Source organism: Pseudonocardia sp. ZF1, from assembly GCF_056835605.1.
Map to the genome: position 1 here is coordinate 4,544,386 of NZ_JAJNBY010000001.1, position 57,671 is coordinate 4,602,056.

The following is a 57,671-nucleotide window of genomic DNA, read 5'->3' on the forward strand; positions in this document are numbered from 1 at the left end:
CAGCACGTCCATCGCGCGGGCCTTGTTCTGCAGCTGGGAGCGCTCGTTCTGGCAGGTCACGACGATGCCGGTCGGCAGGTGCGTGATCCGCACGGCGGAGTCGGTGGTGTTGACACTCTGCCCGCCGTGCCCCGAGGCCCGGTAGACGTCGACCCGGATGTCGGCGTCGTGGATCTCGACGTCCCCGGCGTCGTCGGTGTCGGGGAAGACCATCACGCCGGCCGCGGAGGTGTGGATGCGGCCCTGCGACTCGGTGACCGGGACGCGCTGGACGCGGTGCACGCCGCCCTCGAACTTCAAGGCGGCCCACACCCCGTCGACCGGGTCCTTGCTGCGCAGGGACAGCGTGATGTCCTTGTACCCGCCCAGATCGGACGGGGTCGCGCCGAGGACCTCGACCTTCCAGCCGCGGCTCTCGGCGTAGCGGCTGTACATGCGCACGAGGTCGCCGGCGAACAGCGCGGACTCCTCGCCGCCCTCGCCGGACTTGACCTCCATCAGGACGTCGTCGCCGTCGTGCGGGTCACGCGGGCGCAGCAGCTCGGTCAGCTCGGTCTCGAGCTCGACGATGCGGGTGTCCAGGGCGTCGGCCTCGGCGGCGAAGGCGCGGTCCTCGGCGGCGAGCTCACGGGCGGCGTCGCGGTCCTCGCGGACCTGGGCGAGCTCGCGGGCGCAGCGCACGACCGGGCCGAGCTCGGCGTAGCGACGGCCCAGCTTGCGGGCCTGCGCCTGGTCGGAGAGGACGTCGGGGTCGGCGAGGCGCTGCTCCAGCTCGGCGTGCTCGTCGAGCAGGGCGTCGACCGACTGCGTGCTCATCGGGGATTCCTTCGAGGCGCTGGGGCGGGAACGCGAAACGGCGCCCGCCTCCTCGCGTGCGGCGAGGCGACGGGCGCCGTGTCGGGAGCTACTTGGCGGCGCGCTCGCGCTTCCCGTAGCGGGCCTCGAAGCGGGCCACGCGGCCACCGGAGTCCAGGATCTTCTGCTTGCCGGTGTAGAACGGGTGGCAGGCGGAGCAGACCTCGACGCTGATGGCGCCGCTGTTCTTGGTGCTGCGGGTGGTGAACTGGTTGCCGCAACCGCAGGTGACCTGGGTGTCGACGTACTGAGGGTGGATTCCCTCGCGCATGGCTCTCTCCTCATCGTTGGCCGCCGGGTCCCTGGTACGACCAGGGTGAACCGGTGCCGGGAAGCTGACGGTCCATTCAACCATCCGGGCCCCGGCGGAATTCCCACCGGGGCCCGGACGGCACGGCTCGGACTAGTCCTCGTCCTTGCCGGGGGTGTTCTTGGCGACCTGCATCAGGAACTCGATGTTGGTCTTGGTCTTCTTGAGGCGGCCGAGCACCAGGTCGAGCGCCTGCTGGTCGTCGAGCGCGGCGAGGACGCGGCGGAGCTTCACCATCACCGCGTGCTCGTCGGGCGACATCAGGAGCTCCTCCTTGCGGGTGCTCGAGTCGCCGACGTCGATGGCCGGGAAGATCCGCTTGTCGGCGATCTTCCGGTCCAGCTTGAGCTCGGCGTTGCCGGTGCCCTTGAACTCCTCGAAGATCACCGTGTCCATCGTGGACCCGGTCTCGACCAGCGCGGTCGCGAAGATGGTGAGTGAGCCACCGTCCTCGATGTTGCGCGCGGCGCCGAGGAAGCGCTTCGGCGGGTACAGCGCCGTGGAGTCGACACCACCGGACAGGATCCGGCCCGACGCGGGCGCGGCCAGGTTGTAGGCGCGCCCGAGGCGGGTGATGTTGTCCAGCAGGACGACGACGTCGTGCCCCATTTCGACCAGGCGCTTGGCCCGCTCGATGGACAGCTCGGCGACGGCGGTGTGGTCTGCCGGCGGGCGGTCGAAGGTCGAGGCGATGACCTCGCCCTTCACCGACCGCTGCATGTCGGTGACCTCCTCGGGCCGCTCGTCGACGAGGACGACCATGAGGTGGCACTCGGGGTTGTTCGTGGTGATCGCGTTCGCGATGTTCTGCATGATCGTCGTCTTGCCCGCCTTGGGCGGGGAGACGATCAGCGCACGCTGCCCCTTGCCGACCGGCATGATCAGGTCGATCACGCGGGTGGTCAGCTGCGACGGGTCGGTCTCCAGGCGGAGCCGCTCGTTGGGGTAGAGCGGGGTCAGCTTGGTGAACTCGGGCCGGTTGCGCGCGGCCTCCGGGTCCCGCCCGTTGATCGAGTCGACGCGCACCAGCGGGTTGAACTTCTGCCGCTGCTGCTCGCCCTCGCGGGGCTGACGGACGGCGCCGGTGATGGCGTCACCACGCCGCAGTCCGTTCTTGCGGACCATCGACATCGACACGTAGACGTCGGTCGGGCCGGACAGGTAGCCGGTGGTCCGGACGAACGCGTAGTTGTCGAGGATGTCCACGATGCCGGCGACCGGCAGCAGGACGTCGTCGTCGCGGATCTCGGTGTCCACGCCACCGCCGGTGGCGCCGCCACCGGTGCGCTCGCGGTCCCGGCCGCGACGGCGGTCGCGGAAGCGGCGGCCGCGGCGGCCGCGGCCGTCACCGTCGTCGCCGTCGTCGTCGCGGAAGTCGTTACGGTCGGCACCGCGGTCGTTGTTCCGGTCGTTGTTCCGGTCACCGTTGCGGTCGTTGTTCCGGTCACCGTTCCGCTCGCCGCGGTTGTCGCCGCGGTTGTCGCCGCGGTCGCCGGTCCGGTCGTTGTTGCGGTTCCCGCGGTTGCCGCGGCCGGAGTCGTCGCCGTCGCGGTTGCGCCCGCCACGGCCGTTGTCGCCGTTGCCGCGGCCGTTGTCGTCGCGGCCCTCACCGGTGCGGTCGCCACCGTTGCGGTCGGCACCGTTGCGGTCGGCACCGCGCTCGGCGTTGCGGTCGGCCCCACGGCCGCGACGGCGGTCGCCGTCGGTGCCGGCGTCGTCGCCGTCGGCGTCGCGACGGGCGTCCTTCTGGCCCGCGTCCCGCTGGCCCGCGTCCGTGGCGGTGTCCTTCGGGGCGCCCTGGGGGGCGGTGTCCTTCTGGCCGTTGTCGTCGGCCTGCCCGCGGCGGCGGGTCCGGCCACGACGACCGGCGCCGTCGGCGTCCTCACGGCGCTCCTCGGCCGGGGCCGGGGTGCTGTCGGCCTTCTCCGGCGCGCTCGCGGCGGGGGCGGCCTGCTCGGGCGCAGCGGCCGGGGCGCTCTCTGCGGCGGCCGGGGCCGCACCGTTGCCGGCGGAGGTACCGGGGTCGTCGGCTGCGGCGTCGGTCGCGATGGCGTCGGGGGCGCCGGCCGGACGGGTCGCAGCACGGCGACGACGGGTGCGCGGCGCGGGGGCCTCGGCCTGCCCGGCCTGTCCGCCCTGGTCACCGGCCTGCTCGGCGGGTGCCTGGGGGGCGGCCGGCGCGGCGGAGCCGTTGCCGGCGGGGGCCGCGGCGGTGTCGCCGAGGGCGAGCTGCGGCGCGTCCGCACCGTCGGAGCCGGTGGTGGCGGCGGGGTCCGCCTTCGCCTTCGGCTTCCTCGCGGGGGCCGCCGCCGCTCCGCCCTGACGCTCCTTGATGGCCGCGATCAGGTCGCCCTTCCGCATGCCGGAGATGTCCGGGACGTTCAGCTCGGTGGCCAGCTGGCGCAGCTCGGCCAGCACCATGCCGGACAGGCCGCCGCGTCGGCGGGGCGCCGCCTCGGCCGACGCGGTCCCGGTACCGGCGAGATCGGTCTCGCTCACAGAGTTCCTTCCTGACCGACCCGGTTACCTGTCCAGGTCAGGGGATGTCACACGCTCGGCCGATACGGAGACCCCGTATCGGCAGCATTCACAGATGGAGTCCCACGACGACGTCGCGGGAGTCAGGCCGCCCGTTCGGGATTCCGAGTCCAGTTCAGAAAGGAGATCGGGCGAGCGGGCCCGGCCGCAAGACTACGCCGATGTCGCGTGGATCGCCATGCACGGGCGAGACTAGTCCGTACACCCCGGGGCGGCAACAACCCCCTCGGGCGACGCGCCGACGCACGGGGTCGCGTACCTCACGTTCCCGGCGGGCACCGGTGCTCAGCGGACCTCGACCTGCACACCGGTGGTGTCGACCGGCAGCCGCTGCACCGCGAAACCGTCGGTGTCGACGCCGTCGGGCAGCGCGCCGTCGCCGGTCAGGGCCAGCACCGTCGGCCCGGCGCCGGAGATCGCGGCGGGTACGCCGTGCTCCCGCAGCGCCTCGACCAGCCGCAGCGACGACGGGTACGCCGGACGCCGGTAGGGCTGGTGCAGCCGGTCCTCGGTGGCCGCCATGAGCAGGTCCGGCCGCCGGGTCATCGCCAGCACCGCCAGCGCGCAGCGGCTGCCGGTGAACGCGGCGTCGGCCAGCGGGACCTGCTCGGGCAGCAGCCCCCGGGTGGTCTTGGTCGAGGACTCGACGTCGGGCACACAGGCGACCGGGTGCACGTCGGGGTGCACCTCCAGCTTCTCGGCGTGGAAACGCCGGGCCGAGTCCGCCGCCTCCCAGGCCACCACGAACCCGCCGAGCAGACTGGCCGCGGCGTTGTCGGCGTGGCCCTCCATACCGGCGGACAGCTGCAGCAGCGCGTCGCGCTCCAGCTCCGGGTCCCGCCCGGCCAGCACGGCGGCGGCCGTCACCCCGGCGACGGCGGCCGCCGCGGAGCTGCCGAGGCCGCGCGAGTGCGGCACCGCGTTGAGGCAGCGCAGCCGCAGCCCCGCGGGCGCCCCGCCGAACGTCTCGAAGGCCAGACGCATCGCCCGCAGGACCAGGTGCCGCTCGTCGCGCGGGACGTGCCGGCAGCCCTGCCCCGCGACGTCGACGAACAACCCCGGCGTCTCGAAGGTCTCGACCTCGATCTCGTCGTACAACGCCAGGGCCATGCCGAGGGAGTCGAAGCCGGGGCCGAGGTTGGCCGTCGACCCCGGGACCCGCACCAGTACGCGCGTCGGGCGACCCATCAGGCCAGCTCGAGCGCCGCCGCGACCGCCCCGGGGTCGATCGGGACGATCTCCGGGTCCGGCGCGGTGAGCAGGGCGGTGTCGGGGTCCTTCAGGCCGTGCCCGGTCACCGTGCACACCACGAGGGAGCCGGTGGGCAGCGATCCGTCGGCGTGGCTCTGCAGCAGCCCGGCGACGCTGGACGCCGATGCGGGCTCGACGAACACGCCCTCCTGCGCGGACAGCATCCGGTAGGCGGCGAGGATCTCGTCGTCGGTGACGGCCGCGAACTTCCCGTTCGACTCGTCGCGCGCGGTGGTCGCGCCCTTCCACGAGGCGGGGGCACCGATCCGGATGGCGGTCGCGATCGTCTCGGGGTCGCTCACCGGGGCGCCGTGCACCAGCGGTGCGGCGCCGGCGGCCTGGAACCCGAACATCCGCGGCAGCGCGGGGATGATGCCGTCGGCGTGGTAGCCGCGGTAGCCGTGCCAGTACGCGGTGATGTTGCCGGCGTTGCCGACCGGCAGGCAGTGCACGTCCGGGGCGCGGCCCAGCTGGTCGCAGATCTCGTAGGCGGCGGAGGCCTGGCCGGCGATCCGGGTCGGGTTCACCGAGTTGACCAGCGCGATCGCCGGGTAGTCGGCGGTCGTCTTGCGGGCCAGCTCCAGGCAGTCGTCGAAGTTGCCGTCGATCTGCAGGATCCGGGCGCCGTGCGCGACGGCCTGGGCGAGCTTGCCCAGCGCGATCTTCCCGGTCGGCACGAGCACCGCGCAGGTCATCCCGGCACGGGTGGCGTAGGCGGCCGCCGACGCCGAGGTGTTGCCGGTGGAGGCGCACAGCACGCTGGACTTGCCGTCGGCGAGCGCGGCGGTGACCGCCATCGTCATGCCGCGGTCCTTGAACGAGCCGGTCGGGTTGGCGCCGTCGACCTTCAGGTAGACCTGGCAGCCGGTCAGCTCCGACAGCCGGGGGGCCGGCAGCAGCGGCGTGCCGCCCTCCCCGAGCGTCACCACGGTCCAGTCCGGATGCACGGGCATCCGGTCGCGGTAGGCCTCGATGACACCCGGCCACTGGCCGGGTGGCGGCGGCGCAACCGCACCGGCGACCTGGGTCACGGGGCCGAAGGGACCGGAGGCCGGCCCCCGGACTCCTCGCACGCTGTCCGTCACGACCGGTCCACTCCCTGATCCCCCACCTGTGGTCATTCGCCCATACCCAGTGCGCTCACCGCGCGGCCCAGGCCCTCCACCCGCAACACGCCCGCGACGCCGAGCACGTGGTCGAGGTCCAGCAGCGCCGACACCGTGGCCGACAGCGCGGCCTCCGGCGCCGAGTGCGTGACGACCGTCAGCCGGGCCTGGCTGCGGTCCGAGCCGTCGGCCCGGTCCACCGAGCCGTTCACACCGCCGGTCTGGCGGACCGCGGCGATCGAGACGCCGTGCCGGGCGAACTCGCTCGCGATGGCGGCGAGCACGCCCTCACGGTCGGCCACCTCGAGGTCGACGTGGTAGCGCGTCGGCACCTCGCCGATCGGGCGCACCGGCAGGCTGGCGTAGGCCGACTCGCGCGGCCCGCGGCCGCCGCCGACCCGGTTGCGGGCCACCGCGACGAGGTCGCCGAGCACCGCGGAGGCGGTCGGCGCGCCGCCTGCACCCTGGCCGTAGAACATCAGCTGGCCGGCGGCCTCGGCCTCGACGAACACCGCGTTGAACGCGCCGTCGACGCCCGCCAGCGGGTGCGAGTCGGGGACCATCGCCGGGTAGACGCGCGCCGAGACCGACTCGGTCCCGTCCGTGGCCACCACGCGCTCGCAGATGGCGAGCAGCTTGATCGTGCAGCCGAGCCTGCGGGCGGCGGCGACGTCGGCCGAGCTGACCTCGCGCATGCCCTCGCGGTGCACGTCGGAGGCGGTGAAGCGGGTGTGGAACGCCAGCGAGGCCAGGATCGCGGCCTTCGAGGCGGCGTCGTAGCCGTCGACGTCGGCGCTCGGGTCGGCCTCGGCGTAGCCCAGCCGGGTCGCCTCCTCCAGCGCGTCGGCGTAGGACGTCCCGCCCGAGGACATGGCGGAGAGGATGAAGTTCGAGGTGCCGTTGACGATGCCGGCGACCCGGGTGATGCGGTCCCCGGCCAGGGACTCGCGCAGCGGGCGCAGCAGCGGGATCGCCCCGGCGACGGCGGCCTCGTAGTAGAGGTCGGCGCCGGAGGCGTCGGCGGCCTCGGCCAGCGTCGGGCCGTCCTCGGCGAGCAGCGCCTTGTTCGCCGTCACGACCGAGCGGCCGGACTTGAGCGCCTCCAGCAGCCAGCCGCGGACCGGCTCGATCCCGCCGATGACCTCGACGACGACGTCGACGTCGTCGCGGGTCACGAGCTCGCCGGCATCGGTGGTCACCAGGTCCGGGAAGTTCTCGGTCAGCCAGGGGTGCCGGTGCGGTCGCCGCACGGCGACCCCGGCCAGCTCGATGCGGGCTCCCACCCGCGCGGCCAGCTCGTCGGCCTGCTCGGTGATGAGCCGGACCACCTCGGTGCCGACGGTGCCGCAGCCCAGCAGTGCCACCCGGACGGCGCCGGTCTCGCTCGCCACGTGTCCTCCTCGCGTGCGCGCACCCCTCGGGCGCGCGCCGATCATTCCTGGTCGGGCGGGTGCAGACAGGTCCGGGTGGCGGTTCTCACCCGGGTGCGCTCACACCTCGAAACGGAACTGGTCCTCCAGTGTCTCGCGACGCAACAGGGTCCGGTCGACCCCGTCACGGACCGCGACGACAGCAGGGCGCGGCAGCCGGTTGTACCCCGACGCCATGGCATAGCAGTAGGCGCCCGTCGCCGCGACGGCCAGCAGGTCGCCCGGCGCGAGATCGGCCGGCAGCCAGCAGTCGCGCACCACGATGTCACCCGACTCGCAGTGCTTGCCGACCACCCGGGACAGCACGGGGACGTCCCCGCCGGGGACCGAGTCGTGCCCGCTGGCGCGGGATACCAGCCGTACGTCGTACTCGGCGTCGTAGAGGGAGGTGCGGATGTTGTCGCTCATCCCGCCGTCGACGCTGACGTAGCGCCGGGAGTACCCGCCGAGCGGGACGTCCTTGACGGTGCCGACCTCGTAGACGGTGACGGTGCCCGGCCCGGCGATGGCCCGGCCCGGCTCGACGGCGATCGCCGGCACGTCCAGCCCGGAGGCGGCGCACTCGCGCTTGACGATCGCGCGCAGCTCCTCGGCCAGCGCCGGCATCGACAGCGGGGTGTCCCCCGGCCGGTAGGCGATGCCGATGCCGCCGCCGAGGTCCAGGGTGCGCAGCGCGGTCAGGTTCTCGCCGCCGTGCTCGGCGTGCAGGTCGGCGAGCACCTTCACCACGCGGCGGGCGGCCGCCTCGAAGCCCTCGGTCTCGAAGATCTGCGAACCGATGTGGCTGTGCAGCCCGACCAGGCTCAGGTGGCTCGCGGCGAGCACACGGCGGGCGGCCTCCAGCGCCGCGGAGTCCTTCGTGTCGGACCCGGCGATGGAGAACCCGAACTTCTGGTCCTCGTGCGCGGTGGCGATGTACTCGTGGGTGTGCGCCTCGACGCCGACGGTGAGCCGGATCAGCACCGGCGCGACGGTGTCCCGCGCGGCGGCGACGTCGGCGAGCCGGGCGATCTCGTCGAAGGAGTCGACGACGATCCCGCCGACCCCCGCCTCGACCGCGGCCTCCAGCTCGGCGAGGGACTTGTTGTTGCCGTGCAGCGCGATCCGCTCGGGCGGGAACTCCGCGCGCAGCGCCACGGCCAGCTCGCCGCCGGAGCACACGTCCAGCGACAGGCCCTCCTGCGCGACCCAGCGGGCGATCTCGGTGCACAGGAACGCCTTCGCCGCGTAGTGCACGGCCTCGGCCCCGAACGCGGCGGCGAACTCGCTGCAGCGGCCGCGGAAGTCGTCCTCGTCGAGCACGAACAGCGGGGTGCCGTGGGCCGCGGCGAGGTCGCGGACGTCGGCCCCGGCCAGGCGCAGCGCGCCGTCGGCGCCGCGGGCGGCGTGCCGCGGCCAGACCGCGGGTGCCAGCTCGTCGAGCGCCGCGGCGCTCTCCGGGCGGGGCCCGGCCGACTCGGGCGCGGGGGTGAGGCCCGCGTGCATCGGGCCTGCGGGGTGTGCCCTCATGTCACATCCGTTCCGGGGCATCGACGCCGAGCAGCGCCAGGCCGTTGGCGAGCACCGTGCGGGCGGCGACGCAGAGCGCGAGGCGCGCGCGGTGCAGGTCGGAGACCTCCTCGTCGCCCTGGGGCAGGACGCGGCAGGAGTCGTAGAACTTGTGGTAGGCGCCGGCGAGCGACTCCAGGTAGCGGGCGACCCGGTGCGGCTCGCGCAGCTCGGCGGCGGTGCGCACGACGTCGCCGAACTCGCCGAGGGTGCGGATCAGGTCGCCCTCGCGCGGGTGGGACAACAGGCCGTAGTCCTCGCCGGGGGTGATGCCGAGGTCGGCGGCGTTGCGGGCCAGCGAGGACAGCCGGGCGTGCGCGTACTGGACGTAGAACACCGGGTTCTCGCTGGTCCGGCTGGCCAGCAGGTCCAGGTCGATGTCCAGGCCCGAGTCCACCGAGGACCGCACGAGGGAGTACCGGGCGGCGTCGACGCCGACGGCCCCGACCAGGTCGTCCATCGTCACGACGGTGCCGGCGCGCTTGCTCATCCGGACCGGGGTGCCGTCCTTGACCAGGTTGACCAGCTGGCCGATCAGCACCTCGACCACGGCCGGGTCGTCGCCGAACGCGGCCGCCGCGGCCTTGAGCCGGGCGACGTAGCCGTGGTGGTCGGCGCCGAGCATGTAGATGCACAGGTCGAAGCCGCGGGCCCGCTTGTCGCGCAGGTAGGCGATGTCGCCGGCGATGTAGGCGGGGCGGCCGTCGGACTTGATGACGACGCGGTCCTTGTCGTCGCCGTGGTCGGTCGAGCGCAGCCACCAGGCGCCGTCGGACTCGTAGAGCGAGCCCTTCTCCTTGAGCGCGGCGACGGCGGTGTCCACCGCACCCGAGTCGTGCAGCGACTGCTCGTGGAACCACACGTCGAACTCGACGCGGAACTCCCCCAGCTTCTGCTTGATCTCGGTGAACATGAAGCCGACACCGACCCGGCGGAACACCTCGTCCCGCTCGGCGTCGGACAGGTCCAGCACGCCGGGCTCGGCCGCGACGACCCGCTGGGCGATCTCGGCAATGTAGTCCCCGCCGTAGCCGTTCTCCGGGGCGGGCTCGCCCTGCGCGGCCGCGACCAGGGAGCCGACGAACCGGTCGATCTGGGCGCCGGCGTCGTTGAAGTAGTACTCGCGGGTGACCTTCGCGCCGCGCGCGGACAGCACCCGGCCCAGCGCGTCGCCGACCGCGGCCCACCGGGTGCCGCCCAGGTGCAGCGGGCCGGTCGGGTTGGCGGAGACGAACTCGAGGTTCACGTTGCGCCCGGCCAGCTCGTCGCCGGTGCCGTAGCCCGCGCCCGCGGCGAGGACCTCCCCGACGATCGCGCCCTGGGCGTCGGCGGCCAGGCGCAGGTTGATGAAGCCGGGCCCGGCGATCTCGGCGCTGGCGACGCCGTCACGGGTCGCGAGCTCCTCGGCCAGCCAGGTCGCGAGCTCGCGCGGGTTCACGCCGGCCTTCTTGGCGGTGCGCAGCGCGATGTTGGTCGCGTAGTCGCCGTGGTCGGGGTTGCGGGGACGCTCGACACCCGCATCGGCCGGCAGTGCGGAGACGTCCAGGTCGCGTCGGAGCAGCACGTCCCGCGCGACGTCACGGACCAGGTCGGCGAGCACGTCGGGATTCACCACCCGGATTCTACGGAGGGACCCCCGGCACCCTCATGCAGGTATCCGCACCCCGACCGGCGACGATGCGGGGCGTGACGCCCCCCTCCACCGACCGGAGTACCCGCGCGCCCGTCGTCTCCGGGGCGGTGGCGCTGCTGCTCGGGGCGGGGTTCGTCGCGGTGTCGCTGGCCTACAACCGCGGGAGCCTGGTCCCGCCGCTCGACGACGTCTACATCCACCTGCAGTACGCCCGGCAGTTCGGCGACGGCGAGCCGCTGCGCTACCAGCCGGGTGCGGAGATCACGACGGGCGCGTCGAGCCTGCTCTGGATGGTCCTGCTCGGCGCCGCGCACGCGGTCGGGTTCGACGGCCGGTGGCTGCTCGCCGTCGCCGTCGCGGGCGGGGTCGTCGGCGTCGCCCTCGCCGCGGCGTTCACCTCGGCCGCCGCGACCCGGCTGGGCGGGCGTGCCGCGGGATGGTGGGCGGGACTGCTCACCGCGCTGTGCGGGCCGCTGCTGTGGGGCGGGGCCAGCGGGATGGAGGTGGGCCTGCTCGCGGCCCTGGTCACCGGCACCCTGCTGTCCTACCTGCGCGAACGTCCCCGTTTCCGGTGGACGCCGGTGGTCGCGGCGCTGATGGCCCTCACCCGCCCCGAGGGCTTCCTGCTGGCCGCCGCGTTCACCGCCGCGATGGCGTGGACGCTGCTGCGGTCCCGCCCCGGGACGCCCCCAGGGGAACTCTCGTGGCCTAGGTGGCAACGAGGGTTCCCCTGGGGGCGTGCGGCGGCGCGGGGGCTGCTCGTCGCGGCGCCGGTGGTGGTGTTCGCGGCACAGCTGCTGCTGTTCCGGGTGCTCACCGGGACCTCCGAGGCCAACGGGGTGCTCGCGAAGTCGTGGCTGCACACCGGGTTCCTGCACCAGCCGCTGGAGATCGCCGACCACGTGCAGCGCAACGTCGCGGCGCTGCTCGCCTCGCTGGCCGGGCTGTCGGGGCAGGACGTGCTGGCGCCGCTCGCGCTCGTCGTCGCGGTGCTGGGGGTCGCCGCGCTCGCCGCGCGCCGGGAGCGGACCCTCGCGGTCGCGCTCGGCGGCGGGCTGGTGCTGGTGGTGGCGGCGGTCGCCACGCTGACGACGGCGATGTGGCAGGACCTGCGCTACCTGCAGCCGTTCCTGCCGCTGCTGCTCCTGCTCGTGGTGCTCGGCGCCGGTCTCGTGCCGCACCGGGCGGCGCGCGGCGGGCTGCTCGCGGTGGTGCTGCTGTTCACCGTCGCCGCGACGCCCGCCTGGGCGCTGCGGCTGGGCCAGCAGGCCTCGGCGATGCGCGAGGGGCCGGTGAGCGTCGCGCAGTGGATCGCCGGGAACGTCCCGCCGGGCGACGCCGTGGCCGTCAACGACGTCGGCGCCGCGGCCTGGTTCGGCGGTCACCGCACCGTCGACCTGGTCGGCCTGACCACGAACGGGATGGCCTCGCCGTCGCTGAACGGGCCGGGGACGCTCTACGAGGCGCTGCGCGCGCTGCCGCCGGACGAGCGGCCGCAGTGGTTCGCGGTGTTCGACCGGTGGGGCGGGGTGCCCGTCGCCGACCTCGGCCGCGCCGGGCTGCTCGGCACCGAGCCGGTCATCACCTTCGGGCTCGCCGGGCCGGCCCGGCCGATCTCGGCGTCCGCACCGCAGACCTGCCAGATCGACCGCAGCTGCGACCGGGTGAGCATCTGGCGCGCGGACTGGTCCGCCGCGGACTCCGCGCAGGCACCGGACGCACCCGTGCCCGGCCGGATCGTGGACCACCTGAACGTCGGGGACACCGCCGACGAGGCCGCGCACGGCTGGACGACCGACCCGCCGGTGCTCGGCGTGCAGCCGGACTCGGTGCTGGACCGGGCCGTCGTCGCGCCGGGGCGGCTCGTCGCCGACAGCGGCCGGCACGTCGTCGGGGGCGAGACCTTCACCCTCGGCGGCACCGTCCCCGGACGGCCGCTCACCCTGACCGGGCGGATCGGCGCCGGGCCCGCGCTGCCCGGCGAGCGGACCCGGGTGGTCGCCGTCGACGTCGACGGCCGCCCCGCCGGGGAGTGGACGCTGCCGGACGCGCAGCCGTGGGCGCAGGCGTCGTTCACGGTGCCCGGGGAGCTCGTGACCGGTGACCGCGTCACGGTGACCACCCGTCCGGTCGCACCGCTGCTCGCGCCCTACCCCGACTACCGCTCCTACGGGTGGTGGGCGAGCCGCTGACGGCGTCTTCCTAGACTCGGGCGAACCCGCCCGCCGACCACGAACAGGACTCCCCCATGGCCAGCGGCAAGTCCGGCAAGAAGCGACCGTCGATGCCGAGCTCGGTCGGCCGGCGCCAGTTCCCCTGGGGCATGGTCGCCGCGATCACCGTGCTGGTGCTGCTCGCGGGGGCGTTCATCGTCTACCCGCTGGTGCAGCGCAACCAGAACCGGGCCTGGGAGCCCACCGACGACAACCGCAACCCGGCGCTCGCGATCCCCGGCATCGTCAGCCAGGACTACCCGGGCCTGCAGCACGTGCTCGGCTTCCAGCGGGTCGCCTACACCCACAGCCCGCCCTTCGGCGGCGCGCACGACGGCTTCTGGGCCGCGTGCAACGGCGTGGTCTACCCGAACCCGGTCCGCTCGGAGAACCTCGTGCACTCCCTGGAGCACGGCGCCGTGTGGATCGCCTACAACCCCGACACCCTCGACGAGGCGGGCAAGGCCGCACTGTCCCAGCGGGTCGAGGGACAGCCGTACACGGTGATGTCGCCCTACCCGGGCCTCGACGCCCCGATCTCGCTGCAGTCCTGGGGCAACCAGCTGAAGGTCCAGAGCGCCGACGACGAGCGGATCGACCAGTTCATCCGCGCGCTGCGGCTCAACCGCTTCACCCACCCCGAGGTCGGCGCCTCCTGCGACGCCCTCGGCGCGCAGGGCTTCGACCAGGACAACCCGCCGGCCTTCCAGCCGATCCCGGAGCAGTCCGCCGTCGACGGGCAGACGATCCTGCCCGAGAACCAGGGCGCGACCCCCGGCGGCGCCCCGGCCCCCGACCCCACCGTCCCCGGGCAGCCCGCACCCGGGCAGCAGGCCCCGGCGCCCGCACCGGCCCCCGGGCAGTGAGGCCCCGATGACGACCCCGGCCGACGAGACCCCGCTCTGGCGGAACCCGATCACGATCGCGCTCGGCGTGATCGCGCTGGTCGCGGTGCTCGTCGCCGGGTTCGCGGTACGCGGCGCGTTCGGCCCGTTCGTGCCCGAGCCGGGCTCGGTCGACGTCGGGTTCGCCCAGGACATGACCGTGCACCACCGTCAGGCCGTCGAGATGGCGTCCTGGGAGCGCGACCGCGCCACCGACCCGCGGGTGCGGCAACTGGCGTTCGACATCGAGACCACCCAGAACCAGCAGGTCGGCCGGATGCAGGGCTGGCTCGGCCTGTGGGACGCGCCGAGCCTGCCCAGCGGCGGCCACATGGCCTGGATGGACGACTCCGCGCACGCCGGCATGTCCGGCATGTCCGGCAGCGTCGCGACGATGCCGGGCATGGCGAGCACCGCCGACCTCGCGCGGCTGCGGGCCACCCCGCCCGGCGCCGCCCTGGACGTCGAGTTCCTCCAGCTCATGCTGCGCCACCACCAGGGAGGCGTGTCGATGCTCGAGTACGCCCGCGACCACGCCGACACCGGCGAGGTCCGCAACCTCGCCGGGCAGATGCTCTTCTCGCAGAACTCCGAGGCGGACCTGATGCGCGGGCTGCTCGCCGAGCGGGGCGCCGCCCCGCTGCCGCTGAGCTGATCACGCACGGGCCCCCGTGTCGGGGGGTCGCGCACGGTGCGCTACTGTTCTCCCATCGCACGGCCCCCGTAGCTCAGGGGATAGAGCACCGCCCTCCGGAGGCGGGAGCGCAGGTTCGAATCCTGCCGGGGGCACGTCACAGCTCGACAGAACGCGGCCCCTCACCTGCTGGAACAGGGTGAGGGGCCGCGTTCGTCGTGTCCGGCCGCCACCAGCCGTGGATGGCCCGTTGCGGGTGTTCTCCCGACCGCGCCCCGAAGTCGGCTCAGCCCGCCGATCCGCCCGACGCAGCGTCGATGCGCCGACGCGTGGCGTCCTGCCGGCCGTCGATCGTCGGTACGTGGACCTTCGGCAGCACCGCCACCGAGTGCCCGGTCACCGGCCGATCCTCCGTCGAGCGTCGGACACCGGCCCCTCGTGGGAGGTCCGACACGCCCGGACCTACGCCATCAGCCCCGGGCCCCTCCTCGGGATCGCCTATCGAACGCGGCGGCGCGGTGCGGAGAAACGCATTGCCGGCGTCAGGAGCCGTTCGGGCGAACCGATCCAGGAGTAGGCGAGCAGACACGGGGACTGTCGTCCGGTCGTGATGCGGTGTTCGTGCCCGGCCTCGTTGAGAATCAGCGAGCCCGGAGCATGCACTGCACCGTCGTTCTCCGACCATTCTCCGGCGATCGCGACGTAGGATTCCTGGATCCCCCGGTGGTGATGCTGGGGATAGACGGTCTCCGGGGCGGAGAGAACCAGTCCCAGAATGATGCGGTCGGACACCACCGGCCCCTTCGGGCCGACGATCTCGCAGTAGCCGTACTTCTTCACCAGCCCCCGCGGAACCTTCTCGTACCCGTGCTCCCACGTCAGCCGGTCGGAGATCCTTCGCAGCGAGTCGCTGAGTACGCCCAGGTCGCCACGCGAGCCCAGATCCAGTGCGCGACCGAGATGGTCGACCACCGGAAGTCGGGTGGGTTCGCGGCCGACGACCTCCGGGTTGTCCTCGAACACGTCGGCGATCGCCTCACGCACCTGCCGCATGTGCGTGCGGATCTGCCGGCTCCCCCCGGCGGAGCCGAACCGGTAGAGCGCATCGAAGTCGCTGATCGTGTAGGCGAAGTCAGGATGATCTCGCAGGCGTGACGTCCCCATGTCCTCGATTCCCCGTCAGCTCTGTCCTTCCTCCGGCGGCTGGTCCCTCTCGGGCTCCCGGGGTGGGGGCATGCTCGGCTCACACCGGACGTGATGTCAACAGTGGACTCGCCGGGGAGCGCCCCGCGGCCGGCACGATGCTCAGCTGGAGCCGCACACTTCTCGGCCGGGAAGAGCGATGTCGGGTCACCCACGTACGTCCTGTCACCACGTCACCGCGAGCCCTCCGAACTGCACGAGCACCGGTGACAGCCCGGGTGCCGGGGCGAGCGACGTGAGAGCGTCCGCCATGGCGGGTCATTCTGCCGACAGGTCGGCGATGGCTCGCTCCTCAGCGCCCGGTGCGGCCGTCGATGCGCTCGCGGAGGATGTCGGCGTGCCCGGCGTGGCGCCCGGTCTCCTCGATCATGTGCACCAGCAGCCACCGCCTCGACGGGGCCGACCTCCGTCCCGCGGGTACCGGCGCAGCCCGGTCCAGGCCGGACCACGTGTCGACGACGGCGTCGGCCCGGGCGGTGGCCTCCCGGTAGGCCGCCACGACGTCCTCGGCGGTGTCCTCCGCCCGCGGCCGGAAGGTCGCGGGCCAGTCCCGGACGGCCTCACCGAGGAAGTAGTGACGCTCGACGTGCGTCAGGTGCGCGACCAGGCCGAGCAGGCTGGTCCCCGAGGGGACCCCGGGCTCGCGGGCGGCGGCGTCCGGGACGCCGAGGGCCTTGGCCGCGACCGCGCCGCGGAGGTGGCCCAGGAACCCGGTCAGGACGCTCTTCTCGTCCGCGGCGTCGGGCGGGAGGGCGGTGTCGCGGCGGGGCACGGGTCAGCTCCGGTGGGTGGCGCCGGCGCGGCGCAGGACCAGGACGGTGTCGACGACCGTGGCGGTACGGCCGTCGGGGCCGGTCGCGAGGCGCCGGGGCTCGTCGGCGCGCTCGACGGCCCATCCGTCGGGATCGAGGCCGAGCCCGGCGGCGATCTCGGCGGCGGTGGGGTGGCGGGCGTCCGGGTCCTGGTTCCACGACCACGGGGCGACGGACCCGTGGTCCACGACGAGGAGCAGCCCGCCCGGGCGCAGTGCGCCCGCGGCGGTCCGCAGCACCGCGTCGCGGTCCAGCGTGAACGGGGTCTGCAGGTACTGGGCGGAGACCAGGTCGAACGTCCCGTCCGGGAACGTCGTCGCGAGGTCGTGGCGCTCGGCGCGGATCCGCGGCGCGAGCCCCTCGGCGCGGCCGCGACGCGCGAGCCCGTCCACGGCGGCGGCGGAGATGTCCACCGCCGTGACGTGCCAGCCGTGCCGGGCCAGCCAGATCGTGTCGCCCCCGGCACCGCATCCGAGGTCCAGGGCCGTGCCCGGTGTCAGCGGGCCGGCGACCTCGGTGAGCAGGGGGTTGGCGCGGGCCTCTCCCCCACCGCGGCGGCGGTAGAGCTCGTCCCAGAAGGTCGCGGGGTCGGACGCGGTCGGCATGGGCTCCATCGGTGGTTCCTCCGGGAGGTGTGGGTGCGGCGTCATCGGCGTCGCCGACGTCGGTTCCTCCGCAGCATCGACACCCGCCGTCCCGGGTTGCAAGGAATCTTGCCGATCGGCAATCTGGCGAGGTGGACGACACCGGACACGACGTGCTCGCCGGCGTGGGCCCGAGGTTGCGGGACCTGCGCCGTCGCCGCGGCGCCACCCTCGACCAGCTCGCGGCGGAGACCGCCCTGACCGCGAGCACCCTGTCCCGGCTGGAGACCGGGAAGCTGCGGCCGACACTGGAGCAGCTGCTGCCGCTGGCCCGGGCGCACGGGGTCCCGCTCGACGACCTCGTGCAGGCACCGCCGACCGGTGACCCCCGCATCCACCTGCGCCCGGTGCGCCACCGCGGGCTGGTGTTCGTCCCGCTGACCCGTCGCGGCGGCGGGGTCCAGGCCTTCAAGGTGGTCTACCCGCCGGCCGCCGCGTCGCCGACGACCGCCCTGCAGACCCACGAGGGCTACGAGTGGTTCTACGTCCTCGACGGCCGGGTGCGGCTGGTCCTCGACGACACCGAGCACCTCCTCGACCCCGGCGAGGTGGTCGAGTTCGACACCGGCACACCGCACTGGATCGGCAGCGCCGACGACCGGCCCGCCGAGACACTCGCGCTGTTCAGCCTGCAGGGGGAACACGCCCACCTCGGCCGGGGTGCGACCGGTGCCGGACACCACGGCTGAGGGGTCGCCGTCGGTGCGACCGGTTCGGCGACCACCGTGATGGCGCCGATCGGCACCGGTCAGCGGCGTCGCGGACCGTGGCGAGGCCCTCCCCGTCGAGCGGTGCCCCGGTGCGCCGGGCCCGGACCCCCAGGGCTGAGGAGGCCCGCGGTCAGCCGCCCTCCTGGGCCAGCGCGACGAGGATCCCGCCCGGCCCGCGCAGGTAGGCCAGGGTGTGCGCGCCGAACGTCACGACGTCGCCGACCGGCTCGGCACCGTGGCCACGCAGCCGCTCCACGGTCTCCGCCAGGTCGGTGACGGCGAACATGACCCGCCGGATGCCGAGCACGTTCACCGCGGCGCCCGGATCACCCACCGGCGACGACGGCGACTCGAACCGCATCAGCTCCAGCCGGCCGTAGCCGTCGGGCGTCCGCACGACGGCCATGTCGCACCGCACGCCGTCGAGCCCGACCAGCCGGTCCACGTCCGGGCCCGCCACCGTCGCCCGGCCCTCCTCCTCCAGGCCGAGCGCACCGAAGAACGCGACCGCCTCGTCGAGGTCGGTGACGACGACGCCGACGTTGTCCATCCGCAGCACGCTCATGACATCCTCCCGACCGCGCGGCCCCGGTGGCCGCGTCCGCCCCGGGGACGGAGCCGGTCCCCGGTTCTCGACATGTGTCAGCCGAGGATCTCGACCAGCCCGCTCCCGCCGTCCACCCGGACCCGCTGACCGTCCCGGATCAGCCGGGTCGCGCCCTCCACCCCGACCACGGCGGGCAGGCCGTACTCGCGGGCGACGACGGCGCCGTGGGTCATCCGCCCGCCCACCTCGGTGACCAGCCCCGCGACCGTGACGAACGCCGGCGTACAGCTGGGGTCGGTGTAGGCGGTGACCAGCACGTCTCCGGGTTCGAGCGCGGCCCCGGACAGGTCGGCGACGACGCGGGCGCGGCCCTCGACCGTCCCGGCCGACACCGCGAGCCCGGCGAGTGCTCCGGGCGGCACGTCGTCGCGGTGGTAGGAGCCCTGCAGGCACTCGCCGTCGGAGGTCAGCACCCGCGGCGGGGTCAGCGCCTCGTACGCGGCGAACTCCGCCCGCCGGGCGCGCACCAGTGCGAGGTCGGCGTGCCCGGTGCGCGAGACCTGCTCCAGCTCGTCGAACCGCAGGTAGTAGGCGTCGGTGCGGTCGTCGAGCACGCGTGCGGCGACGAGCCGGTCGGCCTCGGCGAGCAGCGCGGCCCGGTAGACCGCGTAGCGCGAGACCATGCCGAACTTGGGGAACTCGCGGTAGCCGATGAAGGTCCGCAGCCGGTCGATCATCAGCGCCGTCCGCGCGGCCCGTGCCTCGCCGTCGACCCCGGCCCGCAGCCGGGCCAGCAGGTCGTCGCGGGTCGCCTCGGCGGCGCGGCGCCCCTCCTCGAACCGGCGGCGCCCGGCGCCGGGCTCCTCGCCGTCGACGTGACCGAGGATCAGCGGCACGAGCGCGGCCGGGCGCTCGTGCCACCGCGGCCGGCTGATGTCGATCTCGCCGACGCAGCGGGCCCCGTAGGCGTCGAGCCAGCCGACGATCGCGTCGCGGGCCACCGCGCCGCCCTCCACCGACCCCAGCGCGTCGAGCACGTCGTCCCCGGCCTCGCGCAGCGGCGCCACCGCCGCCGGGTACGGGCGGACCGCGTCGGCGACGTCGAGCAGCGCGAGACCCATCTGCGAGGTCACGTTGTCGGGCACCGACCGGGTCAGCACGTCCGACGGCCGCTCCCCCAGCCACTCACCGACGTGCTCGTCGATCCAGTACGCCGCGTCCATCGCCGTCATGAACACCCGGGTGCTGCGCGGGTTGCTCAGCCGCGCCCGCAGCTCGGGGATGTCCTCGCGGATCGCGACGAACAGCTCCGGTCCGACGCGGCCGTGGATCCGTCGCGCCGCGTCGGCCACCGACGCCCGTCCCTCGGCGACCAGCTCGGCGACCAGTGCCGGGTCCGGGTCCAGCGGCTCGGTGGTCGGCGCGCCGTGCACCGGGGCGGGCGTCGCCGGATCCTCCCCGAGCGGGACCGCGCCGCGGTCGAGCACGGTGCGCAGCGCGTCGGTCATCAGCGGGTCCGACCGGCCCATCACCGCGAGGAGGCCGGCCCGTCCGGAGGGGGTGCCCAGCGCGGCGGTGACGTCGACGAACAGCCGCCCGCCGGCCTCGGCCATCGGGCGCGGCGTCGTCATCTGCCAGAACGACAGCCCGAGCGGACGCATCGCGTCGGTCATCATCTGCTGGTAGCCGACCGACAGGTAGACGTGGAGGCGGTCGTCGCCGGTGTCGGGGACCGGGAACAGCGTGGTGATCGGGCGGCTCTGGACGACCTGGAACCGGCCGCCGGACAGGCACCACTCGATGTCCTGCGGGCTCCCCAGCCCGGCCTCGACCGTCCGGCCGAGCCGGACCAGCTCCCGTACCCGGTCCTCGGTGAGCAGGGGCGGGCCGTCCGGGTCGAGCCGCTCGGTGCGGGTGCCGCCGCCCGGCGCAGGCTGCACCGCGACCGTCCGCGGTGCGATCCGCGTGTCGACGACGGTGTCGGCACGGACCGTCCACGCGTCCGCGGCGACCAGGCCGGACACCAGCGCCTCCCCCAGCCCGGGCACCGCCTCGACGACGGTCACGGTCCGGTCGGAGGTCACCGGCTCGGCGGTGAACAGCACCCCGGACACATCCGGGACGACCATCTCCTGGATCACCACCGCCATCGCGACGGCGCGGTGGTCCAGGCCGCGGCGCCGGCGGTAGGCCACGGCGCGGTCGGTGAACAGCGACGCCCAGCAGTCCCGCATCCGGTCGAGGACCGCGTCGGCGCCGACCACGTTCAGGTACGAGTCCTGCTGCCCGGCGAACGACGCCGTCGGCAGGTCCTCGGCGGTCGCGCTGGAGCGCACCGCCCACGCCGTCCCGGCCGGGGCCCGGCCGACCGCCGCGGTGACCGCCGCCGCGACGTCGTCGGGGACCGGCCGGGACGCCACCAGCCCGCGGAGCTCGGCGGCGACCGCGGCGAGCCCGTCGGCGTCGTCGGCGGGCAGTCCGGCCAGGCGGTCCAGCAACGCGTCGAACCCGGGCGCGCCCCCCACGACGGCCCGGTAGGCGCCGGTGGTCACGCACCAGCCGCCCGGGACCGCGACCCCCGCCGTCCGGGTCAGCTCCCCCAGGTGCGCGGCCTTCCCCCCGACGACGCCGAGCCGGTCCCGGCCGACCTCGCCCAACTGCAGCAGCACCTCGTGCACTCCCACCCCCGTGTCACCACGACGCTGCAGGTCACGGCGCCGGGCGCAGAGTCTGGCGCGGTCCCCGGGTCTTGCCGCAAGTCCCCCGGTGCGTTATACGTTGACCATGGCGGGAGGGACTCCCGCCGTGGTTGTCAGCCGCAGGTGGGCGTGGTCGGCAGATCGGCGAAACGGGCCTGCAGGAACGCCAGCGCGCGGGTCTGGCCGTCGGGGTACCCGCCGAGGTGACCGGGGACGGGCGACGGCCGGAACTCGACGTCGGCGCCGCGGGCGCACCAGCGCTCGGCGAGCTCCTCGCCCTGGCCGAACGGCACGATGTCGTCGGCGACGCTGTGCACGATCAGCACCGGCGCCCCGGGCGTGCGACGCCCGATCAGCTGCTCGTCGACCCGGCTCGCGAAGGGCTCCTCGTCGAGGAACGCCGAGATCGGGCGTCCGTCGGCGGACAGCGTCTCCGAGCGCAGGCCCGGGTAGCGCAGCGCGGAGTCCTGGGTGCACTGCTCGCGCAGCTCGGCGACCACCTGCCGGCCGCGGTCGTTGAGCAGGTCCTGCACCCCCAGGTCGGGGTAGGCGGCGTCGAACCCGGAGACGGCGTAGCCGAGCAGCGCGACGGACGGGCCGCCGTCGAGGGCCCGGCCGGTGGCGCGCAGGTCGGCGGGAGGCGCGCCCGCGTAGGCGCCGACGAGGTCCAGCTCGGGGGCGTACTCCGGGGCCAGCTCGACCGCGGCCGCCGACGCGCCACCGCCCTGGGAGTAGCCGTAGAGCGCGGTCGGGGCGTCCTCCGGCACGCCGACGCCGGCCCGCTGGGCGGCGCGCGCCACGTCGAGCAGGGCGTGCGCCTGCGCCGCGCGGTTGACGTAGGTGTGCTCGCCGGGCGTGCCCAGGCCCTCGTAGTCGGTGACGGCCACGGTGTAGCCGCTGGTCAGCAGCGCACCGATCGCCGAGGCCTCGTACTCGGTGCCGGCCTGCAGCTGCCGCGACGGCGCGCAGCGATCGGCGAGCCCCTGGGTCCCCGCGGCGAAGCCGACGACCCGGGTCGGCCCGGGCGCCGGGACGAGCGGGGTGAGGACGATCCCGCTCACCGTGACCGGGCGGTCGTCGGTGTCGAGGCTGCGGTAGAGGATCCGGGTCGCCGTCGCGGCGGGCACCGTCGGAGTGAGGACCCGCTCCGCGGACACGACGTCACCCGGAGCACCTTCGCCCCCCGGCCCGTCCGGCGATGCCAGTGCCTGCGGCACCGCGACCACCGCCGCGACGACCGCCACCACCCCCGCCACGACCGTCGCGCGCAGCCTCGTCCTCATGCCGTCCCCCTCCGCAGATGATCTCCACTGGACTGAACGAGCACCCGTCCGCCGGGGAACGGACGGCACCGCGACCGGACGTTGCGACACGGTCGCGGCGGGCGCCGTTCCGTCACTGTCGACGGGCTCGTCGCTGCGACCCGACGCTGCGGCGCGGCGTGCGGCGCCTCGTCCCGCTCCCCGGCGCCGCTCCGCCGGTGATCCGTGCCGCGACGAGCGGCACGCAACGGCACCCGGTGCCACAATCGACGGTGACGATCGGGTAGACGCGGGAGGCCACCGTGGATCATCGGGTACGTGTCGCACGAGGAGCGCTGCGCGGTGTGCTGGCCCTGCCGAAGCCGGTGAAGCGGGCGATCGCCGGCCCGCCCGTCCGGCGCGACGGCCAGCAGCTCGACCTCGACATCCAGCTCCTGCTGCGACTGCTCACCCCGCGCCGGCCGCAGCCCGTCCCGCCGCCGGAGCAGATGCGGGCGGGCCAGTCGTTCGTCGACCGTGTCGTCGCCGGGCCCGAGGAGCCGGGGGTGCGCCGCGAGGACCGCACGGTCCCCGGTGCGGTCGCCGACCTGCGGGCGCGGCTGTACGTACCGCCGCCGGGACCCGACGTCGTCGACGGCGCGCTGCTCGTCTACGTGCACGGCGGCGGTTTCGTCGCCGGTGACCTGGACACCCATGACGAGCTGTGTGCGACGCTGGCCGCCGAGTCCGGCGCCCGGGTGCTGTCGGTGGACTACCGGCTGGCGCCCGAGCACCCGTTCCCGGCCGCCGTCGACGACTGTCTGGCCGCGTTCGCGCACGTCACGGCGCACCCGGAGGAGTTCGGGGCGGCCCCGGGCCGGATCGCGGTCGGCGGGGACTCCGCCGGGGCCAGCCTGGCGCTGACGGTGGCCCGCGAGACCAGCCGCGACGGCGCCGACCCGGCCGGGCGTCCGGTGTTCTGCCTGGCGTTCTTCCCGGTCACCGCGCTCGACGGGCACACCCGCTCACGCGAGCTGTTCGGCGACGGGTTCCTGCTCACCGGCGAGGCGATCGAGGCGATGGCGGGCTGGTACGTGCCCGAGGCGATGCGCGACGACCCGCGGCTGCGGATCGCCGAGGGCGACCTGTCCGGGATGCCGCCCGCCTACGTCGCGACCGCCGGGTTCGACCCGCTGCGCGACGAGGGCGAGCACCTGGTCACCCGCATGCGGGAGGCGGGCGTCCCGGCGACGCTGCGCCGCCACCCCGACCTCGTGCACGGCTTCGCGACCTCGCTCGGGATCGGGGTGCGGCCCCGCCAGGCCGTCGCCGAGGCCGCCGGGGCGCTACGGACGGCGTTCGCCCTGCTCGGCGCGACCTGACCGACCCCCGACATGGGCCCGGCGCGTCACCGGGCCCGAGGTGCGGGCTCCGGTGACGCGCCGGTGGCGCGGTGCGTCGCTCAGCTGCGGCGCTCGTCGCGGGGCAGGGCGTGCTGCGGGTCGTCGACCTCGATGCGCTCCTTGCGCACGGTGTCGGAGACCTTCTCGTCCTCGGTGACGGTGCGGGTGCCGAGGCGCACCTTCTCGACGGCCTCGGTGGTCTTGTCGACGACCGGGCGCTCGCGGTGCAGGGTCACCTCGTGCTCGGCCTCGCCCATGGCGCCCGGGCGGGCCGTCGCCTCGGTGCCGTCGATCGGCTCGCGCTCGAGGCGGACCTCCTCGTGCGACACCGGGACGGTGACGGTCTGGTCCTCGGTCACGACGTACTTGCGCAGCGCGACGCGGCCGGTCTCCTCGGTCTCGGTGCCGACGCGCAGGTTCTCCTCGTGGCGGACCATCGCGTCGTCGCCGGTGCGGTCGGTGCGGTCGGTGCTGTCGGTGCGGTCGGTGCGGTCGCGGTCGGTGCGCTCACCGGTGGCGTGGCGGGCGTCGGTGCGGCCGTTGCCGTTACCGTGCCCGATGCCGTAGTGGCGGTAGAGCTCGTCCTCCTCCGACCCGGTCAGGCGCTCGTCGGAGCGGCCCACGTGCGGGCAGTCCTTGACTGCCTTCTTCTCCACCCCAGCGCGACGTCGCGGTCGTGCACGTCGGCGTTCTGCAGCGGCACGAAGCTCTCCTTGGTACCGAACAGCCCGGTGTTGACCGTGGCCCAGGTCGAGTCACCGCTGCGCTCGTCCAGGTAGATCTGGCCGATCTTGCCGACCTTCTCGCCGTGGTTGTCGACGACCTGACGACCGATGAGCTCCCGGGTCATGTCCTCCGTGATCATGCTGCTGTCCTCCGTGGCTCGGTGCGAATGCTGTCGAACACCGGTGGGGTCGACCCGGAACCGCCCCGGCATGCGGCGGACGCCGCGTTCCCCGTCGTCCGTGTGACCGTCGTCATCCACCCGCCCCACGGGATCGCTTGTGCGACAACGCTGGGTGTAGCGCGTTCCCGTCGCGGGCGACCCCGGACGGCATGTTTGGGACGGTCTGTTCTGGACTTGACCTCGGACGTTCCCGACGACGGGGACGGATCATCCCGCCGCCGGGTCCCCGGAACCGGCGTGGAATCGTGGTGACGTGCTCGCCGGGACCGCACTGCTCCCGCTCGGGTCGGCGGTCACCGTCACCGCCGTCGCGGGCACGGCCGCGCTCACCCTCGTACTGCTCGTGCGCCACTGGGCCCGCCGGCGGCCCGCGGTGCGGGCGGCCGCGCTGCCGGCCGTGGTCGCGCTCGTCGTGCTCGCCCTCGCGGTGGGGACGAACGCCTGGTTCGGCTTCTACCCGACGCCCGCCTCGCTGGCCGCCGGACCGGACCGCGGCGGGCTGCCCGCGCCACCCGCCCCGCCGGTCACCGGTCCCGGCAGGGACACCGTGCTGACCGTCGACGGCGTCGACGTGCCCGCGCACCTGCCGCCCGGCTACGACGAGCACCTCGCCCACCCCGTCCTGGTGTGGACCGGGCCCGCGGACGGATCGGCCGCGGTCGACGCCGCCGTCGACGCCGCGGTCACCGCGGGCCGGATGCCGGCCGTGGTGGTGCTGTGGACCGACCGGGTGCCGGTGTCCCGGCTGCGCGCCGCCGCCGTCGCGGCCGGCTCGCCGGTGCTGCGGACCGACCGGGCCGCGTGGGCCCTCGCCGGTCCGCCCGAGGGCCCCGGGTGCCCGCTGGGCCGGGCGCTCGCCGAGCGCGCCGACGTCGCGACGGCGGCCGGGCCGCCCGGCGGCGACGGCTGCCCCGCCCCCGCGTCCGGTTCGCCCGATCCGTTGGACCTGGTCGTCGTGCGCACCGCGGCGACGCAGGATGACCCGGTGCCGGGCGCGCCACCGCCGGGCCCGGCGCTAGCGTCGGGGTCGGTGACCGCGGCGCCCGGGACACCGGCGGCCGACGTCGTCGCCGCGGAGCTGGACGCGCTCGGCGCCCGGCTGCCGGGTCCGGTGGCCCGCTCGGGCGTCGCCGGTGGTCCGCCACCGGCGACGGGATCGACAGGAGGAACGCGTGACGGGCTCTGAGGGCTCCGGCCCGCCCGGGACCGCCGGGGACGAGCACCGGGACGAGCACGGGGACGTCCGCACGCGCGGAGCGGCCCCGGCGCCGGACCCGGAGGCCCGCAGACGACGGTTGTCCGAGGCCGCCGTCGTCCGCGCCGTGGTCTGGGCGGCCCGGATCGTCGGTGCGCTGACCGTCGTCGCGGCGGTGCTGCCCGCGCCGCGCCGGGTCATCGGCAGCGAGCTGCGCAGCACCCTGGGCCTGCCCGCGGGTCTGGGGCTGGCGTCGCTGGTCGTGACCGCGCTCGCCGGGGTCGGCCTCCTGCTGCTGGCCACCGGGCTGCGCCGGCGCAAGCAGCGCGCCTGGTGGGTGGCGACAGCGACGACGACGTTCCTCGTCGTGGTCAACCTGCTGCACGTGCTGGACCAGCGGCGCGGCATCGGGCCCGCGGTGCTGGTCGTCGCGCTGCTGGCGGCGCTGATCGCGACGCGCCGCTACTTCGTCGCCCGGCAGGACCCGGGAGGGCTCGGCCGGTCGGTCCGGTCGCTGCTGCAGTTCGGGCTGTCCGGCTTCCTCATCGTCTGGGTGCTGCTCGCGCTCAACCCGCGCCGGCTCGTCGGCGACCCGTCGATCGCCGCGCAGGCCGCGCACGCGGCGCTGTCGCTGATCGGGGTGATCGGACCGGTCGAGTTCCAGCAGCGCGCCGTGTGGCTCGACGACCTGACCTCGGCGATCGGGCTGACCTTCGGGGTGGTCGCGCTCGTCGTCGCCGGGTACCACCTCCTGCGCTCGCCGGAGCCGCGCCCGTCGCTCGACCCCGACGACGAGCAGCGCCTGCGCGCCCTGCTCGACCAGCGCGACGGCGACTCGCTGGGCTACTTCGCCCTGCGCCGGGACAAGGCCGCGGTGTTCGCCCACGGCGGCAAGTCCGCGGTGTCCTACCGGGTGCTCGCCGGGGTCGCACTGGCCTCGGGCGACCCCGTCGGCGACGTCGGCGCCTGGCCCGGCGCGATCGAGGCCTTCCTCGGCATCTGCACCCGCTACGGCTGGTCGCCCGCGGTGCTGGGCTGCTCCGAGCGCGGCGCGACCGCCTGGTCCAAGGCCGGTCTCGACGCCCTCGAGCTCGGCGACGAGGCGGTACTGGAGACGGCGTCGTTCAGCCTGGACGGACGCCCCATGCGCGGGGTCCGCCAGACCGTCAACCGGATGCAGCGCAGCGGGCACACCGTCGAGGTGACGCGGCTGCGGGACCTCGACGAGACCGCACGGATGCGGGTCGCCGAGCGCGCGCACCGCTGGCGCGGCGCCGAGGACGAGCGCGGATTCTCGATGGCGTCCTCGCGGGTCGCGGACCCCTCCGACCCGGACGCGGTGATCGTCACCGCGCTCCGGGACGGCGAGCCGTCCGGGATGCTGCAGCTGGTCCCCTGGGGCCGCGACGGTCTCTCGCTGGACCTCATGGTCCGCGACGCCGACGCCGACAACGGCGTCAACGAGCTGATGATCGCCGAGCTGATGGCGGCCGCGAAGGACCATGGTGTGAAGCGGGTGTCGCTGAACTTCGCGATGTTCCGCTCCGCCCTGGAGCGCGGCGAGCGGATCGGCGCCGGACCGGTCGCCCGCGGCTGGGCCCGGGTACTGCGGATCGCGTCGCGTTGGTGGCAGATCGACTCGCTCTACCGGTTCAACGCGAAGTTCCGCCCGAGCTGGTACCCGCGCTACGTGCTGTTCCCCGCCGTCCGCGACCTGCCGCGGGTGCTGTTCGTCGTACTCGAGGCCGAGGGCTTCGGCGGCCGCCCGCCGTCGCTGCTGCGGCTGCTGCGCCGGTGAGCCGGGTCCGCGCGGGGGCGGCGCCGTGATCCACGCCTCTGAGCTGCGCCTCGACGTCGTCGCCGCGGTGGTCGTGCCGACGGTGGCGGCGGTGCTGCTGCTCGCCCTCACCGGTGGGGTGTGGCACCGGCTGCGCCGGGTGGCCCGGACGCTGCTCGTGGCCGTCTCGGCCGTGGCCGTGCTCGCGGCCGCCGGGGCCGGGGCGAACCTGCTCGGCGGCTTCTTCCCCACCGTCGGCTCGCTGATCGGGTCCTCCCCCGACCCCGGCGAGGGCTCGGTCGCCGACATCGGCCCGGACGGTGCGGGCCTCGACGCGGCGATGCCGCTGGTCGCCGCCCGCTCGGCGCAGGGGCTGGGCTCCACGCTGCACATGACCCTGCACGGGGCCGTGTCCGGCATCGACCGCGACGCCGACGTCTACCTCCCGCCCGGCTACACCGAGCACCCGCGGGCCCGCTTCCCGGTCGTCGAGTGGCTGCCCGGGTTCCCCGGAGAGCCCCGCGAGGTGGCCGCGCTGTTCACGGTGCCCGACGTGCTCGACGCCGCGATCGCGGCGCACCGCATCCCGCCGGTCGTGCTGGTGGTCCCCGACATCAACGGCGAACCCCGGTTCGGCCACGACCAGGAGTGCGTCGACGCCCAGCGCGGCGCGGCCGACGACACCTACCTGACCACCGACCTCGTCGACTGGACGACCCGGCACCTGCGGGTGCGGCCCGACCGCGGCGCCTGGGCGCTGGCCGGCTGGTCCTCGGGCGGCTACTGCGCCATGAACCTGGCGCTGCGCCACCCGCGCACCTACGCGCTCGCGGTCAGCCAGAGCGGCTATGACCGCACCCCCGACGACGTCGTCACCGGGGATCTGTTCGCCGGGCGGCCCGACCTCGCCGCGGCCAACGACGTCGTCGCGCTGCTGGGCGAGCGGCCCGCGCCCCTGGCGATGCTGGTCACCGCGGGCTCCGACGAGCCCGAGGAGCGGGCCGCCGCGGACCGGATCCGCGCGGCCGCCGCGCCACCGGTGACCGTCGACACCCGGCTCTACCCGGGTGGCGGACACAACCAGAACGCCGTCCGCGCGCAGCTGCCGGACCTGGTGGACTGGCTGGGTGCGCACCTGCTGGGGCCGCTGGTCCCGCCCGCGACGCCGGCGGGTGTCACGATCGACGACGGGCCCGGTGTGCCGCAGCGTGTGCTGCCGGTGCCCGACCCCTAGGAAGGAGACACACGTGGTCTGGGAGGGAGTCGGCACCCTGCTGCTCGTCGGCGGGCTGCTCGCCGGGGTGGTGTGGATCGTGATCGCGGCCGGCGTCGGGGAGATCCCGAAGGTGCTGCACGGCCTGGCGCTGTGGCTGCTGGTGCCGCTGGCGTGGCTGGGCTCGCTCGGGGTGGTGCTGGCCGGCGGGTCGGTCGGGGCGGGCTGGGCGGTGCTGCTCGGGCTGCTCGTCGCCACCGGGGTCGCCTGCGCGGCGGCGCGGATGCTGGCGGGTCGGCGGAGCTGAGCACCCACCGGTCAGAATGACGGCGTGGACTTCCGCTCCGTCTACCGCCACCACTTCCTGCGCACCGCCGCGGCGACCCTGCGCACCACGATGGCCGACCCGGCCGCGAACGTCGCCGCCGTGCTGGAGACCGCCCGGACCTGCGCCGACGACGGCGTCGGGCTGGTGGTGTTCCCCGAGCTGACGCTCTCGGGCTACTCCATCGAGGACGTCCTGATGCAGGACACGCTGCTGGAGACCGTCGAGACCGGACTGCTCTCCCTCGTCGAGGCGACCGCGGACCTGCTGCCGGTCCTCGTGGTCGGGGCACCGCTGCGGTACCGCCACCGCCTCTACAACTGCGCGATCGTGATCCACCGGGGCCGGATCCTGGGCGTCGCCCCGAAGTCCTACCTGCCGACCTACCGCGAGTTCTACGAGCGTCGCCAGACCGCCCCCGGGGACGACGTCCGCGGCGCCTCGATCCGGCTCGGCGCCACCGACGTCCCCTTCGGTACGGACCTGCTCTTCGCCGCCGAGGACCTGCCCGGCTTCGTGCTCCACGCCGAGGTCTGCGAGGACTACTGGGTGCCGATCCCGCCGTCGGCGGAGGCGGCGCTGGCCGGGGCGACGGTGCTGGCGAACCTGTCCGGCTCACCGATCACGGTCGGCCGGGCCGACACCCGGCACCTGCTGTCGCGCTCGGCGTCGGCGCGCTGCCTGGCCGCCTACGTCTACGCCGCCGCGGGTGAGGGCGAGTCGACCACGGACGTCTCGTGGGACGGCCAGACCATGATCTACGAGAACGGTGTGCTGCTCGCGGAGTCCGGGCGCTTCCCGCAGGGCGCGCGGCACGCGGTCGCCGACGTCGACCTGGACCTGATCGCCGGCGAGCGCCGCCGCCAGGGCACCTTCGACGACAACCGTCGCACCCACGCCGCCCGCACCGACGCCTTCCGCACGGTGGCGTTCCGGCTCGACCCGCCCGGCCACGACATCGGCCTGCGCCGCACCGTGGAGCGTTTCCCGTTCGTGCCCGCCGACCCGGCGCGCCTGGAGCAGGACTGCTTCGAGGCCTACTCGATCCAGGTCGCCGGGCTGGAGCAGCGGCTGCGGGCGATCGGCCAGCCGAAGGTCGTGATCGGCGTGTCCGGCGGGCTCGACTCCACCCACGCCCTGATCGTCGCGGCGCGGGCGATGGACCGTCTCGGCCGCCCGCGTACCGACATCCTCGCCTTCACCATGCCCGGCTTCGCCACCTCCGACCACACCCGCAACAACGCCGTCGCGCTGTCCGAGGCCCTCGGCGTCACCTTCGCCACGATCGACATCACCGGCACCGCGCGGACGATGCTGTCGGAGATCGACCACCCCTTCGGCCGGGGCGAGCCCGTCTACGACGTCACCTTCGAGAACGTCCAGGCCGGGCTGCGCACCGACTACCTGTTCCGGCTGGCGAACCAGCGCGGCGGGATCGTGCTCGGCACCGGGGACCTGTCGGAGATCGCGCTCGGCTGGTCCACCTACGGCGTCGGCGACCAGATGTCGCACTACAACGTCAACGGCGGCGTCCCGAAGACGCTGATGCAGCACCTCATCCGCTGGGTGGTCTCCTCCGAGCAGTTCCCGCCCGGGGTGTCGGCGGTGCTGCGCTCGGTGCTCGACACCGAGATCACCCCGGAGCTGGTGCCCTCGGACGGGACGACCGAGGTGCAGTCCAGCCAGGCCACCGTCGGTCCGTACGCGCTGCAGGACTTCACGCTCTGGTACACGCTGCGGCACGGCTTCCGGCCGTCGAAGATCGCGTTCCTGGCCGGGCACGCCTGGTCCGACGCCGCCGCGGGCCAGTGGCCGCCCGGGTTCCCCGACGACGAGCGGCCCGCCTACTCCCCCGCCGAGATCCGGCACTGGCTGCAGGTCTTCGCGCGGCGGTTCTTCCAGTTCGCGCAGTTCAAGCGCTCCGCGCTGCCGAACGGCCCGAAGGTGTCCGCGGGCGGCGCGCTGTCACCCCGCGGGGACTGGCGGGCCCCCTCGGACCTGTCGGCGACGATCTGGCTCGACGAGATCGAACGGGAGGTCCCGGCAGGCTGAGGGCGGGCCGGCCGCGGGGCGCGACGCGGACGCCGCAGCGCCTCGGGTCCGGACGGGGGTGACCCACTGAGCCCTCCGGCGGTGCCGAGGAGTGACCCGATCGCACGTCCGGCGCAGCGGTGGTGCGTGTCGTCGTGTCGCCGGAACCGGTCGCCGATCGGTGACACGGTTCACCGAGCGGACGGGGCAGCCCTGTGCCGACGGGGCGGCGTCACACCGGGCGACTGGACCGCCGGAGTTCCTCGGCTCGATCCCGCACACCCCTCGCCAGCAGCGGGAACGCCGGGTCCTGAGTGGACCGGCGGACACCGGCCGACGGGCCCCCCGCCCCGCCGGGGGCGGGTGAACCCGACCACTACTGTCGCCTGCATTCGACCTGGAGGTGAGTCGTGGCGCTCGCGAACATCCTGTCCGAGATGCCGGATCTGCTGGAGCGGACCCTGGCGGAACACACCCCCGACGCGCAGGGCTTCTGCCGTGAGTGCCGGGACGCGACGGGAGTCAGCGCCACCTGGCCCTGCGTGACCCGCGAGCTGGCCGAGCAGGCCCGCTCGATGTCCTCCGACGGCCCCGGCACCGTCGACGAGCGGCCCGCCGAGGGCGCCGTGGCCGGGCGTCGCCGGGCCCGGGACCTCTCGGCCCCGCTCGGCAACGGCCGGCACCGCTCGATCTAGGCCGCTCCGGTGCCCCGGACACCACGTCCGGGGCACCGCCGTCGTCAGGAGAGCCGGGCGGGCGCGGCCGGGCGGTGCGTCTCCCGGATGAGCAGCACCGCGACCAGCGAGATCACGGCGACGACGACCATGTAGGCCGCGACCGCCATCGACGTGCCGTAGCCCTGCTGCAGGGCGGCAGCGATCAGCGGTGCGAACCCACCGCCCAGCACGGCGCCGACGGCGTAGGAGAACGAGGCGCCGCTGTAGCGGAAGCGGGCCTCGAACATCTCCGCGAACAACGCGGACTGCGGGCCGTAGGACAGGCCCAGCCCCACCGTGAGCACGACGACCGCGACGACCATCGCGGCGAACCCGGTGGTGTCGAGCAGCAGGAAGAACGGCACCGGCCACACCACGAGCAGTACCGAGCCCACCAGATAGGCGCGCTTGCGGCCCACCCGGTCGGACCAGACCGCGCCGCCGACGATGCTGACCAGCCAGCTCAGCGAGCCGATGATCACGACGACGATCATGGTGTTCCGCGGGACCTCGAGCACCTGGGTGCCGTAGGAGAGCAGGTAGGCCAGGAAGATGTAGCCGATCGCGTTGTTCGCGACGAAGCTGACCGAGGCCAGCACCAGCTCGCGCGGACGGTGCCGGAACACCTCCAGGATCGGGGCGCGGCTGCGGCCGCGGTTCTGCCGCAGCATCGCGAACACCGGGCTCTCCTCGACCCGCAGCCGGATCACGAGCCCGACGACGACGAGCAGGATCGACAGCAGGAACGGGATCCGCCAGCCCCACGCGGCGAACTGCTCGGGGGTGGTCAGGTTGGACACGACGAGGAACACCAGCTGGGCCAGGATCAGCCCGGCGGGCACCCCGATCTGCGGGAACGAGCCGTAGCGTCCGCGCCTGCCGGGCGGGGCGTGCTCGACCGCCATCAGCGCTGCGCCGCCCCACTCACCGCCGGCCGAGAGACCCTGCAGCAGGCGCAGCACGACGAGCAGCACCGGGGCCGCGACGCCGATCTGGCCGTAGGTGGGCAGCAGGCCGACGCCGACGGTGGCCACGCCCATCAGCAGCAGCGAGAGGACCAGCATCTTCTTGCGGCCGAGGCGGTCGCCGAAGTGCCCCCACACGATGCCGCCGAGCGGACGCGCCACCAGCCCGACCCCGAGGGTCGCGAACGCGGCCAGGGTGCCCGATGCCGCGGACATCGTGGTGAAGAACTGACTGTTGAACACCAGGGCCGCGGCCGTGGCGTAGATGAAGAAGTCGTACCACTCGATCGTCGTGCCGATCGCGCTCGTCGCGGCGACCCGGCGCACCTGCGCGGGCGCGGAGCCGGTCGTGTCGGCGGCGCTCGTCGGGCCCGCGCCGGGCCCGGCCTGCTGCTCGGTCATGCGTCCTCCCCTGACCCGGGACGGCGGTGTCCCGGACCGCGCCACTTTTGCACCGAACGTCCGGTCGGGTAAAGACGTGCGGGGTGCCCGATCCGTGCCACTCGTCGCACGGCCGGGTGCGGTCGCCGCCACGAACGGCCCGCGAAGATCGGACATCACGGGACATTCGCTACCGTCCGGTCACTGAACACGCGGTCCGGTACCCCCGACGGGCCGGGATCCCCCGATCCCGACGCTCCCCCGCAGCCCGGCCGTTCCGCGTGCCGGAGGAGAGACCGTCGTGCCCCGACACCGACATCGGGCGCAGGCCGGGCTGCGGCCCGGGCTGCGTCACGTCGCCACCGCGGCCGCCGTCGCGAGCGGCACGCTCGCCGTCGTCACGCCCGTGACCGGGCTCGGCGTCGGACCGGCCGAGGCCGACCTGCGCCTGGCCGCACAGGACGTGTCCGACGGCCGGGACGGTGACACCCCCGGCGCGCCGTTCGCCGAGGCCGCGGCCGCCGCCGAGGGACTGCGGGACACACCCGTCCTCGGCGCCGAGATCGTCCGCGACGCAGGCCTGCTCGACCCGGCCGCGGACGCGAGCCTCGCCGCGGCCCGCAAGGCCCAGGGCCTGGCGCAGGAGGCCGCCGAGCAGGCCAGGGCCGCCGCCGAGCTCGCCGCCCGCGGGCTGAACGACCCGTCGTGCGGGCTCGACCTCGACGACCTGGGCCGGGTGAAGGACTGGGTGTCCGACGCCGCGGAGTTCCTCGGCTGCGCCTACGGCGAGACCGACCTGATCGGCGTCGCGAACCGGGCGAACGCCTCCGACCATCCGACCGGACACGCCCTGGACATCATGGTGCGCGGGAAGAAGGGCGACCGCATCGCCGACTGCGCCCTGGCCAACGCCGACGAGCTCGGCGTGAAGTACGTGATCTGGGAGCAGCGCATGAACGACGGCTCCGGGTGGTCGACGATGGAGGACCGCGGGGGCGACACCGCGAACCACTACGACCACGTGCACATCTCGTTCGACAAGCGCGCCGGGTCCGGCGAGCCGGACCTCGGCCGCTGCGCCTGACCCGCAGCCCGGTCCGCGGCGGAGCACGGACCGGGCGGCGGTGGCCTCAGACGCCGATCTTCGCCGGGCGTCCGTCCTTCAGGTGCCGGATCGCGGCGACGGCCGGACGCGGCTGCGCGGCGCCGCCGTCGGGCCAGTGCGACGCGGGCTTCTCCGGTGAGGCGTCGTCGACGTCGCCCGGGTGCTGCACCGAGACCAGCACGAAGTTCTCGGTGACGACCGGCCCGCAGCACTCCGAGCCGACCGGGACGCTGGCGAACAGCCGGGTCGAGCCGCGCTGCGGCCCCTCCAGCACGACGCCGTAGAGGCCGTCGTTGATCTCCAGTGCCTGGGTGGAGTCGGTCGAGACCCACAGGTTGCCGTAGGGGTCGAACGCCACGTTGTCCGGCGAGGTGATCGGGCTGACCTGGGACTTGTCGAACCCGCCGAAGTAGGTCGACGGGTCGTCGGGGTTCCCGCAGACCAGCAGGATGTTCCAGGCGAACGTCGTCGCCGCCGGGTCGTCGCGCGTCTCGGTCAGCTCGATGACGTGGCCGTGCTGGTTGGCGTTGCGCGGGTTCGCCTCGTCCGGACCGGCCTTGGCGCCCGCCTTGCCGCGGTCGGAGTTGTTGGTGCAGGCGATGTAGACCTTCCCGGTGCGCGGGTTGGGCTCCACGTCCTCCGGGCGGTCCATCTTCGTCGCGCCGACCTTGTCCGCGGCGAGCCGGGTGAACACGAAGACGTCGGCGACGCTCATGCCGTCCACGTAGGACTTCGTGGTCGACGCCAGCGGCTTCCACTGCCCGGAGCCGTCGAAGCGGCCGTCGCGCGGCAGCGCCCCGGTGCCGGTGATCTCCGCGGCCGGGCTGTCCCCGGTGAACGTCGCGACGTAGAGCGTGCCCGACGACAGCAGGGTGGCGTTGTGCTCGCGGGCGGCCCGGCTGTGACCACGGCGCATCCGCTTGTCCGACACGAACTTGTAGACGTAGTCGAAGCGCTCGTCGTCGCCCATGTAGACGACGGGGCGCCCGTCCCGGGTGAGCGCGACGGTGGCGCCCTCGTGCTTGAAGCGGCCGAGCGCGGTGTGCTTGACCGGCTTCGAGCGCGGGTCGTGCGGGTCGATCTCGACGATGTAGCCGAACCGGTTGGCCTCGTTCGGCTCCTGCGCGAGGTCCCAGCGCGGGTCGACGGTCTCCCACCGGCGCTCCGAGGACCCCTCGGAGATGCCGTAGCGCTTCGCGCGCTCGTCGGTGACCGGGCCGGAGGCGAAGTAGCCGTCGAAGTTCTCCTCGCCGGACAGGAAGGTGCCCCACGGGGTGGTGCCGCCGGCGCAGTTGCCGATCATGCCCTTCACGCTGCGCCCGGTCGGGTCAGCTTTCGTGCGCAGCACCTCGGCACCGGCGGCCGGGCCGTCGAGCACCATCTCGGTGTCGGCGGTGATGCGCCGGTTGAGCTTCCCGTCGCGGTCGTAGCGCAGCTCGCCGGTGCGCAGGTCGCGGGTCACCTCGACGACGCCGCCGCCGTGCGCGGCCATGCCGATCCGGATCTGCTCGGGGGTGGGGGCGTCCTCGTCGTACCCGCGGAACATCAGCGGCTCGAGCGTGTACTCGTGGTTGGAGAACATGACGTAGCGGCGGCCGGGGCCGTCGATCGGCAGGATCCCGCAGAAGTCGTTGTTGTAGCCGAACTGGCGGGCCTGCGCGGCGGCGGTCTGGTTCTCGAAGTCGAACTCCGGCGCGTCCGGGAACATCGGGTCGCCCCAGCGGATCACGACGTTGCTCGCGTAGTCGACCGGCACGCGGATCGCGTCGTCGAGGTTCGGCGCGACCGTCTCGTACTGCAGCCCGCGCGGGGGCCGGGCCTGCGCCGGCGCGGCCACGTCGGCACCGAGCGGGTGGGCCGGCGCGGCCGGGACGGGCTCCGCCGCCGAGGCGGTGCCGGCCAGGGCCACACCGGCCCCGGCGCCCAGGCCGATCACCGCACCGGCGCGGAGCATCCCGCGCCGGTCGAGCACGGCCTGCATGACGTCACCGAAGTAGGCGTTCGACGACGGGTTGGGCTCGGGCCGGGAGCAGGCGTCGCCGCACCGGTAGCGGCAGGTGAGGCCCTGACGTCCGTGCCGCACGCGGTCGAGGAGCGGGAGGGCACGGCGGGGCCGGCCTGGGGGGCGTCGCCGGGGCAGCTGTGGGCCACGGTCGTCCTCCTGGGGTCGTGGTGGGATGACGCGGTCCGGTCCGGTCCGTTCGGAACCGTCCGTTTCCTCCGCATCCCAGCACCCCCGTTCTCCCGTGGGGTGAGGAGAAGGTGGCCGCCGGGTGAACGCATCCCCGGAAGGGGTGGTGTCGACCACGCAACGCGACCGGCGCGGTCACCCGTCGGGTGACCGCGCCGGTCGCGCGTGCGCTGGCCGAGGGCACGGACCGGGGCGGGCGCGTGCCTCGCCCCGGCCCGGCGGGATCAGACGATGCCCTGGCGGGCGGCGGTGTAGACGATCTCGGTGCGACGACGGACCTCGAGCTTGTCGCGCAGGTTCCGCACGTGGAACTTCACGGTGGCCTCGGAGATCCGCAGCCGGGTCCCGATCTCGCGGTTGGACAGGCCGACGGCGAGCAGCCGCAGGACCTGGTTCTCGCGGTCGGTCAGCAGCGAGGTCTTGCAGAGGTCCGGCGTGGGCGACGGCGCCGGGTCGGTGTCGCGCAGCACCTGCAGCGGGCCGGCGCTCGCGGTGCCCGGGTCGAAGACACCCTCGCCGCGCAGGACCGTGCGCAGCGCCCGCACGATCTCGGCGGTGTCGGCACCCTTGCGCAGGTAGCCGTGGACACCCAGGCGGACGGTGCGCATCATCGAGTCGCGGTCACGGCAGCCGGTCAGCACGAGGATCTTCACCCCGCGGCAGCGCTCCAGCAGCGCGCGCACCAGGTCGAGGCCGGGCCGCTCGTCGCGGGCGAACTCGATGTCGACGATGATCGCGTCGGGGCGGGCGCGCTCGGCGGCCATCAGGGCGTCGCGCGGGGAGGCGGCCTCGCCGGCCGGAGCCAGGTCGGGCTCGGCGGTCAGCAGGGCGCGCAGCCCGTGCCGGACGACCGGCTCGGAGTCGACGACGAGTACCCGGGCCGCGCGGCGGATCACATCCGCGCCGTCGGCCCCGCGGCCGGCACGCAGATCGGTGGCCTCACGAACGGCTTCGAGCGTCATCGCTGTCCTCCGGTGGATCTGTTGCGTCATCGCAGGAACGCCACCCGGCGTCCCGATGCGGCAAACCGTAGGGAGCGCCACGTTGCCCCCACGTTGCGCGCGATCGAGCGACGTCGCATCCCGCCCCGGTCACGAGGGGTCGAGCCCCCGAGCAGCGGGTATGCTCACGACCCCGGGACGGTCCACCGATTCCGGGACGGTCCCGCGCCGGCGCGGGACATCACGTGGGAGCAGGGCACGACGTGCCCCCAGCCGTGACGGGAGGCGACGTGAGCGGAGCCGAGGGCGGGACGTCCCCCGAGGAGATGGTCGCCGACGCACATCGCCTGCGGCGCATCTACGACGACGGTCTCGGCGCCGGCGGTTCGGCGGGCACCCCCCGCCCGGTCGTCTCGGACTCGTGGCAGCGCAGCCTGGCCGCGCACGTCGACCCGGAGGGCCGACTCCCCCCGCTCATCTATCTCGCCGACGAGCTGAAGGAGGTCCGGACCGGCCACCCGCTGCACGCGGTGATGCCGCTGCTCCGTTCCACCCTCGTGAGCATCGCCGACGAGGCGATGCACGTGATGCTCGTGACCGACGCCGACGGCACCGTCCTGTGGCGCGACGGCGCGCACGGCCTGCTGCACTCCGCCGACGACGTCGGACTCGTCGAGGGCACCCGCTGGGCCGAGGAGACGATCGGCACCAACGCGATGGGGACGGCGCTGGCCGTCGACGAGCCGGTCCGGATCCACTCCGCCGAGCACCTCGTCCGGACCTACCACGACTGGACCTGCGTCGCGGCCCCCGTCCACGACCCCGACACCGGCGACACCATCGGCGCGATCGACATCTCCGGGCCGCTGCACACCGTGCACCCCGCGCTGGTGCAGCTGGTGACGGCGACCGCGCACCTCGCGGAGAACCAGCTGCGGGTGCGGCTGGCGATCGCCGACGAGCGGCTGCGGGTCAAGAACATGCCGCACCTCGCGGTGCTGCGCGGCTCCGAGGGCGCCCTGCTGTCCGCGAGCGGCCGGGTCATCGCCAGCGAGCCCTACGGCCTGTTCCCCGAGCGGATCCGGCTCGACGACGGCGTCGACCGGGTGCAGCTCGGCGACGGCCGGGAGATGGCCGTCGAGAGGCTGACCGAGGGCTACCTGCTGGTGCCGCCGTCGCGGCGGCGCGGGCGCGTCGTCCCGACGGCGCCGACCGGTGCGCCCCGCCCGCTGGAGCTGCGCTTCACCGGCGGGGCCGGTCCGCGCGTCACCCTCGACGGCGAGGAGTTCGCCGCCACCCTGCGCCCGGCGGAGATCCTCACCGCGCTGGCGCTGCACCCCGACGGGCTCTCCGGCGAGCAGCTGACCCTGATGCTCTACGGCGAGGACGGCAACCCGACCACCGTCCGCGGCGAGATCCACCGGCTGCGGTCGTCGCTGGGCGCGGAGCTGCTGCTCACCCGCCCCTACCGGCTGGCGGCCGGGCCCCAGGCCGACTTCCTGCGGGTCCGCGCGGCGCTGCGCGACGGCCGGGTCTCCGACGCGCTCGACTCCTGCCACGGCGAGCTGCTGCCCCGCTCCGACGCGCCCGCCGTGCGCGAGCTGCGCGACGAGCTCGCGGTCGGGCTGCGGCACGCCGTGCTCGCCTCGGACGACGTCGCGCTCCTGCACCGCTTCGTCGTGCACCCGCTGGGGACCGACGACCTGGAGGCGCACGAGCTGCTGCTGGACCTGCTGGACCGGGACGACCCGCGCCGCGCCGCGGTCGCCGCACGGGCCGAGCACCTGCGGGACTGACCCCCGGGCCGCGCTCAGGTCTGTGCGGCCAGCGGGCTGTCCGGCTCGGGCTCCAGCTCTCCCGCGCGCCACAGGGCCGCGTAGCGACCGCCCGCGCGGACCAGCTCGTCGTGCGTGCCCTCCTCGGCGATCCGACCGCCGGACAGCACCACGATCCGGTCCGCCCGCCGCGCGGTCTGCAGCCGGTGGGCGACGACGAACGCGGTCCGCCGCGACGCCACCCGTTCCCCCGCCGCCAGCACGGTGGCCTCGGTGGCCGGGTCCAGTGCCGCGGTCGCCTCGTCGAAGATCAGGACGTCCGGGTCGACCAGCTCGGCCCGCGCCAGCGCGACGAGCTGCCGCTGCCCCGCCGACAGGCCCTGCCCCCGCTCCCCCACCGGGGTGCGGAACCCCTGCGGCAGCGACCGCACCAGGCCCAGCGCCCCGACCGCGCGGGCCGCGGCCTCGATCCGCTCCGGCGGGGCGTCCGGTCGGCCGTAGGCGATGTTCGAGGCGACGTCACCGGTGAACAGGTGCGCCTCCTGCGGGACCACCCCGAGCCGCGCGCGGTACCCGGCCAGCGGGAAGCGGCGCACGTCGACGCCGCCGACGCGGACCTGGCCGTCGCCGGTGTCGTAGAACCGGGCGATCAGCTTGATCAGCGTCGACTTGCCGGCTCCGGTCGCGCCCACCAGCGCGACGGTCTCGCCCGCCCCGACGTGCAGCGACACGTCGTCGAGGGCGGGGGCGTCCACCCCCGGGTAGCGGAACGTCACGTGGTCCAGCTCGACCTCGCCGCGCAGCCGCGGCGGCACGGGCGCCGGCCGCTCGGGCTCGTCCGGGACGGAGGTGGGCGTGCGCAGCAGCTCCGAGATCCGGTTCAGGCCGACCCGGGCCTGCTGGTAGCCGTCGAACACCTGCGACAGCTGCTGCACCGGGCCGAAGAACAGGGTCAGGTACAGCAGGAACGCGGTGAGCACGCCCGGGGTGATGTCCCCGCCGACGATGCGGGTCCCGCCGACGAACAGCACGACCGCCGTGGCGATGTCGGACAGGAACGCCACGAACGGGAAGTAGGTGGCGATGTAGCGCTGCGCGCGCAGCCGCGACCGGCGGTAGGCGTCGGAGCGCTCGCCGAAGCGGTCGTAGCTCAGCTCCTCGCGGACGTAGGCCTGCGCGATGCGCACCCCGGACACGTTCTCCTGCAGGTCGGCGTTGACCACGCTGACCCGCTCGCGGGCCTCGGCGTAGGCGCGGGAGGAGAACCGGCGGAACACCACGGTGCCGACCGCGAGCAGCGGCAGCAGCCAGCCCAGCGCGTACAGCGCGAGCTGCGGGTCGGTGAGCACCAGCGCGGTCGCGACCCCGCCGATCGTCAGGAGGCTGACGACCGCCTGCGCCAGCCCGGTCTGCAGGAACGTGGACAGCGCGTCCACGTCGGTGGTCATCCGGGTCATGATCCGGCCGGACAGCTCGCGCTCGTAGAAGTCGAGGCCGAGCCGCTGCAGGTGCGCGTAGCTGCGCAGCCGCAGCAGGTAGAGCAGGCTCTCCCCGGCCCGGGCGGTGACCAGCGTCTGGAACCCGACGACGACCGCGTCCAGCACGACGATCAGCAGCCCGGCCAGCGCCGCCAGCAGCAGGACCCGGGTGGCGCCGTCGGCGATGCCGTCGTCGACGGCGATCCGGGCGATGCTGGGCAGGGCCAGGGTCGCCAGCGCGTCCGCGGTCATCAGCGCGACGCCGAGCACCAGCAGCCACCGCACGGGGCGCAGCAGCGAGGACAGCCGGAACGCGGGATCGGGGGCGGTCGGGTCGTCGTCGCCGCGCAGCCGGGGGGACTCCTTCGCCGGGGGCAGCTTCGCGACGGACTCGAGCAGCTCGGGGGTCGCGCTGATCCCACCGGCCCAGCCGGCCGCGCCGCCGCCGCCGTCGCGGGTCAGGGCCCGGTCCGGGTCCTCCTCGATGCTGACCCGCGGCCACAGCTCCGGGGTGACGGCCGGGCCCGCCGCTGCATCGGCGAGTACGCCGGTGCCGGTGCCGGGTGCCGCCTCGTGGGCGGCGGGCTCGCGGGTACCGCCGCCGAGCTCGTCGGCGGGGCCGGTGGCGAGCAGCTCCCGGAACAGCGCGCACCGGCCGCGCAGCTCGTCCTCGGTGCCGGTGTCGACGACCCGGCCCTTGTCCAGCACCGCGATCCGGTCGGCCAGCGCCAGGGTGGACCGCCGGTGCGCGACCAGCAGCGTGGTCCGCTCGGCGGTCAGCTCGTGCAGGGTCTCGTGGATCGCGGCCTCGGTCGCGGTGTCGACCGCGGAGGTCGCGTCGTCGAGCACGAGCACCCGCGGCCGGGTCAGCATCGCCCGGGCCAGCGCGATCCGCTGCCGCTGACCGCCGGACAGGGTCAGGCCGCGCTCGCCGACCTCGGTGTCGTAGCCGTCGGGCAGGTCCTCCACGAACGACGCCACCTGCGCGGCCTCGGCGGCGGCGCGGATCTCGTCCTCGCCGGCGTCGGGCCGGCCGTAGGCGATGTTGTTGCGGATGCTGTCGGAGAACAGGAACGCCTCCTCGAACACCACCCCCAGCTCGGCGCGCAGGTCGTGCAGCCGCAGGTCGCGCAGGTCCACCCCGCCGATCGCGAGACGCCCGGCCTGCGGGTCGTAGAAGCGGGGCAGCAGCAGGGCCACCGTCGACTTGCCCGAGCCGGGCGGACCGACCAGGGCGAGGGTCTCGCCGGGTTCGACGCGCAGGGAGAGCCCGTCCAGGACCGGATCGGGGGCGGCGTCGCCGTCCGGGCCGGAACCCGCGGGCTCGTAGCCGAACCGGACGTCGTCCAGCTCGACGGTCAGCGGGCCCTCGGGCAGCGCGGCCGGACGCTCCGGGTCGACGATCCCCGGTGCGGCGTCGACGATCTCGAAGACACGCTCCGCCCCGGCCCGGGTCAGCTGCGCGGTGACCACGAGCGCGCCGATCAGCCGGGCGGGCCCGACGAGCATCCCGACGTAGGTGGTGAACGCCAGGAACGTGCCGAGGTCGATCGTGCCGCGGGCGGCCATCCAGCCACCGACGCCGATCACCGCGACCTGTCCCAGCCCGGGCAGCGCGAGCAGCATCGGGTTGAGCCGCGCGGTCAGCCCGGCGGCCCGCAGCCGCTCGCCGTAGAGCCGGCGGGCCCGTCCCTCCAGCGTGGCGGTCTCGCGGGCCTCCTGCCCGAATCCCTTCACCACGCGCACGCCGGTGACGGTCTCCTCGACCTGCTGGGCGATCTCGGCGGCCCGTTGCTGCGCGGACCAGGTGGCCGGGAACAGCCTGCGCCGGATGCTGTTGGTCGCCAGGAACGCCAGCGGCAGCATGACCAGAGCGACCACGGTGAGCAGCGGCGACAGGTACAGCATCGCGACGATCGCGACGACCACCAGCACCACGGTGCCCGCCGACAGCGGCACCATCGACAGGAAGCCCTGCACCAGCTGCAGGTCGGAGATGGCCCGCGAGGCGACCTGGCCGGTGCGCAGCCGGTCCTGGCGGACGCCGTCCATGCGCTGCACCGCGCCGAACACCGCGCGCCGCAGGTCGTGCTGCACGTTCAGCGCCATCTTGCCGCCGAGGTAGCGGCGCACGAAGGCACCGACGAACTTCAGCACGCCCAGCACCAGGAGCCCGCCGACGACCGGCGTGAGCACGCCGGTGTCCCCGCCGATCGCGCCGTTCACGCCCTCGCGGATCAGCAGCGGACCGATCGCCTCCAGCCCGACGCCGAGCATCGACGCGACGAGCGCACCGACGGTGACGCGGCGGTGCCGCATGCAGGCCGTGGCCAGTCTGCGGATCCAGCCGGGGCGTGCGGAGGGGTGGGGAGAGGGCACGTCGCCAGGCTATGCCCGCCCCCCGACAACCGGCCCGGCGACGCCGCCCGGCGCGGGGCCGGCGGACACCCGCCGTCGACGACGGCCTCCCCCGCACCGCCCACCGGACTCCCGGCCACCGCCGCCCCTGCGCCGCCACCTCGTCGCTCCGGACCCGCGCCGTCGATCAGTACACGAGCGCGGCCGGGAGCCGGGCGGACGACGCTCATGCGCTGATCGACAGGGCTACGGCGGTGCTCACCGCGCGAGGCGGCTCGGGAGCGGCGTCCCCTACGCACGGCAGCGCCGGGCCCGGGGCCGCCGGCTCGTCTCAGGTGATGTCCCGCCGCGCCCCGACGACGGCGGCCAGTGCGATCCCCGCGGCCGTCCAGACCGCCAGGACCAGCAGCCCGACCCAGCCGGGCGGCGGGGCGCTGACCCCGGCCAGGAACTCCAGGACGAACTGCGACTGCGCCCCCAGCCCGGCCGAGCTCACGACCGGCTCCCAGATCGCGAGGTCACCGGCGTTGCCGGGCAGGAACGGCGTCAGCCGGGCGAACACCGACGGGTCGCCGAGCGAGGACCCGTCGCCCGCGCGCAGCGCCCCGGCGATCAGGTTCTCCCCGATGAGCAGGTAGCCGACGGTGAGCGCGATCGCCCCGGCCTGGTTGGTCACCAGGGTCCCGACGGCGACGCCGAGGACCCCCCACAGCGCGCACACCAGGATGCCGATCGCGCCCAGCCCGGCGAGCCGCCCGAGGTCGGGCAGCTGCTGGCCGCCGAGCGCCGCACCGCCGAGCAGCGGACCGACCACGACGAGGAACAGCGCGTACAGCCCGGCGACGACGGCGGCGATCAGCGCCTTGGCCGCGAGCACCTGGCCACGGGACCCGGTCAGGTAGGCCAGCGTGACGGTGCGGTGCCGGAAGTCGCCGGTGCCCAGCAGCGTCCCGAAGGCGCCACCGACGATCGCGGTCATGGTCAGCGCCGACGCCAGCCCGGCGAGCATCAGGATCGACGAGGTCTCGGTGGCCTGCGGCACGAGCAGCTGCAGGATGCTGCCGAGCAGGCTCTGGGCCAGCGCGAGCAGCAGCACCGGCAGGAACAGCAGCCACCACACCCGGGTGGACAGGGTCTTGCGGACCTCGGCGGTCAGGACCGCGCGGAAGCGGTCGAGGCTCACGGTCGCCATCAGCGCTGCTCCTCCCCGGCGAGCAGGCGCAGGAACATCTGTTCCAGCCCGGCCCGCTCCTCGCTCATGCCGTACACGGCGACGCCCGCGGCGAGCGCCAGGTCCCCGACGCGGACCGCGTCGGCCCCGCCGACGGCCAGCACGCCGTCGTCGACGCGGTCGATCTCGGTGATCCCGTCCGTGGCGAGCGCCTCGGCCAGCCGGGCCGGGTCCGCGGCGCGCACGAGCACCCGCGAGCCGTGGCCGGCGCGCAGCTCGGCGACGGTGCCGTCGAAACGGCAGGCACCACGGTCGATGACGACCAGGCGCTGCGCGGTCAGCTCCATCTCGGCCAGCTGGTGGGAGGAGACGAGCACACTGCGCCCGGACGCGGCGAAGGCCTGCAGGAACGAGCGCAGCCAGGCGATGCCGTCGGGGTCGAGGCCGTTGCCCGGCTCGTCGAGCACGAGGATGCGCGGGTCGCCGAGCAGCGCGACGGCCAGGGCCAGGCGCTGGTTCATGCCGAGCGAGAACCCGCCCGCCGAGCGGTCCGCGGCGGCGGCCAGGCCGACCAGTGTGAGGACCTCGTCGACCCGCGAGTCGGGGACGCCGATCGCGGCGGCCGCGGCGCGCAGGTGCGCACGCGCGGTGCGTCGCGGGTGCACGCCCTGGACCTCCAGGACCGCGCCGACGACGCGGCCGGGCGAGGTCAGCGCGGAGAACGGGACGCCGTCGACGAGCGCGCGCCCGGTGCTGGGCACGACCAGGCCGAGGATCATCCGCAGCGTCGTCGTCTTGCCCGAGCCGTTGGGTCCGAGGAACCCGGTCACCGAGCCGGGCTCGACGGTGAACGACAGGTCGTGCACGGCCTCGACCGGGCCGAACCTCTTGCCCAGACCCTCGACGACGATCCGCCCGCTCCCGGCCGCCGTCGCCGGGTCCGTGGACGCGGTCTCCTGCACTCCGGCCTCCCGCCGTTCTCGCGTCGCGCCCCGGTTCGCACCGGGGCATCGCCTGCCGGCCATCCTCACCCAGACCGGGATCCCGCCGGGAGGCGGCCCCGGCGCGGGGTCGGCCCGACGGCGGCGGCCGGGACCACGACCGCTACGCGGTGGCGCGCACCGCCGCCTCGACCGCCGCGGCGAGGGTGTCCAGGTACGCGTCGTCGCACGCCGCCCCGGTGACCAGCACCCGGAACAGCAGCGGAGCGATCAGGAGGTCGACCGCGAGATCGACGTCCACCGACGGCGGGAGGTCCCCCCGCTCGACCGCCGCCCGCAGCATCTCCACGCCGACCTCCCGCCGGGGGCCGGCCACGTCCGCCTGCACCACCTCGGCGAGGGCCGGGGTGTGGCGGAGCTCGGCCAGCAGCGTCGGGACCACGTCCGCCACCACCGGGGCGGCCACCTGGTCACGCAGCTCCCCGAGCAGCTCCCGCAGGTCGCTGCGGAACGCGCCGGTCGACGGAGCGGGGGGCAACGTGTCGGCGACGGCCTGACGGACCAGGTCGGCCAGCATCTCCTGCTTCGACGACCAGCGGCGGTACAGCGCGGCCTTGCCCACCCCCGCACGCCGGGCGACGGCCTCCATCGACAGGCGGGCGTACCCGCACACGGCCAGCTCGGCGAAGGTCGCGGACACGATCGCCTCGGTGACGCGGGGGCGCAGCACCGCTCCGCCGGTGGTGGCTCGTCGGACGGTCACACCCTCACCCTAGCGACCGACGGAACGCGTGCGTTCCGGCGACTGGTCGTCGACCGGCCACGTCGCCGACGGCACCCCGGCCGCGATCTCCTCCGTCGCGGTGGCGACCTCGTCGTGCGCCACCGCGACGACATCGGCCCCCTCGACCTGCGCCCGGCCTTCCCGCGCGCACCTGGGGTCCCGGGATCGGACCGATCCGGTCGGCACTGGCGCGAGACCGACGAAACGGACTTGAATGGCGTGCGTCACACGCTCAGCGACGAGCCCCGAGGAGCCGCCCCGTGATCGACCCGACCAGCACCGTGTCCTCCCTGCTGCGCACCCACGCCACCGGGCGCCCGGACGACGAGGCCCTGCGCTTCGGCGACGTCCGCCGCACCTGGTCCGAGCTCGACGTCCGGGTGCGCAGGCTCGCGGCGGCCCTGCGCGCGGAGGGCATCGGCCCGGGCGACCGGGTCGCGGTGCTGGACCTCAACCACCCGTCGTGCCTGGAGCTGTTGCTGGCGTGCGCGTGGATCGGGGCGGCGAACGCGGTCGTGAACTTCCGGCTCGCCCCGCCGGAGATCGTCTACGTGATCGGCGACGCCCGGGCGCGGCTGCTGCTGGTCGGCCCGGAGTTCGCCGGGGCGGTCGGGCAGCTGCGGGAGAAGCTCACCGCGGTGGAGCGGGTGCTCCACGTGGGCGGGGACGCCGACGAGTACGAGGCGTTCCTCGCCGCGCACGAGCCGGACACCGACCCCTACGACGCCGGCCCCGGCGACTGCTTCGTACAGCTCTACACCTCGGGCACCACCGGGTTCCCGAAGGGCGCGATGCTCACCCACAGCGCGATGCTGGCGCACGCCGCGCACGTCGCCGCGGACTTCGAGCTGACGCCGACCGACGTCGTGCAGGTCGCGATGCCGCTGTTCCACGTCGGCGGGACCAGCTACGCCTTCCTCGCGCTCGCCCAGGGCGCGCGGATCGTGATGGCCCGGATGCCCGACCCGGCGGCGCTGCTGGACATGGTCGCCGCAGAGGGCATCACGCACACGTTCTGGGTGCCCGCGCTGATGGGCGCGATGACCCAGGTGCCGGGCGCGGCCGACCGCGACTACACGTCGCTGCGGGCCATCTCCTACGGCGCCTCGCCGATGCCGCTGCCGGTGATGCGGGCGTCGCTGGCGCTGTTCGGCCCGAAGCTGCACCAGGTCTACGGGATGACCGAGGCCTGCGGCGTGGTCAGCTCACTGGGCCCGGAGGACCACGGGGACCCGGCCGTCGAGCACCGGCTGGTGTCGGCGGGCAGGCCGATCACCGGCTGCACGATCGAGGTGCGCGACCCGGCGACGGGCGAGCGGCTCGGCACGGACGAGCCCGGGGAGATCTGGGTGCGGACCGACCAGCTGATGAGCGGCTACTGGGACAAGCCGGAGGCGACGGCGGCGGCGATCACCCCGGACGGATGGCTGCGGTCCGGCGACGGCGGCCACATCGACGCCGACGGCTACGTCTACGTCACCGACCGGATCAAGGACATGATCGTCTCGGGCGGCGAGAACGTGTACCCGGCCGAGATCGAGCGGGTGCTCGCCGAGCACCCGACCGTCGGCGACGTCGCCGTCATCGGAGTGCCCGACGACCGGTGGGGCGAGGTCCCGAAGGCCTGCGTGGTGGCCGCGCCGGGGGCGACCGTCGACCCCGAGGAGCTGCTCGTTCACGCGCGCGCCCATCTGGCGTCGTTCAAGTGTCCGAAGACCGTCGACGTCCTGCCGGAGCTCCCCCGCAACCCGACCGGCAAGATCCTCAAGAAGGATCTCCGGGCACCGTTCTGGGCGGGCCGGGAGCGCAGCACCGTCTGACGTGGCGCCGGTCTCATACTGAGACACGCCGAAACTTGACCGATTCAAGAAAAGCAGGCAGTCTCGCCGTCGTGTCGAACGCATCGGACTACGAGGGCATGCTGCGCGCGGCGTCGCTGCGCGTGACGCGTCCTCGCCTGGCCGTGCTGCGGGCGGTGCACTCCCACCAGCACGCGGACACGGAGTCGATCATCCGTGTCGTGCGGGAGGACCTCGGGGAGGTGTCGCACCAGGCCGTCTACGACGTCCTGCGTGCGCTGCACTCCTCCGGGCTGGTCCGCAGGATCCAGCCCACCGGTTCCGTCGCGCGGTACGAGGCGCGGGTCGGCGACAACCACCACCACGTGGTGTGCCGGTCCTGTGGCGCCATCGCCGACGTCGACTGCGCCGTCGGCGCCGCACCCTGTCTCACCGCCTCCGACGACAACGGCTTCGTGATCGACGAGGCCGAGGTCGTCTACTGGGGCCGGTGCCCCGACTGCTCATCCACTGATCCCGAGAGGATGTCCCGTGTCTGACGAGCACCCCACCGTCGAGAGCGAGATGAACCGCGAGCAGGACGGCGGTTGCCCCGTCGCCGCCGGCCGCATCGCGCACCCCACCGAGGGTGGCGGCAACCAGAGCTGGTGGCCGAACCAGCTCAACCTGAAGATCCTCCGCAAGCACGCTCCCGCCGCGGACCCGATGGACGAGGGCTTCGACTACGCGAAGGAGTTCGCGACCGTCGACCTGGACGAGCTCGCCCGCGACGTCGACGCCGTCATCACCACCTCGCAGGACTGGTGGCCCGCCGACCACGGCAGCTACGCCGGGTTCTTCATCCGGATGGCCTGGCACTCGGCCGGCACCTACCGGACCTACGACGGCCGCGGCGGCGCCGGCGCCGGGATGCAGCGCTTCGCCCCGCTGAACAGCTGGCCCGACAACGGCAACCTCGACAAGGCCCGCCGGCTGCTGTGGCCGGTCAAGCAGAAGTGGGGCCGCAAGGTCTCCTGGGCCGACCTGATGGTCTTCGCGGGCAACCGCGCCCACGAGATCTCCGGCTTCCCGATGTTCGGCTTCGCCGGCGGCCGCGCCGACGTGTGGGAGCCCGACGAGGACGTCTACTGGGGCTCGGAGAACGTCTGGCTGGGCAACGAGGCGCGCTACGGCGGCAGCAAGGACTTCGCCCACCGCGAGCTGGAGAAGCCGCTCGGCGCGTCGCACATGGGTCTGATCTACGTCAACCCGGAGGGCCCCGACGCCAGCGGTGACCCGATCGCCGCGGCCCGCGACATCCGCGAGACCTTCGGCCGGATGGCGATGAACGACGAGGAGACCGCTGCGCTGATCGTCGGCGGCCACACCCTCGGCAAGACCCACGGCGCCGCCAACCCGGACGAGAACGGCAACGTCGGCCCCGAGCCGGAGGCCGCCGACATCACCGAGCAGGGCCTGGGCTGGAAGCAGAACTTCCGGTCCGGCAAGGGCCGTGACGCCATCACCTCCGGGCTCGAGGTCATCTGGACCCGGACCCCGAACCGGTGGAGCCACGACTACCTCAAGCACCTCTACGCCTACGAGTGGGAGCTGACCGAGTCCCCGGCGGGTGCCAAGCAGTTCATCGCCAAGGACGCCCCGGAGATCATCCCCGACCCGGAGCCCGGCTACCCGAACCGCAAGCCGACGATGCTGGTCACCGACGTCGCGATGCGGGTCGACCCGTCCTACGGCGAGATCACCCGCCGCTGGCTGGACAACCCGTCCGAGTTCGAGGACACCTACCGTCGCGCCTGGTACAAGCTGACCCACCGCGACATGGGCCCGAAGGAGCGCTACATCGGCGCCTGGGTGCCGCAGGAGGAGCTCCTGTGGCAGGACCCGGTCCCGGCCGTCGACCACCCGCTGGTGGACGCCGACGACGTCGCGTCGATCAAGGCGAAGGTCCTCGAGTCCGGTCTGTCGGTCACCGACCTGGTCAAGACCGCCTGGGCCGCGGCCTCGTCGTTCCGCCAGTCCGACAAGCGCGGTGGCGCCAACGGCGGCCGCATCCGCCTGGAGCCGCAGCTGCAGTGGGAGGTCAACGACCCCGACACGCTGCGCCAGGTCGTCTCGACGCTGGAGTCGCTCCGGTCCGACGTCAACGGCTCGCTCACCGGCGGCAAGAAGATCTCCTTCGCGGACCTGGTCGTGCTGGCCGGTGCCGCCGCGGTGGAGAAGGCCGCCAAGGACGGCGGGCACGACATCACCGTGCCGTTCGTCCCGGGCCGCACCGACGCCACCCAGGAGAAGACCGACGTCGAGTCGTTCTCCTACCTGGAGCCCACCGCCGACGGCTTCCGCAACTACCGCGGCAAGGGCCACACCCTGCCCGGCGAGTTCCTGCTCGTCGACCGCGCGAACCTGCTCGGCGTCTCCGCCCCGGAGATGACCGTGCTGGTCGGCGGCCTGCGTGTGCTGGGCGCCAACACCGGCGGGTCGACGGCCGGCGTGTTCACCGACAAGGTCGGCACGCTGACCAACGACTTCTTCACCAACCTGCTGGGCTCCGACGTCCAGTGGCGTTCGGTCGCCGGTGACGACGACTCCTTCGAGGCCGTCGACGCCTCCGGGAACGTGAAGTGGACCGGCACCCGTGCCGACCTGGTCTTCGGGTCGAACTCCGAGCTGCGCGCCGTCGCCGAGGTCTACGCCTCCGACGACGCGAAGGAGAAGTTCGTCCGTGACTTCGTCGCCGCGTGGGACAAGGTCATGATGGCCGACCGCTACGACGTCTGATCGTCGCGTAGCAGCGCGTCACGACGCCCGGGCCGGGTCACCGGTCCGGGCGTCGTCGTGTCCGGGCCCTCGCCGCACACCTCCGTCGAGACGCAGCTGAAGGCTTGCGGCGCGCCCCCGCACGACCCTGAGTCGCCTATCGACGCTTTCCGGACGCCGAGATGCAGCTCAGCGGGCTGGGGAGATCCACAACTCCCGCTGAGCTGCATCTCGGCGTTCGACCCGCGGCCCGGCACCCCTGGCAGAGTGCCGGCGGCACGCACCGAGGCAGCGGGTCACCCCAGCCCGTCGAGCACTCCCGCGAGCCCCGAGGGCTCGGACAGCATCGGCCAGTGCCCCGTCGGGAGCGCGACGATCGTCCACTCCGGACCGCCCATCTCCGCGAACCCGGGTGCGCCCGCGTCGATCAGCTCCCGGACGTCGTCGGGAGCGAAGCTGCAGGCCACGACGGTCTTGGGCAGCGAGGGGTCGGGCGTCCCGCGACGCGCGCCGGTGAGCACCACCCCCGGCGGCTCGGCCACCGAGCGGGCACGGACGTCGTCGAACACGGCGTCCGGGACGCCGGCGGTGCTGCTGCCGGCGGCGTCGAGCTCGGCACGGGCCGGCATCGGCAGCGCGCCGTGCCCGGCGAGGGTCGCCCGGGTCGCGGCCTGCGCGTCGGGCGGGGTGAAGTCGATCTGTGCGACACCGTCGGGCAGCGGTCCGGTGTCGACGAACACGAGGTGCGCGAGCCGGCCCCGGGCGCGCTCGGCCACCGCGGCGCAGACGGGGCCCGCACCGCTGTGGGCGACCAGGACGACCGGGGCGCCCGCGTCCCCGAGTGCGGTGAGCACCTCGTCGACGCGGGTCTCCGCGGTCGCACCGGGCTCGTGGCCGAGGTCGAGCGCGGCCACGTCGTGCCCGCGGGCGCGCAGGTCGTCCGCGACCGCGCTCCACGCCGTCGCGTCGATCCAGAAACCGGGGACCAGGAGGTAGCTCGTCATGCCACGAGCCTGGCGGCGGACGAGGACGGTTCCGGTCCTCGACCTACTTCTTCTGCTGCTGCGCCTTCAACCGTGCAGCCTCGCGCTGGCTCTCGGCGCGGGTGGCGCGCTCGCGCGCGAGCCACTCGGGCTCCTCGGACTTGATCGCGGCGATCTGCTCGGTGGTCAGCGGCTCGGTGATCCCGGCGCGGGCGAGCCCCGAGATCGACACCCCGAGCCGGTCCGCGACGACCGGGCGCGGGTGCGGCCCGGTGGTGCGCAGCTCGCGCAGCCACTCCGGCGGGTCGGCCTGCAGGGCGTCGAGCTCGTCGCGCGAGACGACCCCCTCGCGGAAGTCGGCCGGCGTGGCGTCGAGGAGCACGCCGAGCTTCTTCGCCGCGGTCGCGGGCTTCATCGTCTGTGCGGACCTCTGGCGCGTCATGTCACCAGGCTATGCGGCTAGCCTCGACCGGTGACCGCCACGTCCTTCCACCTCGGCTACGTCCCGGGCGTCACCCCCGGCAAGTGGACCCGGATGTGGGCCGAGCGCCGCCCCGGAGTCACCCTGGAGCTGCACACGGTGACCGCCGCCGAGGCCGCGGACCTGGTCCGCGCGGGCACGGTGGACGCCGCCGTCGCCCGGCTGCCGATCGACCGGACCGGGCTGCACGCGATCCCGCTCTACACCGAGACCACCGTGGTGGTCGTCCCGAAGGAGCACGTGGTGACCGCGGCCGACGAGGTGACCGTCGCCGACCTGGCCGACGAGATCGTCCTGCGCAGTGGCGACGACACGCTCGACTGGCCCGACGGGCCGCCCGGCCGGGCCGCGGAGTACGCCCCGCCGACGACGGCCGAGGCGGTCGAGATCGTCGCCGCGGGGGTCGGGGTGCTGGTCGTCCCGCAGTCGCTGGCCCGGCTGCACCACCGCCGGGACCTCACCTACCGGCCGCTGGTCGACGCCCCGGGGTCCGGCGTCGCGCTGACCTGGCCGGACGCGGAGAACAGCGACCTCATGGAGGAGTTCATCGGGATCGTGCGCGGCCGCTCGGCGCACAGCACCCGGACCCGCCGCAGCGAGCCCCCGGCCGCGCCGGCACCGCGCCCCCCGTCGACGGCGGGGAGGCGGCGACCGGCCCGGCGTCGCCGCTAGGGCCCCGGACACGACGACGCCCCCGGTGCACGGGGCACCGGGGGCGTCGGACGTATGACGCGGAGGGGTCAGGCCGCGGTGGCGGCCGGCTTCTTCGAGAGCTTCTCGAGGCGGCGCGTGGTGGGCCAGCGGACCGCGGTCGCCCAGCCGAGCTTCTCGAAGCCCCGGATGACGACGGCCGAGATGTCGATCTGGCCCTTCTTCACACCGTGCCGGGCGCAGGTCGGGTCGGCGTGGTGCAGGTTGTGCCAGGACTCGCCGAAGGACAGGACCGCCAGCCACCACACGTTGGCGGACTTGTCACGGGAGGCGAAGGGGCGCTCGCCCCAGATGTGGCAGATCGAGTTGATCGACCAGGTGACGTGGTGCAGCACCGCGACGCGGACCAGGCCGGCCCAGAAGAACGCGGTGAACGCGCCCCACCAGGACATGGTGACCAGGCCGCCGACGAGCGCCGGGCCCGCCAGGCTGAACACGACGATCAACGGGAACGCCTTCTCCACGCGCATCATGTCGCGGTCGGTGAGCAGGTCCGGGGCGAACCGCTTCATGTTCGTGAGGTCGCGGTTGAAGATCCAGCCCATGTGCGAGTGCCAGAAGCCCTTGACCAGCGCCTTCGCGCCGGTGCCGTAGAGCCACGGCGAGTGCGGGTCGCCCTCCTTGTCGGAGAACGCGTGGTGCCGGCGGTGGTCGCCGACCCAGTCGAGCACGCTGCCCTGCAGCGAGATGCTGCCGGCGATCGCCAACGCGATCCGCAGCGGCCGGTTCGCCTTGAACGAGCCGTGGGTGAAGTAGCGGTGGAAACCGACCGTCACGCCCAGGCCGCTGACCAGGTAGAACACGACGAACAGCGCGACGTCGACCCACCCGAGGCCCCAGCCCCACGCGAGCGGGACGGCGGCGAACAGCGCGAGCGTCGGGAGGACGACGAACAGTCCGACCAGGAACATCGCGCCGGGCGGGCGCTGCCCGTCGACGATCGGCGCGGGCGTCCGCTTCGCGGACGTGCTGCGGGGAGGTGCGGCCTCGAGCGTCATGCGTCCCACTGTCGCGGAACCCGTACCCCGCGGGCAGTGCGGTTAACCCCCCTGTTGGGATTCGGGTTCCGCCCCGGTCCGGGCTTGACCGACGAGTAACTTGTGAGTACTGAACGGGGAGTGAAGCTCTCCACCGTCCTCCCCTACGGCGACGACCCGATCCGCAACGCGGACGCCGTCACCGACATGGAACGCGCCGGCCTCGACGTCGTCTGGGCCGCCGAGGCCTACTCCTTCGACGCCGTCTCCGTGCTCGGCTACCTCGCCGCACGCACCGAGCGGCTCGAGATCGGCTCGGCGATCCTGCCCATCTACTCGCGCACCCCGACCCTGACCGCGATGACCGCGGCCGGCCTCGACGCCCTGTCCGACGGCCGGTTCAGCCTCGGCCTCGGCGCATCCGGCCCGCAGGTCATCGAAGGCTTCCACGGCGTCGCCTACGACAAGCCGATCGGGCGCACCCGGGAGATCATCGAGATCTGCCGCAAGGTCTGGAAGCGGGAGGAGAAGCTCACCAACGACGGGCTCTACCCGATCCCGCTGCCCGGAGGAACCGGCCTCGGCAAACCGCTGAAGATCATCAACCACCCCAAGCGCGCCGACATCCCGATCTGGGTGGCCGCGCTGGGCGAGAAGAACCTGCAGATGACCGCCGAGCTCGCGAACGGCTGGCTGCCGCACGTCGTGCTGCCGGAGAAGATCCAGGAGGTCTTCGGGCCCGCCCTCGAGGCCGGCTACGCCAAGCGCGCCCCCGAGCTGGGCCCCCTGCAGATCACCGGCGGCGGGATCGTCGCGCTCGAGGAGGAGTTCTTCGAACCGGCCCGCCAGGCCGCCCGCGGCCTCTACGCGCTCTACATCGGCGGCATGGGCGCGCGCGGCAAGAACTTCTACAACACCGTCTTCGCCAAGCAGGGCTACGCCGACGCGGCGAAGACCGTGCAGGACCTCTACCTGGACGGGAAGAAGGAGGAGGCCATGGCCGCGCTCCCGGACGACTTCATCGACAAGGTCACCCTGATCGGCTCCGAGGGCCACGTCCGCGAGCGGATCGCGGCGCTGCAGGAGAACGGGATCACCCACCTGCACGTGAACCCGATGACCGACGACGTGAACCACACGTTCGAGAAGCTCAAGACCTGGATGTCCTAGGTCCGGGCTTGCCGGGCCCGCGCGGGCGTGCTCATCTGGGTGACATGGTCGACAGCGCTGTTGGTCAGGACGTCGCCTCCGAGGAGTTCGACGCGGTCGTGGTCGGAGCCGGGTTCGCCGGGCTCTACATGCTGCACCGTCTGCGCGGGCTCGGGATGTCCGCCGTCGTGCTGGAACGCGCCGACGGCGTCGGCGGGACCTGGTACTGGAACCGCTACCCGGGCGCGCGATGCGACTCGGAGAGCTACTACTACTGCTACTCCTTCGACTCCGCGCTGGAGCAGGAGTGGACCTGGACCGAGCGCTACCCGCGCCAGCCGGAGATCAGGGCCTACCTCGACCACGTCGCCGACCGGTTCGACCTCCGCCGTGACATCCGGCTCTCGACCACCGTCACCGGGGCCCGCGCCGACGCCGACGGCCGGGGCTGGACCGTGTCCGTCGAGGACGGCCCCGACCTGCGCTGCCGGTTCCTCGTCACCGCGGTCGGCTGCCTGTCCGCGGCGAACGTGCCGGACCTGCCGGGCCTGGACGACTTCGCCGGGCGCTGGTTCCACACCGGCAGCTGGCCGCACGGCGGCGTCGACGTCGCCGGGCGGCGGGTCGGCGTCGTCGGCACCGGCTCGACCGGGATCCAGGCGATCCCGGTGCTGGCCGAGCAGGCCGCGCACCTGACCGTCTTCCAGCGCACCCCGAACTACTCGATCCCGGCCCGCAACGGCCCGCTGACCGAGGACGAGTCGCGCGCCTACAAGGCCGACTACGACCACATCCGCGAGATCCAGGCCGGATCCACCAACGGGCACCCGTTCACGATCGACGACCGCTCCGCCCTCGACGACCCCGACGACGAGCGCGAGCGCGTCTACCGGGCCGCCTGGGAGCGCGGCGGGCTGCGGTTCCGCGCGGCCTACCGGGACCTGCTCGCCGACGAGGCCGCCAACGCCACCGCCTCGGAGTTCATCCGCGACCGGATCCGGGAGGTCGTCGAGGACCCAGCCACCGCCGAGGCGCTGCTCCCGCACGACCACGGCTTCGCCACCAAGCGCCCGCCGATCGACACCCACTACTTCGAGACCTACAACCGCGACGACGTGACGCTCGTCGACGTCCGGGCCGACCCGGTCGAGGCCGTCGAGCCGGGTGGCCTGCGGCTGCGTTCGGGCGCGCTGCACGAGCTGGACGACCTGGTGTTCGCCACCGGCTTCGACGCGCTGACCGGTCCGCTGCTGCGGCTGGACCCGGTCGGCCCGGACGGCACCGCGCTGAGCGACGCCTGGCGCGAGGGCCCCCGGACCTACCTGGGACTGGCCGTGTCCGGCTTCCCGAACCTGTTCACCGTCACCGGGCCGTTCAGCCCGTCGGTGCTCACGAACATGCCGACCTCGATCGAGCAGCACGTCGACTGGATCGCCGGCTGCCTGGCACACCTGCGCGCGACCGGCCGGGACCGGATCGAGGCCGACCCGGCCGCCGAGCGCGACTGGGGCGAGCACAACCGGGCCGCCGCCGACGCGACACTGCTGCCGCGGGCCGCGTCGTCCTGGTACCTGGGCGCGAACGTGCCGGGCAAGCCGAGCGTGTTCATGCCCTACGCCGGCGGGTTCGCCCGCTACGCCGCGACCTGCGCCGACGTCGCCGCCGACGGCTACCGCGGGTTCCGGCTGTCCGGCCGCGGCCCGGCCGCGTGAGCACCACGTCACCCCCCGACGAGGGGACCTGCGGCATTGCGCCGTTCGGCCCAGTACCGGGGGGTCGCGTCACGGCTCGTAGGCAGGGCGTAGAGAATGTGTGACGTCATCCACGGTTCACGGCGCCCCGGGCAACCCCTGCCGGGGCACCCGCGACAGGACTCGCGACATGACGAGGAGCCCGACTTGCTGGAGCTCGCCATCCGGACCTCCGACGAGCCGATCTCCCCCGGTCAGTACCGGCACACGGCGACGCACGCCTGGTGGATGGGGACCTGCTTCGCCCGCGACGAGCTCTGCGTCCACTACAGCGAGCACCTGCTCCAGCAGTGGACCCCGCTCGACCCGGCCCAGGACTGGCTGCTCGACCGCGAGCTGACCGGCCGCGTGCACTGGCTGTCCGGCGACGGCGCCGCCGCGATCGAGGACGGCTTCGACATCGCCGACCAGTGGCCCACCGGCCGCTTCCGCGCCCCGCACGGCGACTTCTACGCCGCGCTCCACGGCCACCGGCCCGCCGCGAAGGTCGGCTCGTGGGCCAACCCCACCGAGGCGTTCCTCGCGGGCCTGCCCCGCGACCCGGCCGCGATGCTGGACCGGCTGATCGCCGACAGCCCGCCGGGCCGCGGCTACACCGGCCCGTTCCCCAGCGCGGTCGACGCGCTGCGGACCTGCCGGGTCCCCGCCGAACTGCGCGCGGTGCTCTACGCCGCGCTGCGCCGGATGCCGGCCGTCTCCCTCGGCGAGACCGACAACCTCGACGGCGAGCGGCACCCCACCCTCGTCCACGACGACGGGCCGGTCCGCACCGAGCTGCTGATCTCCCCCGTCGACGGGCAGTACGCCGGCGAGCGCGACACCGTCCGCCGCCCGGCCCGCGTCGGCCCGCCGGTCGGGACGGTCGTCGCCGAGACGGCGACGCAGACCGCGGTGGTCGGCGTCCTCGGGTCCCCGCCCGGCTTCTGAATCGTGCCGCTCGCCGTCCGCGTGCGGTCGATCACGAAACGATCACGAAGTGGGACCCGGCACACTGCCCGGTCTCGCGCCGAGGGGACTAACCTGGTAGCCGGTCGCGACAAATCGAGCAGCTATCAAGGCGGTTGACGCAGAGTGTCATCGAGCAGTACCTCCCATCAGGCGAGCGACTTCGGTCCGAACGAGTGGCTCGTCGAGGAGATGTACCAGCG

At 74.2% G+C, this 57,671-nt stretch carries 47 protein-coding genes and 1 tRNA gene (2 of these 48 only partly in view); 22 read left to right on the plus strand and 26 right to left on the minus strand.

Annotated features, from left to right (window positions below; all coding sequences use genetic code 11):
* The 8 genes from prfA to argS all read right to left on the minus strand — a co-directional run.
* On the minus strand, window positions 1–816 hold the 5' portion of the coding sequence (prfA, locus tag ZF1_RS21895; protein WP_251784133.1) for a peptide chain release factor 1. The gene continues 261 nt to the left of window position 1, outside the view; 816 of the gene's 1,077 nt are visible here — the first part of the coding sequence; it begins with the start codon at window positions 814–816; its stop codon lies off the left edge, out of view.
* A gap of 88 nt (window positions 817–904) precedes the next feature.
* Window positions 905–1,126, minus strand: a complete 222-nt coding sequence (gene rpmE, locus ZF1_RS21900; RefSeq protein WP_062397374.1) for a 50S ribosomal protein L31 — start codon at window positions 1,124–1,126, stop codon at window positions 905–907.
* Between the two features lie 132 nt (window positions 1,127–1,258).
* A complete protein-coding gene (gene rho, locus ZF1_RS21905) occupies window positions 1,259–3,664 on the minus strand; it encodes a transcription termination factor Rho (RefSeq protein ID WP_482638233.1) in 2,406 nt (801 codons plus the stop codon).
* A gap of 324 nt (window positions 3,665–3,988) precedes the next feature.
* The gene (gene thrB / locus ZF1_RS21910; protein WP_482638234.1) at window positions 3,989–4,891 is read right to left on the minus strand and encodes a homoserine kinase; all 903 of its coding nucleotides are present in this window, start codon (window positions 4,889–4,891) and stop codon (window positions 3,989–3,991) included.
* A complete protein-coding gene (gene thrC, locus ZF1_RS21915) occupies window positions 4,891–5,907 on the minus strand; it encodes a threonine synthase (protein WP_482638740.1) in 1,017 nt (338 codons plus the stop codon). The genes thrB and thrC overlap by 1 nt, the downstream gene beginning before the upstream one ends.
* Before the next feature lie 164 nt (window positions 5,908–6,071).
* Complete coding sequence (locus ZF1_RS21920) at window positions 6,072–7,451, minus strand: homoserine dehydrogenase (protein ID WP_062397382.1); 1,380 nt, start codon at window positions 7,449–7,451, stop codon at window positions 6,072–6,074.
* Between the two features lie 99 nt (window positions 7,452–7,550).
* Window positions 7,551–8,999 (minus strand): diaminopimelate decarboxylase, encoded by a 1,449-nt coding sequence (gene lysA, locus ZF1_RS21925; RefSeq protein WP_251784139.1) that lies wholly within the window; start codon window positions 8,997–8,999, stop codon window positions 7,551–7,553.
* A 1-nt stretch (window position 9,000) separates the two neighbouring features.
* Complete coding sequence (gene argS / locus ZF1_RS21930; RefSeq protein ID WP_482638235.1) at window positions 9,001–10,650, minus strand: arginine--tRNA ligase; 1,650 nt, start codon at window positions 10,648–10,650, stop codon at window positions 9,001–9,003.
* 74 nt (window positions 10,651–10,724) lie between these two features.
* Between argS and ZF1_RS21935 the strand changes: the two genes are divergently transcribed.
* From ZF1_RS21935 to ZF1_RS21950, 4 genes are all read left to right on the plus strand, one after another.
* Complete coding sequence (locus ZF1_RS21935) at window positions 10,725–12,863, plus strand: hypothetical protein (RefSeq protein ID WP_482638236.1); 2,139 nt, start codon at window positions 10,725–10,727, stop codon at window positions 12,861–12,863.
* 56 nt (window positions 12,864–12,919) lie between these two features.
* On the plus strand, window positions 12,920–13,750 hold the full coding sequence (locus ZF1_RS21940; RefSeq protein ID WP_208820538.1) for a DUF3105 domain-containing protein: 831 nt from the start codon (window positions 12,920–12,922) through the stop codon (window positions 13,748–13,750).
* A 7-nt stretch (window positions 13,751–13,757) separates the two neighbouring features.
* Entirely contained in the window at window positions 13,758–14,423 is a 666-nt protein-coding gene (locus ZF1_RS21945) for a DUF305 domain-containing protein (RefSeq protein WP_482638237.1), read from the plus strand.
* Between the two features lie 62 nt (window positions 14,424–14,485).
* A tRNA-Arg gene (locus ZF1_RS21950) sits at window positions 14,486–14,557 on the plus strand.
* 343 nt (window positions 14,558–14,900) lie between these two features.
* Here the strand turns inward: ZF1_RS21950 and ZF1_RS21955 are convergent.
* From ZF1_RS21955 to ZF1_RS21965, 3 genes are all read right to left on the minus strand, one after another.
* Window positions 14,901–15,566 carry a dimethylsulfonioproprionate lyase family protein gene (locus tag ZF1_RS21955; RefSeq protein ID WP_482638238.1) on the minus strand — a complete coding sequence of 222 codons (666 nt, stop codon included), beginning with the start codon at window positions 15,564–15,566 and terminating at the stop codon, window positions 14,901–14,903.
* Between the two features lie 331 nt (window positions 15,567–15,897).
* Window positions 15,898–16,377: a DinB family protein gene (locus ZF1_RS21960; RefSeq protein ID WP_208820577.1), complete on the minus strand. Its 480-nt coding sequence runs from the start codon at window positions 16,375–16,377 to the stop codon at window positions 15,898–15,900.
* A 3-nt stretch (window positions 16,378–16,380) separates the two neighbouring features.
* Entirely contained in the window at window positions 16,381–17,031 is a 651-nt protein-coding gene (locus ZF1_RS21965; protein WP_376772638.1) for an SAM-dependent methyltransferase, read from the minus strand.
* Window positions 17,032–17,153: 122 nt separating this feature from the next.
* Between ZF1_RS21965 and ZF1_RS21970 the strand changes: the two genes are divergently transcribed.
* Window positions 17,154–17,750 carry a helix-turn-helix domain-containing protein gene (locus ZF1_RS21970; RefSeq protein ID WP_405415337.1) on the plus strand — a complete coding sequence of 199 codons (597 nt, stop codon included), beginning with the start codon at window positions 17,154–17,156 and terminating at the stop codon, window positions 17,748–17,750.
* Between the two features lie 151 nt (window positions 17,751–17,901).
* Here ZF1_RS21970 and ZF1_RS21975 read toward each other — a convergent pair whose 3' ends face one another.
* The 3 genes from ZF1_RS21975 to ZF1_RS21985 all read right to left on the minus strand — a co-directional run bounded on the left by ZF1_RS21975 (window position 17,902) and on the right by ZF1_RS21985 (window position 22,300).
* Window positions 17,902–18,336 carry a VOC family protein gene (locus ZF1_RS21975; RefSeq protein ID WP_179761929.1) on the minus strand — a complete coding sequence of 145 codons (435 nt, stop codon included), beginning with the start codon at window positions 18,334–18,336 and terminating at the stop codon, window positions 17,902–17,904.
* A gap of 77 nt (window positions 18,337–18,413) precedes the next feature.
* Window positions 18,414–21,002: a rifamycin-inactivating phosphotransferase gene (gene rph / locus ZF1_RS21980; protein ID WP_482638239.1), complete on the minus strand. Its 2,589-nt coding sequence runs from the start codon at window positions 21,000–21,002 to the stop codon at window positions 18,414–18,416.
* Window positions 21,003–21,130: 128 nt separating this feature from the next.
* Window positions 21,131–22,300, minus strand: coding sequence for a lipase family protein (locus ZF1_RS21985; protein ID WP_482638240.1), 1,170 nt, complete (start codon window positions 22,298–22,300; stop codon window positions 21,131–21,133).
* A 323-nt stretch (window positions 22,301–22,623) separates the two neighbouring features.
* Between ZF1_RS21985 and ZF1_RS21990 the strand changes: the two genes are divergently transcribed.
* Window positions 22,624–23,640 carry an alpha/beta hydrolase gene (locus ZF1_RS21990; RefSeq protein WP_405415330.1) on the plus strand — a complete coding sequence of 339 codons (1,017 nt, stop codon included), beginning with the start codon at window positions 22,624–22,626 and terminating at the stop codon, window positions 23,638–23,640.
* Window positions 23,641–23,720: 80 nt separating this feature from the next.
* Here ZF1_RS21990 and ZF1_RS21995 read toward each other — a convergent pair whose 3' ends face one another.
* Together ZF1_RS21995 and ZF1_RS22000 are read right to left on the minus strand one after the other, a co-directional pair.
* A complete protein-coding gene (locus tag ZF1_RS21995; RefSeq protein WP_482638241.1) occupies window positions 23,721–24,284 on the minus strand; it encodes a YsnF/AvaK domain-containing protein in 564 nt (187 codons plus the stop codon).
* The gene (locus ZF1_RS22000; RefSeq protein ID WP_346108944.1) at window positions 24,260–24,526 is read right to left on the minus strand and encodes a PRC-barrel domain-containing protein; all 267 of its coding nucleotides are present in this window, start codon (window positions 24,524–24,526) and stop codon (window positions 24,260–24,262) included. Before ZF1_RS22000 ends, ZF1_RS21995 begins: the two co-directional genes overlap by 25 nt.
* Window positions 24,527–24,821: 295 nt before the next feature.
* Between ZF1_RS22000 and ZF1_RS22005 the strand changes: the two genes are divergently transcribed.
* From ZF1_RS22005 to ZF1_RS22030, 6 genes are all read left to right on the plus strand, one after another.
* A complete protein-coding gene (locus tag ZF1_RS22005) occupies window positions 24,822–25,754 on the plus strand; it encodes a hypothetical protein (protein ID WP_346864687.1) in 933 nt (310 codons plus the stop codon).
* 109 nt (window positions 25,755–25,863) lie between these two features.
* Window positions 25,864–27,561: a phosphatidylglycerol lysyltransferase domain-containing protein gene (locus tag ZF1_RS22010; protein ID WP_412763142.1), complete on the plus strand. Its 1,698-nt coding sequence runs from the start codon at window positions 25,864–25,866 to the stop codon at window positions 27,559–27,561.
* Window positions 27,562–27,586: 25 nt separating this feature from the next.
* A complete protein-coding gene (locus ZF1_RS22015) occupies window positions 27,587–28,774 on the plus strand; it encodes an alpha/beta hydrolase (protein ID WP_482638242.1) in 1,188 nt (395 codons plus the stop codon).
* Between the two features lie 13 nt (window positions 28,775–28,787).
* Window positions 28,788–29,060 carry a hypothetical protein gene (locus ZF1_RS22020; protein WP_073578537.1) on the plus strand — a complete coding sequence of 91 codons (273 nt, stop codon included), beginning with the start codon at window positions 28,788–28,790 and terminating at the stop codon, window positions 29,058–29,060.
* A 24-nt stretch (window positions 29,061–29,084) separates the two neighbouring features.
* On the plus strand, window positions 29,085–31,130 hold the full coding sequence (locus tag ZF1_RS22025; RefSeq protein WP_350589372.1) for an NAD(+) synthase: 2,046 nt from the start codon (window positions 29,085–29,087) through the stop codon (window positions 31,128–31,130).
* 389 nt (window positions 31,131–31,519) lie between these two features.
* Window positions 31,520–31,804 (plus strand): hypothetical protein, encoded by a 285-nt coding sequence (locus ZF1_RS22030; RefSeq protein ID WP_073578539.1) that lies wholly within the window; start codon window positions 31,520–31,522, stop codon window positions 31,802–31,804.
* 44 nt (window positions 31,805–31,848) lie between these two features.
* On the opposite strand, the gene ZF1_RS22035 is transcribed toward ZF1_RS22030, so the two are convergent.
* Window positions 31,849–33,192, minus strand: a complete 1,344-nt coding sequence (locus ZF1_RS22035) for an MFS transporter (RefSeq protein ID WP_073578540.1) — start codon at window positions 33,190–33,192, stop codon at window positions 31,849–31,851.
* A gap of 280 nt (window positions 33,193–33,472) precedes the next feature.
* On the opposite strand from ZF1_RS22035, the gene ZF1_RS22040 reads away from it, so the two are divergent.
* Entirely contained in the window at window positions 33,473–34,255 is a 783-nt protein-coding gene (locus ZF1_RS22040; protein ID WP_482638243.1) for a VldE C-terminal domain-containing protein, read from the plus strand.
* A gap of 46 nt (window positions 34,256–34,301) precedes the next feature.
* On the opposite strand, the gene ZF1_RS22045 is transcribed toward ZF1_RS22040, so the two are convergent.
* Together ZF1_RS22045 and ZF1_RS22050 are read right to left on the minus strand one after the other, a co-directional pair.
* Window positions 34,302–36,359 carry a PhoX family protein gene (locus ZF1_RS22045; protein ID WP_482638244.1) on the minus strand — a complete coding sequence of 686 codons (2,058 nt, stop codon included), beginning with the start codon at window positions 36,357–36,359 and terminating at the stop codon, window positions 34,302–34,304.
* Window positions 36,360–36,691: 332 nt separating this feature from the next.
* On the minus strand, window positions 36,692–37,429 hold the full coding sequence (locus ZF1_RS22050) for a LuxR C-terminal-related transcriptional regulator (RefSeq protein WP_062397435.1): 738 nt from the start codon (window positions 37,427–37,429) through the stop codon (window positions 36,692–36,694).
* 269 nt (window positions 37,430–37,698) lie between these two features.
* Here ZF1_RS22050 and ZF1_RS22055 point away from each other — a divergent pair, with 269 nt between their 5' ends.
* Window positions 37,699–39,204: a GAF domain-containing protein gene (locus ZF1_RS22055; RefSeq protein ID WP_482638245.1), complete on the plus strand. Its 1,506-nt coding sequence runs from the start codon at window positions 37,699–37,701 to the stop codon at window positions 39,202–39,204.
* A gap of 14 nt (window positions 39,205–39,218) precedes the next feature.
* On the opposite strand, the gene ZF1_RS22060 is transcribed toward ZF1_RS22055, so the two are convergent.
* The 4 genes from ZF1_RS22060 to ZF1_RS22075 form a co-directional block, all read right to left on the minus strand.
* A complete protein-coding gene (locus ZF1_RS22060; protein WP_482638741.1) occupies window positions 39,219–42,980 on the minus strand; it encodes an ABC transporter ATP-binding protein in 3,762 nt (1,253 codons plus the stop codon).
* Window positions 42,981–43,350: 370 nt separating this feature from the next.
* Window positions 43,351–44,211 (minus strand): ABC transporter permease, encoded by an 861-nt coding sequence (locus ZF1_RS22065; protein ID WP_179761921.1) that lies wholly within the window; start codon window positions 44,209–44,211, stop codon window positions 43,351–43,353.
* A complete protein-coding gene (locus ZF1_RS22070) occupies window positions 44,211–45,152 on the minus strand; it encodes an ATP-binding cassette domain-containing protein (RefSeq protein WP_226369656.1) in 942 nt (313 codons plus the stop codon). The genes ZF1_RS22065 and ZF1_RS22070 overlap by 1 nt, the downstream gene beginning before the upstream one ends.
* Window positions 45,153–45,294: 142 nt before the next feature.
* The gene (locus ZF1_RS22075; protein WP_482638246.1) at window positions 45,295–45,894 is read right to left on the minus strand and encodes a TetR/AcrR family transcriptional regulator; all 600 of its coding nucleotides are present in this window, start codon (window positions 45,892–45,894) and stop codon (window positions 45,295–45,297) included.
* Window positions 45,895–46,175: 281 nt separating this feature from the next.
* Here ZF1_RS22075 and ZF1_RS22080 point away from each other — a divergent pair, with 281 nt between their 5' ends.
* The 3 genes from ZF1_RS22080 to katG all read left to right on the plus strand — a co-directional run bounded on the left by ZF1_RS22080 (window position 46,176) and on the right by katG (window position 50,492).
* Window positions 46,176–47,735, plus strand: a complete 1,560-nt coding sequence (locus tag ZF1_RS22080) for a long-chain-fatty-acid--CoA ligase (protein ID WP_482638247.1) — start codon at window positions 46,176–46,178, stop codon at window positions 47,733–47,735.
* A gap of 98 nt (window positions 47,736–47,833) precedes the next feature.
* Window positions 47,834–48,253, plus strand: coding sequence for a Fur family transcriptional regulator (locus tag ZF1_RS22085; RefSeq protein WP_482638742.1), 420 nt, complete (start codon window positions 47,834–47,836; stop codon window positions 48,251–48,253).
* 25 nt (window positions 48,254–48,278) lie between these two features.
* Window positions 48,279–50,492 carry a catalase/peroxidase HPI gene (gene katG, locus ZF1_RS22090; protein ID WP_482638743.1) on the plus strand — a complete coding sequence of 738 codons (2,214 nt, stop codon included), beginning with the start codon at window positions 48,279–48,281 and terminating at the stop codon, window positions 50,490–50,492.
* Between the two features lie 275 nt (window positions 50,493–50,767).
* On the opposite strand, the gene ZF1_RS22095 is transcribed toward katG, so the two are convergent.
* The gene (locus ZF1_RS22095; RefSeq protein WP_482638248.1) at window positions 50,768–51,475 is read right to left on the minus strand and encodes an esterase/lipase family protein; all 708 of its coding nucleotides are present in this window, start codon (window positions 51,473–51,475) and stop codon (window positions 50,768–50,770) included.
* A gap of 43 nt (window positions 51,476–51,518) precedes the next feature.
* Entirely contained in the window at window positions 51,519–51,896 is a 378-nt protein-coding gene (locus tag ZF1_RS22100) for a DUF5997 family protein (RefSeq protein WP_062397456.1), read from the minus strand.
* A 30-nt stretch (window positions 51,897–51,926) separates the two neighbouring features.
* On the opposite strand from ZF1_RS22100, the gene ZF1_RS22105 reads away from it, so the two are divergent.
* A complete protein-coding gene (locus ZF1_RS22105) occupies window positions 51,927–52,607 on the plus strand; it encodes a LysR substrate-binding domain-containing protein (RefSeq protein WP_482638249.1) in 681 nt (226 codons plus the stop codon).
* Window positions 52,608–52,675: 68 nt separating this feature from the next.
* Here ZF1_RS22105 and ZF1_RS22110 read toward each other — a convergent pair whose 3' ends face one another.
* Window positions 52,676–53,644, minus strand: a complete 969-nt coding sequence (locus ZF1_RS22110; RefSeq protein ID WP_073578549.1) for an acyl-CoA desaturase — start codon at window positions 53,642–53,644, stop codon at window positions 52,676–52,678.
* 120 nt (window positions 53,645–53,764) lie between these two features.
* On the opposite strand from ZF1_RS22110, the gene ZF1_RS22115 reads away from it, so the two are divergent.
* The 4 genes from ZF1_RS22115 to ZF1_RS22130 form a co-directional block, all read left to right on the plus strand.
* Complete coding sequence (locus ZF1_RS22115; protein ID WP_179761914.1) at window positions 53,765–54,793, plus strand: LLM class F420-dependent oxidoreductase; 1,029 nt, start codon at window positions 53,765–53,767, stop codon at window positions 54,791–54,793.
* 44 nt (window positions 54,794–54,837) lie between these two features.
* Window positions 54,838–56,484 carry a flavin-containing monooxygenase gene (locus ZF1_RS22120; RefSeq protein WP_482638250.1) on the plus strand — a complete coding sequence of 549 codons (1,647 nt, stop codon included), beginning with the start codon at window positions 54,838–54,840 and terminating at the stop codon, window positions 56,482–56,484.
* Between the two features lie 186 nt (window positions 56,485–56,670).
* Window positions 56,671–57,450, plus strand: coding sequence for a hypothetical protein (locus ZF1_RS22125; RefSeq protein ID WP_062397463.1), 780 nt, complete (start codon window positions 56,671–56,673; stop codon window positions 57,448–57,450).
* Window positions 57,451–57,660: 210 nt separating this feature from the next.
* Window positions 57,661–57,671: the 5' end (the start) of a multifunctional oxoglutarate decarboxylase/oxoglutarate dehydrogenase thiamine pyrophosphate-binding subunit/dihydrolipoyllysine-residue succinyltransferase subunit gene (locus tag ZF1_RS22130; RefSeq protein ID WP_482638744.1), read on the plus strand. It continues 3,841 nt past the right edge of the window; the window shows 11 of its 3,852 coding nt (coding positions 1–11); it begins with the start codon at window positions 57,661–57,663; its stop codon lies off the right edge, out of view.

Coding starts and splice junctions, on each gene's coding strand:
- lysA (WP_251784139.1), bottom strand. CDS start 8,999: ATGAGGGCACACCCCGCAGGCCCGATGCACGCGGGCCTCACCCCCGCG.
- ZF1_RS22060 (WP_482638741.1), bottom strand. CDS start 42,980: ATGCGGCACCGCCGCGTCACCGTCGGTGCGCTCGTCGCGTCGATGCTC.
- ZF1_RS22095 (WP_482638248.1), bottom strand. CDS start 51,475: ATGACGAGCTACCTCCTGGTCCCCGGTTTCTGGATCGACGCGACGGCG.
- ZF1_RS21940 (WP_208820538.1), top strand. CDS start 12,920: ATGGCCAGCGGCAAGTCCGGCAAGAAGCGACCGTCGATGCCGAGCTCG.
- ZF1_RS22100 (WP_062397456.1), bottom strand. CDS start 51,896: ATGACGCGCCAGAGGTCCGCACAGACGATGAAGCCCGCGACCGCGGCG.
- ZF1_RS22050 (WP_062397435.1), bottom strand. CDS start 37,429: ATGACGCTCGAAGCCGTTCGTGAGGCCACCGATCTGCGTGCCGGCCGC.
- ZF1_RS21945 (WP_482638237.1), top strand. CDS start 13,758: ATGACGACCCCGGCCGACGAGACCCCGCTCTGGCGGAACCCGATCACG.
- ZF1_RS21955 (WP_482638238.1), bottom strand. CDS start 15,566: ATGGGGACGTCACGCCTGCGAGATCATCCTGACTTCGCCTACACGATC.
- ZF1_RS22120 (WP_482638250.1), top strand. CDS start 54,838: ATGGTCGACAGCGCTGTTGGTCAGGACGTCGCCTCCGAGGAGTTCGAC.
- thrB (WP_482638234.1), bottom strand. CDS start 4,891: ATGGGTCGCCCGACGCGCGTACTGGTGCGGGTCCCGGGGTCGACGGCC.
- ZF1_RS21975 (WP_179761929.1), bottom strand. CDS start 18,336: ATGAGCGTGCTGCGGATGGACAACGTCGGCGTCGTCGTCACCGACCTC.
- ZF1_RS22035 (WP_073578540.1), bottom strand. CDS start 33,192: ATGACCGAGCAGCAGGCCGGGCCCGGCGCGGGCCCGACGAGCGCCGCC.
- ZF1_RS22065 (WP_179761921.1), bottom strand. CDS start 44,211: ATGGCGACCGTGAGCCTCGACCGCTTCCGCGCGGTCCTGACCGCCGAG.
- ZF1_RS22000 (WP_346108944.1), bottom strand. CDS start 24,526: ATGATCACGGAGGACATGACCCGGGAGCTCATCGGTCGTCAGGTCGTC.
- rpmE (WP_062397374.1), bottom strand. CDS start 1,126: ATGCGCGAGGGAATCCACCCTCAGTACGTCGACACCCAGGTCACCTGC.
- katG (WP_482638743.1), top strand. CDS start 48,279: ATGAACCGCGAGCAGGACGGCGGTTGCCCCGTCGCCGCCGGCCGCATC.
- ZF1_RS22085 (WP_482638742.1), top strand. CDS start 47,834: ATGCTGCGCGCGGCGTCGCTGCGCGTGACGCGTCCTCGCCTGGCCGTG.
- ZF1_RS22110 (WP_073578549.1), bottom strand. CDS start 53,644: ATGACGCTCGAGGCCGCACCTCCCCGCAGCACGTCCGCGAAGCGGACG.
- ZF1_RS21985 (WP_482638240.1), bottom strand. CDS start 22,300: ATGAGGACGAGGCTGCGCGCGACGGTCGTGGCGGGGGTGGTGGCGGTC.
- thrC (WP_482638740.1), bottom strand. CDS start 5,907: ATGCCCGTGCATCCGGACTGGACCGTGGTGACGCTCGGGGAGGGCGGC.
- ZF1_RS21965 (WP_376772638.1), bottom strand. CDS start 17,031: ATGGAGCCCATGCCGACCGCGTCCGACCCCGCGACCTTCTGGGACGAG.